We start from the raw sequence: 55,864 nt of genomic DNA, 5'->3' as shown, positions 1-55,864 counted from the left end.
CGGCGAGGCCCTCTACATCGCGCAGCTGATCGAACAGCCGGACAGCTGACCGGACGGTTCAGGCCGCCTGCGGGGCGGCCGGCTCGGCCAGTCCGAGCCGCTGGGCCAACCGCGCGGTCGGGCAGGGGCGGGCGCCGCTCTCGCCGAGCAGCGCCTGGATCCGCCGCACGCAGGAGCCGCAGTCGGTGCCGGCCTTGCAGCCCTTGGCTATCTGACGCGGGGTGGTGGCGCCCTCGTCGATCTCCTGCTTGACCCGGGCCTCGGTGACCGCATGGCACATGCACACGTACATGTACGGCCCCTTCCACGCTCGGCGTTGCTTTACTGAGCCTTACCTTACCTGGTGCTCCGGGTACGAAGAAGGCCCCTCCGCCTTCGGATCACCGAAAACGGAGGGGCCTTCGTCACACCGGCCGGGAGGCCCTACTGGCCGCGGTACATCTCGGCCACCAGGAACGCCAGGTCCAGCGACTGGCTGCGGTTGAGCCGCGGGTCGCAGGCGGTCTCGTAGCGCTGGTGCAGGTCGTCGACCAGCACCTCGTCGCCGCCGCCGACGCACTCGGTGACGTCGTCGCCGGTCAGCTCCACGTGGATGCCGCCCGGGTGGGTGCCGAGCGCGCGGTGCACCTCGAAGAAGCCCTTGACCTCGTCCAGGACGTCGTCGAACTTGCGGGTCTTGTGGCCGCTGGACGCCTCGTAGGTGTTGCCGTGCATCGGGTCGCTGATCCACACCACCTGGGCGCCGGACGCGGTGACCTTCTCCACCAGGGTGGGCAGGTGGTCGCGGATCTTGCCCGCGCCCATCCGGGTGATGAAGGTGAGCCGGCCGGGCTCGCGCTCCGGGTCCAGCCGGTCGATCAGGGTGAGCGCCTCGTCGACCGTGGTGGTCGGGCCGAGCTTCACGCCGATCGGGTTGCGGATCTTCGAGGCGAACTCGATGTGCGCGTGGTCGAGTTGACGGGTGCGCTCACCGATCCAGACCATGTGGCCGGAGACGTCGTACAGCTCGCCGGTGCGCGAGTCGGTGCGGGTCAGGGCCGTCTCGTAGTCCAGGATCAGCGCCTCGTGCGAGGAGAAGAACTCGACCGTCTTGAACTCCTCCGGGGCCACCCCGCAGGCGTTCATGAAGGCCAGCGCCTGGTCGATCTCCCGGGCCAGCTGCTCGTAGCGCTGGCCGGCCGGGGAGTTGCGCACGAAGTCCTGGTTCCAGGCGTGCACCTGGCGCAGGTCGGCGTAGCCGCCGGTGGTGAAGGCGCGCACCAGGTTCAGGGTCGAGGCGGAGGCGTTGTACATCCGCTTCAGGCGCTCCGGGTCCGGGATCCGGGACTCGGGGGTGAACTCGAAGCCGTTCACCGAGTCGCCCCGGTACACCGGCAGCGTCACGCCGTCCCGGGTCTCGGTGTTCTTCGAGCGCGGCTTGGAGTACTGGCCGGCGATCCGGCCGACCTTCACCACCGGCACGGACGCCGCGTAGGTCAGCACCGCGGCCATCTGGAGCAGGGTCTTGAGCTTGTTGCGGATGTGGTCGGCCGACACGGCGTCGAACGCCTCGGCACAGTCACCGCCCTGCAGCAGGAACGCCTCACCACGCGCGACGGCGCCGAGCCGGGCGCGCAGCTGGTCGCACTCGCCGGCGAAGACGAGCGGCGGATAGGAGGCGAGCTCCGCAAGGGTCTTGCGCAGAGCCTCTTGGTCCGGCCATTCAGGCTGCTGCGCCGCGGGCAGGGACTGCCAGGAGTGGTTAGTCACGGTCACAAGGGCAAGGCTACGGGGTCGTCCCAACAGCTCGGTGACGACGCCCGGTGGGTGAGACAGGTCGTGGACATCGCCCCGGGCGGGCCCGGGGTGGGCTATGGTCTGCTGCATGACCGCGACCTACACCTCCTCCTGGTGGTGGGCCAGCCCGTTGGGCGGCCCACGAATCGCGCGTCCCTAGAGACGAACGACGGCCGCCCTTCGGGGCGGCCGTCGGCGTCTGTGTCCAGCGTCACGACCTCCCCGAAGGCGGCACCGGCCAACTTCCGGAAGGACCCCGCAGTCGTGACCACCACCGCAGCCGACCTGCTCGCCCGGCTCACCGCGCCCGGCGCCCCCGCCTTCGCCCTGCTGCACCGCCGCACGCCCCGGCTCGCCCCCGACACCGTCGAGCTGCTGCTCGGCACCGTCTCCGAGCACGACACGCTGGCCGACCTGCCCGTCCCGCACGGCGTGCCCGCCGGCGGCCCCCGGCACGACCTGCTCGCCCTGGTCCCCTACGCCCAGCTGCGCGAACGCGGCTTCGCGGCCCGCCAGGACGGCACCCCGCTGCGCGCGCTGGCCGTCGAGGAGCAGCACGCGCTGCCGCTCGGCGAGGTGCTGGCCGCACTGCCGGACGCGCCGGTGGAGCTGCGCGGCGGCGGCTTCGACATCGACGACGACGAGTACGCGGACATCGTCCGGCGGGTGATCGAGGACGAGATCGGGCGCGGCGAGGGCGCCAACTTCGTGATCCGGCGCGACTTCCGGGCCGCGCTGGACGGCTTCGACATCGCCACCGCGCTGACCCTGTTCCGGCGGCTGCTGCAGCACGAGCGCGGCGCGTACTGGACGTTCCTGGTGCACACCGGCGACCGGGTGCTGGTCGGCGCGTCCCCCGAGGTCCACGTCCGGCAGTCCGGCGGCACCGTGGTGATGAACCCGATCTCCGGCACCTACCGCTATCCGTCCACCGGGCCGACCGCCGAGTCCCTCCTCGAATTCCTGCGCGACCCCAAGGAGTTGGAGGAGCTCACCATGGTGGTCGACGAGGAGCTGAAGATGATGTGCGCGGTCGGCGACCTCGGCGGGCAGGTGCTCGGGCCGCGCCTGAAGGAGATGTCGCACCTCGCGCACACCGAGTACGAGCTGCGCGGCCGCACCTCGCTGGACGTCCGGGAGGTGCTGCGGGAGACCATGTTCGCCGCCACCGTCACCGGCAGCCCCGTGCAGAACGCCACCCGGGTCATCGACCGGTACGAGCGCGGCGGGCGCGGCTACTACTCGGGCGCGCTGGCGCTGATCGGGCGCTCGGCCGGCGGCGGCCAGCAGCTGGACTCGCCGATCTGCATCCGGACCGCCGACATCGACCCCGCCGACGGCTCGCTGGTCGTCCGGGTCGGCGCCACCCTGGTCCGGCACTCCGACCCGTACTCGGAGGTCGCCGAGACGCACGCCAAGGCCGCCGGGGTGCTCTCCGCGATCGGCGCCCGACCGGCCCGGCCCGCGAAGGCCGCCGCCGCCCGGCCCCGGCTCGGCGAGGACCACCGGGTGCAGGCCGCGCTGGGCTCCCGCCGGGCCGGGCTCGCCCCGTTCTGGCTGCGGATGCAGCAGCCCGCCGAGCCCCGCCCCGACGCCCACGCGCTGGTGGTCGACGGCGAGGACACCTTCACCGCGATGCTCGCCCACCTGCTGCGCTCGCTCGGCCACACCGTCACCGTGCTGCGCCACGACACGCCCGGGCTGCGCGAGCGGGCCGCCGCCCACCCCGGCCCGCTGGTGCTCGGCCCCGGACCCGGCGACCCCGCCGATCCGGCCGACCCGAAGATGGCGCTGCTGCGCCCGATCGTCGCCGACGCCCTCGCCGCCGCCCGGGACGGCTCCCGCGGCGCCCCGCTGCTGGCGGTCTGCCTCAGCCACCAGCTGCTGTCCGCGCGGCTCGGCCTGCCGCTGGCCCGCAAGGCCGTGCCGTACCAGGGGGCGCAGGAGGCGATCGACCTGTTCGGCGTGCGCCGCACCGTGGGCTTCTACAACACCTTCACCGCCCGCTGCGACGACCCGGTGGCGCGGCGGCTGGCCGCCGAGGGCATCGAGGTGGCCCGCGACCCGCGCACCGGGGACGTCCACGCGCTGCGCGGGCCTGGCTTCGCGGGGCTCCAGTTCCACCCCGAGTCGGTGCTGACCAGGGAGGGCGTGGAGATCGTCGCCGAACTGCTGCGCGGCGTCCCGGCAGTGCGCCGCTGACCCGTCCGCCCCACGCGTCAACATCCCCTGAAATGCGTAGTACAGACGCCGAGTTGACTGATATTCATATCCTGCTTCGCGAGCGGGCATGGAGGGGGACATGGCACATTCAGCAGAACACGACACGGTGGAGATCGTCCTCGACGACGGCACTGTCCTGCACGCGGCCGTCCGTGCGGGCGACCGGCCGACGGCCGGGGACGCGGGGGCGGTCTCCAGGGCGGTGACGCACAGCCTGGGCGACGTCCGGCGGACGGTCCGCGCGGTGGGCCGGTGGGCCCGGGAGACCGCACGGCAGGCCGGCGACCCGGACTCCTTCGAGGTGGAGTTCGGGCTCACCCTGGGCGTGAAATCAGGCCAGTTGATCAGCGTGCTGGCGGAGGCGTCCGGCGAGGCCAGCCTGGTGGTCCGGCTCGGCTGGTCGCGCCCGGACGACAGCCCCGCCGAGTGACGGCGCACGGCGCGCCGGCCGCGGCGCTCTGGCTGGCCGGGCCGGACGGGGAGTTCCTCGGCAGCGGCTTCCACCTGGGCGCGGGCCGGGTGGTCAGCTGCGCCCACGTGGCGGCCGGGCACTCCGTGCTCACGGCCCGCCACGCGGGCGCCGCGCACCCGGCCCGGGTGGTACTGCTGGCCCCGCCCGAGCGCCCGCCCGGCGCGGCCGCCCACCCGCCGCCGGACCTGGCGGTGCTGGACGTCCCGGGCCTCGCGGGCGCACCGGCCGTCCCGGTCGCCGACCGGGACATCGCCAACGGCGCGGCCGCACTCGCGCACGGCTTCGCGGTGAACGAGGTGACCCGCGAGGTCGGCCCGGAGTCCGCCCAGCTCACCGTGGCGGGCCCCTCCGGGCTCGGCCTGCGCGTCCAACTCGGCTGGATCCCCTTCGGGTTGAGCGGCAGCATGGTGGTCGACGGCGACGGCCTGCTGGTCGGCATGGTGAAGGCCACCGCACACAGCTCCCACACCAGGGGCGGCTGGATCACCCCGCTGTCCGCACTGCTGCCGCTGCTCGGCGAGCGCCCGCCGCCCGCGCCGCCGACCCGGAGGATCACCGCCCAGGCCTGCGCCCAGCTGCTGGCCGGCGTCCCGCTGCTCCAGGACCCGCAGGCCCGCCTGATGCTGATCCAGTACGTCAACGACGAACTCGGCCCGGCGGCGGACATCAGGGTTCCCTACAGCGGGCTCGCCTTCCTGCACCTGAGCGGCGTCGCCGCCGCCTGCCTGAACCACCGCAACCCGCCCACCGCCCTGCGCGCCCTGCTGGACGGCGCGTACGCCCTGTGCGGATCGCAACAGGCGCTCGACGATCTCGCAAGACTGCTGCACATCGACCCGGAGGGGTGAGGATGGACCGCTGCACCAGGGAGACCCGGCACATGCTGCAGCGCATCCTGGCGAGCTGGCACGAACTCGCCGAGCCTCTCACCGACTTGGAACAGCACCTGGCGGAATACACCGGCTACGCCGTCCAGGTGCGCCCCAACAGCCTCGCGCGCTCCGCCCGCCGGATCGCCAAGTACCTGGCCGAGGACCACGCCCAGCCCGCCGCCGCCATCTCCCACCTGTACGACTGGCTGACCTGGAACATGGGCCACCAACTGCGCGGCGCCTGGGTGGGGTTCCTCGCCCAGGTACAGGGCGCCCCGGGGCTGCGGGCGAGCCAGCGCGCCGACCTGGTGGTGATCGCCGAGGTGCTCCAGTTCTCGACGCAGTCGCCGCAACGCCTCTCCCGCGGCGATCTCTTCGACCTGGCCGCACAGGCCCTGACCAGTGGCAGCCCGGATCGCCTGCTGCTCGAACTCGGGCACGTCGAACCCCAGTTGGCCCAGCTGGCCCGGAAGGAGGTGGAGCGCTCGCGTTCCCCCCTCTCCTACGGGCGCTCGCCCCGGCGTTGGACAGTGCTCGCGGCTGCGGTCGCGCTGCTGGCCACCGCCGGCGGGGTGACGGCGGTGCTGCTGCCGCCGGACGGGCCTCCGCCGTTGCCCGGCCGGGAGGTGACGTGGGTGCCCGAGACGGTGGACCCGGGCAGCGTGTCCTCGGCCACGGTGAACGTCCCGCCCGGGGCGACCCGTCTGGTGGCGCGCATCCAGTTGACGGACAAGCACCCCGGCCAGGGAAGCTGCCCCGAGATCGAGGTCGCCCTCTCCGCCGATGCGGGCGGAAGCACCGACTGGCAGACCCCGGACAAGCCGCTGTCCATCGCCGTCCCGCCCGGCCACACCGGGCTGCGCATCGACCTGCGGCTCAAGACCGATGGCGGCTGCGCGCAGCACATCGACACCCAGCGCGTCGACTTCGAACGATAGGAGGCTCCCGTGCACGCACCACGCCCCGTCCGCCTGGCGGCCTGCCTGCTCCTGCTGGCCGCCGCCGCGTTCGGCTGCTCCGACGACAGCAAGCCCGACCCGTTCGACAGCGACCCGATCAAGGTCGGCTTCAAGGACGGCCGCCCCGGCATGTCCGTCCTCACCGGCAAGGGCAACTACGACGGCTTCGAGCCGCACGTGGCGCAGAAGGTGATTCAGGAACTGCTGCACCGCGACTTCACCTCGCTGCCCGTCACCACGGCCAACTGGAAGGAGGCGCTCCTCGACGGCAACACCAACCACAACAAGGTCGACCTGGTGATCGCCGACATCTCCGAACGGGCCGATCTGAAGAAGGACTTCGACCTGGCCGGCCCCTACCTGCAGACCCCGCTCGGCGTCCTGCTCAAAGCCTCCGACACCCGGGAGATCAAGAAGGCGGAGGACCTCCGGCCGCTCGCCGTCTGCGCGCAGGAGAGGACCACTGCCTACGACACTCTGGTGGACAACGGCGGACGGCCCCCCGTCACCGGGACCGACCTCAACTTCTGCATGGACCGGCTCAACGACGGCAGCGCCGACGCCGTGCTCGCCGACTACGTGGTGCTCCAGGGCATCGCGATCAACTCCGGAACCGGCACCTCGCACGCGTACCGGGTGCCCCGGAACGTCCACATCGGCAGGCCCCAGTACCTGATGATGATGCTGCCCAAGGGGCACCGGAAGGCCTGCGAGCTGCTCCGCCAGGCGATCGCCGACTACCTCAAGGACACCGACTGGACCACCACTTTGAAGCAGGACCTCGGGCTGGACGACTTCACCAACGAGGAGATCCGCGACACCTTCCAGCCGATCACCACCTCGGTCGGCGACCGCTGCTCCGCCTAGCCCAGCTCCTCGTCCAGCCCCTGTTCGATCGCGTACCGCACCAGCTCGACCCGGTTGTGCAGTTGCAGCTTGCCGAGGGTGTTCTGGACGTGGTTCTGCACGGTGCGGTGCGAGAGCACCAGGCGGTCGGCGATCTGGCGGTAGGAGAGTCCCTTGGCGACCAGCCGCAGCACCTCCGTCTCCCGGGGCGTCAGTTGCGGCGCGGCGGGCCGGGCGGGGGTGCCGGGTTCGGTGGCGAGGCGGCGGAACTCGCCGAGCACCAGGCCGGCCAGGCCGGGGGTGAAGACCGGGTCGCCGAGGGCGGTGCGGCGGACCGCGTCGATCAGCTCCTCGCGGCCCGCCGACTTCACCAGGTAGCCGGTCGCCCCGGACTTCACGGCCTCCAGCACGTCGGTGTGCTCGCCGCTCGCGGACAGCACCAGCACCCGCACCGCCGGGTCGGCGGCCACCACCTGGCGGCACACCTCGACGCCGGGCAGCGCGGGCAGGTTGAGGTCCAGCACCACCACCTGCGGGGAGCTGGCCCGGGCGCGGCGCACCGCCTCCTCGCCGTCCCCGGCGGTGGCCACCACCGCGAACCCGGCCTCGGCCAGGTCCCGGGCCACCCCGTCGCGCCACATCGGGTGGTCGTCCACCACCATCACCCGCACCGGCTGATCAGTCATCGCCACCCCTCCGCGGCCACCGCAGTTCCACCTCGACGCCCTCCCCGGGCACCGAGTACAGCTCGGCGCTGCCGCCGAGGTCCAGCATCCGGCCCCGGATGGACTGCGCCACGCCGAGCCGGCCGTCGCTCCGGGCCTGCGCCAGCCGTCCGGCCGGGAACCCGGGGCCGTCGTCGCGCACCGAGACGGTGACGGCCTCCGGCTCGTCCTCCAGCAGGATCCAGGCCCGGGCGCCCTCCCCGGCGTGCACCCGGACGTTGTCCAGCGCGGCGGCGACGGCGGCGGCCAGTTCGGCGGCCACCGGCGCGGGCAGCAGCACCGGCGTGCCGGGCGCGGCGACGGTGATCCGCTCGCCGGCGTGCCGGGAGATCAGCGGACGCAGGTCCGCCTCGCCGTCGGTGACGGCCGCCGCCTGCTGCTGGCCCGTCATCAGGGCCCGCAGCGCCCGTTCCTGTTCGCCCGCCAGCCGGCCCAGTTCGGCGGCGTCGCCCTGCTGACGGTGCACCAGGGCGAGCACCTGCAGGACGCCGTCGTGGATGTCGCGGGTCAGCCGCTCGCGTTCCCGGGTGGCGGCCTCCACCTGGAGCGCCCGGGTGAGCACCGCCTCGCTGGCCCGGGCGAGTTCGATGACGTAGCCGATGGCGCAGCCGGCCACCAGCAGCAGCACGATGTTGTGCAGGTTGTCGGGGCTGATCCCGCCGTGGCCGAGGATGTTGGCGGCGCCGATCACCGCCCCGGCGAACGCGGCGGGCCGCCAGCCGCCCTTGCCCGCGAAGCCCAGCACCGTGCCGGCCGCCCAGATGGTGGGCAGCGTCGGCGCGCCGGCGTGGATCCGGGCGGGCGTGTCGATGAAACCGCTCTGCACGATGCCGAACACCGCGAACGTCAGGTCGGTGCCGAGCACCGCCCAGGTGCAGCGCTTCGGCCCGGCGAACGCCCTGGTGCTGGCCAGCGTCCACAGGGTCAGCGCGCCCAGGTAGATCCAGCCGGACACCGGGTGCAGGAACTCCCGGTAGGCGGTGAGGAACCGCAGCACCGCGTACGCCAGCGCCAGCACCCGGAAGTACCCCATGGCGCGCCACAGCGGCAGTTCCACTGACATCCCGCCGGCCACCACCGCCGCGGCCGGGCCCGGCACGGCCGCTCTGTGTTCCTCCACGCCAAGCCCCCCTGACGCTGAGGGCCGGTCAGGCCCCGGCGTCCTTCTCCTGCGCTGTGTCCTTCTCGGCCTGCTCGGCGGCCTTCTCGGCCTTCTGCTGCGCCTTGCGGTCCGCCTCGGCGGCCTTCTTCTCCTCCGCGAGCTGCCGCTTGGCGGCGGTCGCGTAGATGTCGACGTACTCCTGGCCGGACAGCCGCATGATCTCGTACATCACCTCGTCGGTGACCGAGCGCAGGATGAACCGGTCGTTCTCCATGCCCTGGTAGCGGGAGAAGTCCAGCGGGCGGCCGATCCGGATGCCGGGGCGGACGCCGAAGTTCGGGATCACCTGGCCGGGCGGCTGCACCTTCTCGGTGTCGATCATCGCGACCGGGATCACCGGCGCTCCGGTGGCCAGCGCGACGCGGGCCAGGCCGCCGACCTTGCCCCGGTACAGCTTGCCGTCGGGCGAACGGGTGCCCTCCGGGTACACGCCGAACACCTCGCCGCGCTCGATCACCGCGATGCCGCTGCGGATCGCCGCCTCGCCGGCGCCCCGGGCGCCCGAGCGGTCCACCGGCAGCTGGCCGACGCCCTTGAAGAACGCGGCGGTCAGCCGGCCCTTGATGCCGGGCGTGGTGAAGTACTCGGCCTTCGCGATGAACGTCACCCGCCGCTTGAGCAGCGCGGGCAGGAAGAACGAGTCCGAGAAGGACAGGTGGTTGCTGGCGAGGATGGCCGGGCCTTCGTCCGGAATGTTCTCCTCGCCCTCCATCCACGGCCGGAAGAAGATCCGCAGCAGCGGCGCGACGATCATCTTCATCAGTCGGTAGAACAACCGGGGCCTCCTGTTGTGCGGACCGGACGATCCTAATGCCCCGGCCCGCGCGCCCGTGCACCGGCGACCCGTCCGGGGCCGCAGCGGGCCTCTGTACGGGCCACCCTCCCCGTGGGACGATCGAGGCCACCCTCGCCCGCGCCCCCACCTCCAGGAGTCCCGCCGATGCCGCTGCTGCCGGGAGCCGAACCGTACCGCCACGACGGCGGTCCGGTCGGTGTGCTGCTCGTCCACGGTTTCACCGGTTCCCCGCAGTCCATGCGCCCGTGGGCCGAACACCTGGCCGACGCCGGACTCACCGTCAGCGTCCCGCTGCTGCCCGGCCACGGCACCCGCTGGCAGGACCTCCAGCCGACCCGCTGGGAGGACTGGTACGCCACCGCCGAGGCCGCCCTCGCCGAGCTGACCGCCCGCTGCGAGCAGGTCTTCGTCTTCGCGCTGTCGATGGGCTCCTCGCTCGCCCTCAAGCTCGCCGAGAAGCACGGCGACCGGATCTCCGGACTGGTGCTCGTCAACCCGTCGGTGCGCTCCGACAACCCCGGGACGGTGCTTCTTCCGGTCCTGCGCCACCTGCTGCCCTCGCTGCCGGGCGTCGCCGGGGACATCGCCAAGCCCGGCACGGCCGAGGTCGGCTACGACCGCGTGCCGCTGCACGCCGCCTGGTCGCTGGCCCGGCTCTGGAAGAGCGTCCAGGCGGGAATGCCCAAGGTGACCCAGCCCGTTCTGCTGTTGCACAGTCCGCAGGACCACGTGGTCTCGCCGCACAACTCGGCGCTGGTACTCGCCCGGATATCCTCGACCGATGTGACGGAGCTGCTGCTCGACCGCAGCTTCCACGTGGCCACGCTGGACCACGACGCCGGTCTGATCTTCGGGGCGAGCCTCGACTTCGTCCGGCGGCTGGCCCCGGCAGCGGCGGTCGATGCCGGGAACCACTCGGGCTGAAAGGCCGATAGTGAACGAGACCAGCAAGGCGAACGACGACGAGGACCTGCCCCGCGACGACCCGAAGGCGGCCGAGCCCGCCGAAGAAGCCGCGCCCGAGCCCGCCCCGCGGCGCCCCGCCGCCGGCAGCCAGGCCGAGCAGGACGCGATCTTCGCCGCGCTGGTCGCCCAGTTCGACGAGCCCGTGGACGCCACCGACCAGGCCTGGCCCGACGCGGAGAACGTCCGCGAGCGCCCCCGCCGGCCCAGCGCGCCCACCGGCCCCACCGGCCTCGGCGACTTCACCCCCCGCCCGGTCCCCCGCCCCGTCGAGGGCGGCCCGCGCGACTACACCGTCGCCGAGAACGAGGACGACGACCACTTCGTCCCGCCGGAGCCCCCGCCGCTGCCGCCGGCCGACACCACCGCCAAGTTCGCCTGGCTGGCCGTCCTCGGCGGCCCGGCGCTGCTCCTGTTCGACGCCGTGGTCTGGCGCGAGGTCTCCGGCTGGCCCGCCTGGGTCGGCATCATCGCCTTCCTCGGCGGCTTCGGCACGCTGGTCGCCCGCATGAAGGACCGCGACGACGACGAGCCCGAGGACCCCAACGGCGGCGCCGTCGTCTGACGCGCCGTGCCGGGGCCGACGACCGCTCGGCCCCGGCACACCGCTTACGCCGCGGGCACCCGCAGCGACGCCAGCACCGGCAGATGGTCCGTCGCCGCCCGCAGATCCTCCGCCGAGACCCCCGGCAGCGGATACGGCACCCCGCAACCCAGCACGTCGATGTCCGGCGTCACGAACACCCCGTCGATCCGCTGGTACGGCTCCGCCGGCACCGAAGTGAACGTCCCGCCCCACGGCGCCTTCGCGTGCGCGTCCACCATCTCCTCCGCGAAGCGCCGCCAACCCGGTTCCTCCGGCGGCTCGTTGAAGTCGCCCGCCACCACGCCGGGCTCCCCGGGCCGCAGTTGACGGCGCAGCAGCTCGAACTGCCGCAGCCGCTCCTCGGGTTGAAGACTCAGGTGGCAGCTCGTCACCGAGAACGGCCGCGACCCGCCGATCCGCACCAACGCACTCGCGAACCCGCGCGCGTGCAGGCCCCGCGTCTTCGGCAGCAGCACGTCCCGCAGCTCCAGCACGTCCACCCGCAGCCTGCCGAGCAGCAGCGGCCCCGCCGCGACGCGGCCGCCGCCGGCCAGGATCACCATCCCGGTCCTGTGCGCGAGCCACGCCGCGGCCTTCTCGCTCTTCCAGTACCGCGGCGACTCCTGCACGCACACCACGTCCGGATCGCACGCCCGGATCACCCGGGCCACGGCCGCCCGGTCGTCGCGCAACGACCGCACGTTGTAACTCATCACCCGCACCCGCCGCGCCCCGTCCGGCTCCACCCCGGAGGACGCCAACGCAACATCAGTGTCCGTCACCTGACCGACAGTAACAGGAGGGTGGGGAATCAGGGAGAGAAGCGAGAGGGCGCGAAAACAGGGGCACGCGGGGGTGCCTCCCGGTTCCCGCCCCTGCGCCTACACCCGCGCGAGGTCTCCCGCTCCCGCGATCCCCGCCGCCGAGCCCATCGACGCCAGGACGACGTCCGCCTTCGGTCGGGCCGGCCCGCCCGTCAGGTACTTCCCGAACGCCGCCGCCACCGGGTCGAGCAGCAGCCGGCCGGAGTCCGACACGCCGCCGCCCAGCACGAACACCGCCGGGTCGAACAGCGCGGCGAGGTCGGCCATGCCGCGGCCGAGCCAGTCGGCGAGCTCCGCGTAGCAGGCCAGGGCCAGCGGGTCGCCTTCTTCTGCGGCCTGGGTGATGTGGATGCCGCGGATGGTCTCGGCGACGCCCTCGTTGAGTTCGAGCATCCGCTTGCCGGCGATCGGGTCGGCCGCGGACTTCTCCCGCCCGTAGCGGCGCAGCGCCCGCCCGGAGCCGTACTGCTCCCAGCAGCCGTGCCCGCCGCAGCCGCAGAGCAGCCCGTCCGGGACCATGTTGAGGTGGCCGATCTCGCCGGCCACGCCGAACCGCCCGCGGTGCAGGCGGCCGTCGAGGACGATGCCGCCGCCGATGCCGGTGCCGACGGTGATCAGCACCATGTCCTCGTACGCGGCCGCGGCGCCGAACCGGAACTCGGCCCAGGCGGCGCAGTTGGCGTCGTTCTCGACCACGGTGGGCAGGCCGGTGAGTTCCTCGACGCGCTGCTTGAGGGGCTCGTTCTCCCAGGCGATGTTGGGCGCCATCAGGACGGTGGAGCGGTCCCGGCTGACGAAGCCGGGCGCGCCGACGCCGACGGCGGCGACGTCGGGGTACTGCTCCTTCAACTCCCGCACGCCCTGGGCGATCGCGTCGACCGCCCACTGGGGGTCGGCCGGGGTGGGCACCCTGGTCCTGGCCAGAATCTCGCCGGACTCGTCGACCACGCCTGCTGCGATCTTGGTACCGCCGACGTCCACGCCGATGGTCAGAGCCATGTGTCCCTCAGCTATTCACTCGTTCCCGCTCAGGCGGAACGGTACCGGCTGAGGGGTGCCCACGTACACAGTTCGGCCTACATTATCCGAAGGCAGTTCACGACGAACTCGGCGCTCTGCCTTCAGAAGTCATACCGACTGTCCCGTTCGGTGATGGCTTGAAATCACAATGTGACGCTGGCGAACCACCGGCTTCACTACTTGTCGGAGGCCTCTTCGGCCCCGTCCAGGTCCACCCGCTCGGTCTCGGCGTGTTGGGGCGCCGACCAGCGCTTCTCGTGCCCGGCCACGACGGCCCGGTACGCGGCCAGCAACTCGCCGCCGGCGGCGGCCAGGTGGCCGTACACCTCGGGGTTGGACTCGCGCAGCCGGTCGCCGATCTCCAGCGCCTTGCCGCCGAGCGCGGTCGCAAACTTCCGCACCTCTTCCACCAGCGGCGCGAACTCGCCTGTCCCGCCCGGCTGTTCCGTACTCATCAGCTGCTCCCGTCAGTCGGATTCCGCTACCCGCGCGGCCACAGCGCCGGATCGGGGGTGAACCGCACCGACAGCGTCCCGTCGACCAGGCCGGCCCCGCTGACCGTGCAACGGCGCAGCGCGGACGGGAGTGCCACGACTCGTCGGTAGTTTCCGGTGCCGAGGACCAATTCGTCGCCGCGGCGCAGCAGTTCGAGGTCCTGGCGGTCGGCGCCGGGCAGCGGCAGGTGCCAGATCAGCAGGTTCTCGGCGGCCAGCCGGTCCTCGGTCCAGGGCTCGGCGGGCGCGGGGATCGGGGGTGCGCCGGCCGGGTAGAGCTCCTCGGCCAGCGCCTGCAGCGAGTCGGGCTGCCGCACGGTCAGCAGCGGGACGTCCAACTGCTCGGCGATCTCCGCGAGTTGCGCGTGCTGCCGGGCGGCGGTGCGGGCCAGCCACGGGTCCGGGGAGTCGGCGGCGCCGGCGGGGTGCGCGCCGTGCGCGACCACCGCGTCCAGCGGCAGGCCGTGCAGGGCCAGGCCGGCCCGGATCCGGGCGAGGGCGCGGGGAGCGGGTCGGGCGGCGTCCAGCACCAGGCGGACGGTGGTGCCGGGCGCGGTGATCGCGGCGGCAGCCTCGGCGAGCGCGCCGGACGCGGCGGCCCGGGCCTCGAACAGCTTGTCGGTGGGCATCGGGACGCCCGCCAGTCCGGCCAGCAGCGGGCGCAGCGCGCGGGCGGCCTGGCGCTGTTCGGGCAGCAGCCGGGCCAGGTAGCGCTCCAGCTGGGCGGGGAGCGCGAGGGTGGCGATCAGCTCGGCGGGCGGCGGGGCGGCGACCACCAGCACCTCGGCCCGGGCCCGGGGCAGGGCGCGCAGCAGGGCGAGGGCGCGGGTGCCGGGCAGCGGGGCGAGTTCGTCGGGGTCCAGCGGCTGGGCGCCTATCAGGTCCAGCGCGGGGGCGAGGCGGTCGCGGTAGCCGTCCAGGGCGGCCCGGAACGCGGCCTGCTCGTCGAGCCGGACGGCGGCCAGGCACGGTTCCAGTTCGACGGCCTCGGGGCCGAGCCGGACGCCGAGCAGGTCGTCGACGGCCCGGTGCGGGTCGTCGGCTGCCAGCAGCAGGGTCTCGCTGCCCTGCCGGGCGTGGTGCAGGGCGGTGGCGGCGGCGATCCTGGCGGACTCGGGGCCGCTGATCAGTACGGTGCGGGTGGCCACGGGCCCGGTCAGCCCTCGACGCGCTTCTTCAGGCCGGCCAGTGCCCGGTCGATGATGACCTTCTCGGCCTTGCGCTTGATCATGCCCAGCATCGGGATCTTGACGTCCACGGCCAGCTGGTAGGTGACCTCGGTGCGGCCCTGGCCCGCCGGGGCGAGCCGGTAGGAGCCGTCCAGGGAACGCAGCATCTGGCTCTTGACGAGCGTCCAGGCGACCTCGCGGTCGCCGTCCCAGGTGTAGGCGAGCACGTGCTCGTCGCGGATCGCGCCGGCGTCCAGCAGCAGCCGCACCTCGGCGGCGCGGCCGTCCGGCCCGGTCTGCAGGACCTCGATCTCCTTCAGCTCGTCGGTCCACTCCGGGTAGGCGGCGAAGTCGGCGATCACCGCCATGACCTCGGCCGGGGTGGCGTCGATGACAATGCTCGACCTGGTGTGCTCCGCCATTGCGGCCTCCGCGATCTCCCTGTGCTGCTGTGCGCCCAGCAGAGGCTATCGCGGGCGGGACCGCGTCCTTTCCGCCGAGGCACCTTACCGGCGGGTCACGTCGGGACTGTCGTAGGGTTCGCATCGGTCCATCCCACGTCCGACCTGCGATGTGACGATCGGAACACCGAGGCCGACCCCTCTGGTCGAACTCACCTACCCAGCAGTAACGTCCAGTCGTCCCGCAGCGTCGCGTACGAGGAGCAGTCTTGCTCGAGGAGTTCAGCCTTCCGGCCCGCTACCAGGTACCGAGCGACGGCAACCTCGCCGACCTGGTCCACCAGAACGCGGAGCGGCACCCGGGCGTCGCTGTGCTCAGCCGCAAGGCTGACGGGCGGTGGCAGGACCTGACCGCCGTCCAGTTCCTCGCCGAGGTGCACGCCGTCGCCAAGGGCCTGATCGCCTCGGGCGTCGGCCCGGGCGACCGGGTCGCCGTGATGTCCCGCACCCGCTACGAGTGGACGCTGCTCGACTTCGCGATCTGGACCGCCGGCGCGATCACCGTCCCCGTCTACGAGACCTCCTCCGCCGAGCAGGTCCAGTGGATCCTCGGCGACTCCGGCGCGCTCGTCGTCGTCACCGAGACCGACCAGCACGCCGCCGTCGTCGCCGAGGTCCGCGAGGCGCTGCCCGCGCTCCGGCACACCTGGCAGATCGAACGCGACGGCATCGCCGCCCTGGTCCGCGCCGGCCAGGACGTCGGCGACGAGGTGATCGCCGAGCGCCGCGTCCTCGCGAACGCCGACTCGATCGCCACCATCGTCTACACCTCCGGCACCACCGGCCGCCCCAAGGGCTGTCAGCTCACCCACGGCAACTTCCTCGCCGAACTGGGCAACGTCACCCGCCGGATGCCCGAGCTGTTCGTCACCGGCGAATCCTCGGTCCTGCTCTTCCTGCCGCTGGCCCACGTGCTCGGCCGGATCGCCGAGATCGCCGCCGCCATCGCCCCGGTCAAGCTCGGCCACGTCTCCGACATCCGCAACGTCACCGAGGAACTCGGCTCCTTCCAGCCGACCCTGATCCTCGGCGTCCCGCGCGTCTTCGAGAAGGTCTACAACACCGCCCGCGCCAAGGCCCAGGCCGACGGCAAGGGCAAGATCTTCGACCGCGCCGCCGAGACCGCCATCGCCTACAGCCGCGCCCTGGACGCCGGCGGCCCCTCGCTGCTGCTCCGCGTCAAGCACGCGATCTTCGACAAGCTGGTCTACGTCAAGCTCCGCAACGCCCTCGGCGGCCGCTGCAAGACCGCCATCTCCGGCGGCGCCCCGCTCGGCGAACGGCTCGGCCACTTCTACCGCGGCATCGGCTTCTCCGTCCTGGAGGGCTACGGCCTCACCGAGTCCTGCGCGGCCACCACCTTCAACCCCAACGACAAGGCCAAGATCGGCACCGTCGGCCAGCCGCTGCCCGGCTCCGCGATCCGCATCGCCGAGGACGGCGAGGTCCTGCTCAAGGGCCCGCAGATCTTCACCGGCTACTGGAACAACCCCACCGCCACCGCCGACGCCCTCCAGGACGGCTGGTTCGCCACCGGCGACCTCGGCACCCTCGACGACGACGGCTACCTGACCATCACCGGCCGCAAGAAGGAGATCATCGTCACCGCCGGCGGCAAGAACGTCGCCCCCGCCGTGATCGAGGACCGCATCCGCGCCCACGCGATCATCGGCGAGGTCATGGTCGTCGGCGACCGCAAGCCCTTCATCGCCTGCCTGGTCACCGTCGACGACGAGTTCTTCCCCCGCTGGAAGGCCCTCAACAACAAGCCCGCCGACGCGACCGTCGCCGACCTCCGCGAGGACCCCGACCTCCTCGCCGCCATCCAGGCCGCCGTCGACGACGGCAACCAGGCCGTCTCCCACGCCGAGGCCGTCAAGAAGTTCCGCCTCCTCACCACCACCTTCACCGAGGCCAGCGGCCACCTCACCCCGTCCCTCAAGCTCAAGCGCAACGTCGTCCTCAAGGACTTCGCCGCCGAGATCGAGGGCCTCTACACGAAGTAGGACGGGCGCGAAACCAGGGAGCGCACCACCAGGGGCGCGGGGAACTGCGCGAAGCGGAAGGCACCCAACCGCAAGATCGCGACGCAGGACAATGACCTGCACGTGATCGCGACCTCACGGACGTGGTTGGCGCTTGTCGCGCAGTTCTCCCCCAGCCCTAGCGGGCCGGGAGGTGCCCCCACGCGCCCCTGGTGGTGCGCTCCCTGGTTTCGCACCCCCTCCTGTCACCGAACCTCAAGCAGCCCCGTCAGCCGGTCCGCCAGCATGTCCCACCGCCAGGCGTCGTGCACCCACTTGCGCCCGGCCTCCCCCATCTCCCGCCGCAGCTCCGCGTCGCCGAGCAGTCGCACCAGCCGCTCCGCCAGGACCGTCTCGCCGCCCTTCCCCGGCACCACGAACCCCGTCTCCCCCTCGCGGACCGCGTCCGGCGCCCCGCCGGAGTCCCCCGCGACCACCGGCAGCCCCGTCGCCGAGGCCTCCAGATAGACGATCCCCAGCCCCTCGACGTCCAGCCCGCCCCGCCGGGTCCGGCACGGCATCGCGAAGACGTCGCCCGCCCCGTAGTGCGCGGGCAGCTCCTCCCACGGCACCGCCCCCGTGAAGACCACCGACCGCCGCACCCCCACCGAGTCCACGAGCTTCTCCAGCTCGCCCCGGTAGGGCCCGCCGCCGACGATCAGCAGCACCGCGTCGGGCTGTGCGGCCAGCACCCGCGGGAAGGCCCGGATCAGGGTGTCCTGCCCCTTGCGCGGCACCAGCCGCGACACGCACACCACCACCGGCCGCTCCGTCAGCCCCAGCCGCGCCCGCACCGCGTCCCCGCCGGAATCCGGCCGGAAGGTCGACTCGTCGACTCCCGGCGGCAGTTGGACCATCCGCGAAGCGACCCGCGGTCCGACCGCCCGGGCGATCCGCGACCGGGTGTACTCGCCCAGGTACGTCAGGACGTCGGTGCTGCCCCCGATCCGCCGCAACAGCTGCGCGGAGACCGGCAGTTGGGCCCACGCCGCCTCGTGCCCGTGGGTCATGCCGAGCAGCCTCTCGGCGCCGGCCCGGCGCAGCGTGGGGGCCATCAGCCCGAGCGGCGCGGCGGCCCCGAACCAGACGGAGGTGCACTTCTCGGCGCGCAGGATCTCCGCCGCCCGCCGGGTGACCCGGGTGGTCGGCAGCATCATCCGCGTCCGGTCGCGGATCACCGGGAACGGCTGCGCGGCGTCGAACTCGGCAACTTCGCGTCCGTCCCGCCAGGTGGAGGCGTACACCACGATCGACCCGGCGGGTTGACGGACGGCCATGTTGTGGACGAACGCCTGGATGCCGCCCGGCCTGGGCGGAAAGTCGTTGGTGACGATGAGGGTTCTGTTCATGTGCCGCGGCTCGCTCGGTCAGGGGGTGCTCGGAGTACCCGTGAGTGGTCCGTACGATAGGTCACCGTGCCCGTCCGCCGGGAACGCGGCCCGCACCGTCACGACGGCGGGACACGGCGGGACCGCCGCAGGCCCGGAAGGTTCGGACACGGTTCGGAGAAGTGAGAGGACACCGCCGCAACCGATGCGGTGTGCTGGTGGTCCTTAACCGGTGCCCCCCGGCGTGCCCGCCCGGCGCCGGTGCGCACGCGACGACCCGAAGGAGCGTAGTGGAGTCAGCCCAGGCCGAACGGCCCGGAAGTTCGGAGCCCCCGGCGCTGCCTGCCTCGCCCGGCTCCGTCCCGCCCGGCCCCGCCCCGAGCCGCCGCCCGCTGTGGGTGCTGACGGCCGGCTGGGTGGTCTCCCGGACGCTGCTGGTCCTGGTGGTCTCGGGGGTGCTGCGGATCGCCAACACGGACGTGACGGCAGACGTCTCGGTGATCTACCACAGCTGGTACGAGGTGCTGCGCACCGGCACCTTCCCGCTGGACGACGTGACCTGGCAGTACCCGCCGGGCGCCGCGCTGGTGATCCTGCTGCCGGGTCTGCTGCCGTGGTCGTACCTGGTGTCGTTCTTCGTGATCTGCGTCGCGGTGGACGCGGCGGCGATGGCGCTGCTGATGCGGGCCGGCATCCGCCGGGGCCGCAGCTACCTGGGTGCCTGGTACTGGCTGGTGGGCGTTCCGCTGCTCGGACCGACGGTGTACTGCCGGTACGACATCATCGTGACGGCGCTGGCGGTGGCGGGCCTGCTGGTGGTGCTGCGCCGCCCGGCGCTGGGCGGTGTGCTGCTGGGCCTGGGCGGCCTGTTGAAGATCTGGCCGCTGCTCGCGCTGTTCGGCACGCCGCGCGGCCGGCGCACCCGCCGCTCGTGGACCTGGGCGGCGACGTTCGCGGGGGCGCTGGGCTTCCTGCTGACGGCCGGCATGAACGGCGCGTTCGAGTTCCTGAAGTTCCAGTCGGAGCGGGGCATCGAGATCGAGTCGCTGGGCGCGCTGCCGCTGCACTTCGCGAAGCTGGCGGGGTCCTGGCACGGCACGGTGACGATGAACTACGGCTCGGTGGAGTTCCTCGGCCCGTGGGTGCCGGTGATCTCCAAGGTGATGGTGGGCATGACGGTGGCCGGCTTCGGCTGGCTGCTGATCTGGCGCCTGCGGGCGGCCCGTTGGACCTCGGCGACCACGTTCGACGCGGCGCTGTGCGCGCTGCTGGTGTTCACGGCGACCAGCCGGGTGATCAGCCCGCAGTACATGGTCTGGGTGGTCGGCCTGGCGGCGGTGTGCCTGACGGTGCGCGGGACGAGCCAGCGCCCGGTGGCGCTGCTGGTGCTGGTGGCCACGGTGCTGACCACGCTGGAGTTCCCGGTGATGTTCGGGCTGGTGAACCGCAGCGAGCTGCCCGGCGTGCTGGTGCTGACGGCCCGCAACCTGGTGCTGCTGGCGGCCACCGTGCTGTCGGCGTACCGGCTGTGGCGCTCCACCCGGCGGCGCGAGGCGCTGACCACGGTGGTGCTGCCGGCCGGGCAGTCGGCCCCGCCGTACCCGGTGCGCCCGGGCATCGCCTACGAGCAGGACCTGCTGGACGACCTCACCCCGGCCGACCGCTCCTGAACGGTCCCGCGACGGCCCTGCAAGTTTCTGAAAGTGCTTGCAGGGCCGGGCTTTTCGCTGCCACCATCGCCGGATGATCGACTACGACATCCTGATCGTCGGCGGCGTCGGCGTGGACACCATCGTCCGGGTGGACCGCCTGGAGATCCCGTCCGGCCGCGACTCGGCGCACGTCCCCCCGGTCCTCGACTACCCGGCGCACACCGGCAACGGCGTCGCCCTCGCCTGCCACGCGCTGGGCCTGCGCACCAAGCTCGCCGACTTCCTCGGCGAGGACCCGCAGGGCGCCCTGGTGCTGGCCGAATACGCCCGCCGCGGCCTGGACTTCAGCCACCTGCCGGCCCCCAACGGCACCCCGCGCAGCGTCAACCTGGTGGACGCGGACGGCCTGCGGTTCTCGTTCTACGACGGCCGCCACCCGGCGGACGCCCGGCTGCCGCGCGCGTTCTGGCTGCCGCTGCTGGAGCGCGCCAAGCACGTCCACCTGTCGATCACCGGCGTCAACCGGGAGATGTACCCGGACGTCGAACGGCTGGGCCGCTCCAGCTCCACCGACCTGCACGCCTGGGACGGCGAGAACGAGCACCACCGGTTCTACGCGCTCCGCTCCGACGTGGTGTTCCTGTCGGCGGCCGGCCTCGGCAACCGCCCGGAGGCGGTGATGCGGTCGGTCCTGGAGCACGGCCGGGCCGAACTGGTGGTGGCCACGGCGGGCGCGCACGGCGCGTTCCTGCTCACCCGCGACGACGCGGCGCCCCGGCACTTCCCGGCGGTCGACCCGGGCGCGCCGATCGTGGACAGCAACGGCGCGGGCGACGCGTTCGTCTCCGGCTTCCTGCACGGCCGGCTGGCGGGCCGCCCGGTCGAGGAGTGCATGCGCACGGGCGCGGCGGCCGGCGCGTTCGCCTGCACCACGGCGGGCACCCACACCGCGTTCCTGGACGCGGCGGGCCTGGAGCGGGCGCTGGCCGGCTGACCGCTCACTCCCGCAGGCCGGCCACCTCGCCCTGCCAGTGTTTGGTGAACTCGGCGACGCCCAGGCCGAGTTCGGCCCGGAAGGCGCGCTCCAGGCCGCCGGTGCCGTACTGCCCGACCGTCCGGTAGAGCGCCACCAGCCGCTGCGGCCCGTACCGGCGGGCGATCAGGTCGCAGGCCAGCCAGGACTGCTCGTAGGCCTGGGCGATGCCGGCCGACCCGGCGGCGAAGGCCTCGTCGGCGGGCAGCCCGTCGGGCATCCGCCCGGCCCGGACGTCCCTGGCCAGTTCGGGGGCGATCTGCCGGGTGGTGCGCCCGGTGCCCTGGTAGCCGGTGTAGTCGGCGACGCCCTCCGACAGCCACAGCGGGGTGCACGACTTGGTGTCGGCCCGGGTGGCGACGTGGGTGGCCTCGTGGGTCACCACCACCCGCCGGCCCAGGTCGCTGAGCTGCCGGTACGCCTCGGGGTTGACCACGATCCGGTCGGCGGGGGTGTGCGTCGGCGCGCCGCCGACCGCCAGGGTGACGGCCGCTATGCCCTGGTAGGCGTCCGCGGAGACGTCCATCCGGCGGGCGAACTGCTGGACGGTGAGCGGCAGTTCGAGCAGCAGCGGGCCGGGCCGCCAGGTGCCCCAGACGGATTCGACGGTGGGCACGGCACGGTCGGCGAGCGCGGCCAGGTCGGCCAGCTCGGTGTCCTCGCCGAGGCCCAGCACCACGCTGTGCTGCCCGTTCGCGGTCCGGACGGCGCCCAGGTCCCAGGGCGCGACCGCGCCGGTCGGCGTCTCCCGCAGCACCCGCCAGCCGGCCGGCTCCCGCTGCAGCTCGATCTGCCGCTCCAGCAGCGCCGGGTAGTCGTCCACCCCGGCGATCCGGTAGCCGAGTTCGGCGCCGACGGTCAACCGGTCGGCCCCGGGCGCGGGTTCGGAGAACGCGGTCAGCCGCAGCGTGTACTCGGTGAAGCGGATCGCGGCGGTGCGCGCGATCAGGTCCCGGTCGGCCTCCTCGGCACCCGCCGCCGTCGGCAGCCCGGCGAGGTCGCGCCGCAGGATCGCGGCCGCCCGTCGCGCCAGCACCTGCGCGACAACGTCCCGGGCCCCGGACGGCGCGCCCGGCCCGAGCGGGGCGGCGGCCGGCGCGGCGGGCCCGGCCGGCCGCGCCCGGGGCAGCGACAGCTGGGTGGCGCACCCGGCGGCGACCAGCAGCGCGGCCCGCCGGGACAGCGACGCCCCGGCCGGCCGCGGAGCTCGGGGCGGCAGGTCGGTGACCAGGGGCTCGTGCTGGTTCAGACCCGCACCACCGAGTTGACCGGCATCGCGCTGACACTCTCGTAGCGGACCCGGGCGCCCGGATGGGGGGCGTGCACGACGACGCCGCCGCCGGCGTACATGCCGACGTGGTGCCTGTCCTTGAAGAAGATCACCAGGTCTCCGGGCCGGGCTTCGGCGAGGCTCACCCGCCGGCCGGCCGTGGCCTGCCCCTGCGAGGTCCGCGGCAGGGTCACTCCGGCCTGCCGCCACGCCCAGTACATCAGACCGGAGCAGTCGAACGAGCCCGGCCCGGAGGATCCGTACACGTACGGGGAGCCGATCTTCGAGACGGCGGCGTTCAGCGCGGCGGCGGCGCGCTCGGAGGCGGGCGGCTGGTCGCCGAGGTCGAACCGGTCGCGGCCGCGGGTGACGCGGTCCTGGGCGTCCCGGGCGTCGTCGTCGGCGAGCCGGGCCCGCTCGGCGGCGCTGAGGCCGCCGAGCAGCCGCTGCGCCGCGGCGAGCCGGCTGCGCACCTCGTCCTTGGCGGCGGCCAGCCGCTCCCGGGCCGCTTCGAGCTCGGCGAGCTTGGCGGTGGTCTCCTGGCGGCGCTGGTCCAGCCGGCGCTGCCGTTCGTTCAGCTCGCGCAGCACGTCGTTCTGCCGCGCGGTGGCCTGGCCGAGGGCGCGGGCCCCGGCCAGGTAGGACGCCGGGTCGTGGTCGAGCATCAGCCGGACGGTCGGATCGACGCCCTGCGCGCGGTACTGGGCGGCCACCACCGCGCCGAGGTCGGCGCGCAGCCGGTTGAGGTCGTCCTGCCCGGCGGCGACCTGCCCCTGCAGCGTGCCGGCCTCGCGCTGCAGCCGGCGCTGCTGCTCCTGCGCGGCGTTGTACTTCTCGGACGCCTGCTCGGCCTCCTCGTACAGCTGGTCGACCTGCGCCTTGACGTCGCCGCGGTCGGGCGGATCGGTCGGCGCGGCGCCGGCCGGCGCGACACCCAGGTGGAGCACCCCGGTCGCGGCGGCGGTGAGCGCCAGAACCCGGGCGAGGCGCTGGACACCGGGCAGTGGGGGGCGACGGTGCACGGACACGTGCGACGACTCCGTTCCTGCGGCCGGCCTCCGCCGCCGCCCGCCGGTCGGGCGGCCGTCCGCACGGGGGGCCGGGGCAGAGGTTAGCGAGTCCGATCGATCCAGTCCAAACCCCGACAAGCTCGAATATTCGACCGCGAATCGGACACTCGAACGACCGCGGCCCGGCACCCCCGTGCGGGGTGCCGGGCCGGAGCGGCCGGAGGGGGCCGTCAGACGCGGACGATCTTGACGATCGGCATCACGGTGGCGGACTCGTAGCGGACCTGCGTACCGGTGCGCGGTGCGTGCACGATCTGCCCGTTGCCGACGTACATGCCGACGTGGTGCATGTCGCCGTAGTAGATGACCAGGTCGCCGGGCCGGGCGTTGGCGATGTTGGTGCCGATGTTGGTGCCGGCGCCCGCCTGGGCCTGCGAGGTGCGCGGGATCGACACGCCGGCCTGCGCGTAGGCCCACTGCATCAGGCCGGAGCAGTCGAAGGTGCTCGGGCCGGCCGCGCCGTAGGAGTACCAGCTGCCCAGCTTCGACAGCGCGGCGTTCAGCGCGGCGCCCGCGTAGCCGGCCGGCGCCGGGGCGCTGAGGTCGGTGCGGACGGTGTCGCGGGAGGCCCGCTCGGCCTGGCTGCGCGAGGCGTCGGCGGCCTTGGCCTCGGCCGCGTTCAGCTCGTCGCGCTCCTTCTGGGTGAGCGTGTTGAGCAGCTCCTGCGCCTTGGCCAGCTTGGCCTTGACGTCTTCCTTGTCGGCCTGCAGGGCCTTGGTGGTGGTGTCCAGCTCGGCGAGCTTCTGCTCGGCCTCCTTGCGCTGGCCGTCCAGCTTGGCCTGCTCGGCCTTGAAGTTCTTGAGCAGGTCCGACTGGTTGGAGCCGACCGCGTTGAGCGCGCCCGCCTGCCCGAGGAAGTCGTCCGGGTTGCTGGACAGCATCAGCTGCATGGTCTGCGGGATGCCGCCGTTGCGGTACTGCTCGGCGGCGATGTTCGCCAGACTCTCCTGGACGGTGGTCACCTGGTCCTGCTGCCGGGCCAGCTGGTCCTGGAGCTGGGTGACCTGCTTCTGCAGGTCCCGCTGCTTCTCCACGGAGGCGTTGTACGCCTCGATCTTCACCTCGGCCTGCTCGTTGAGCTGGTCGACCTGCTGCTTGACCTGGTCCTTGCTGGGCGCCGGGTCGGCGTGCGCGCCGCTCTGGGCGGACAGCGCCACGGCGGTGGCGGCAGCGGCGGTGAGAATCGAGACCCGGGCGCGGCTCGCGGGCTTGGGACGGCGATGGGACGCCACGAAGGCGGACTCCTTCTTCCTCACACCGCCTACCGGGTGAGCTGACGGGTTCGGGCCGGAAGAGATGCCCTACAGCGCCTCACCGCCCGCTGTCGCGGCCGACCCGGCGCCGATTCACCCCGGGGGAACGTGGTTCCCCGGCTCCGTTCGACAGCAGCCCCGGCTGGGGCATCCCCGTCGGCGGATCGCCTTCTGACGACCCGCCCGCTGCGTCACGGACTCGGCGGCGACCTCCGCCGTCGCCCCCCTTGGGCGATCGACTCTGCGGCGGTCGAACCAAGACCCTAGTAACCGATCCGTGATCCGTTCAAATCCTTGTCGGAAAAAAATCTGAATCTGAGTCAATTTCGATTGTGAAACTGACCGAACGTAAGGGTTTCGTTGCGCAGTGCGTAGCATTTCCCGCCGCACGCCGGAGAAACACCACGCCCGGACGTGTTCGAGATCACAGCGCGATCTCGACGCGTCCGGGCGTGTCACAGCACGTCAATTGCGGCCCTCTGGGGGCATATGTCCGATTCTTCGGGCCGTCAGACCCGGCGGATGGTCGAGATCGGCATCGCGTCCACCGGCATGGTCTTCACCACGTCGCCGGTGTGCGGCGCGTGCACCACCATGCCGTTGCCGATGTACATGCCGACGTGGTGCCGGTCGCCGTAGTAGACCACCAGGTCACCGGGCTGGGCGTTGTGCCAGTCGGTGCCCACGTTGGTGCCGTAGCTGCCCTGCGCCTGCGAGGTGCGCGGCAGCGAGACGCCGGCCTGCGCGTACGCCCACACCATCAGACCGGAGCAGTCGAAGCTGCTCGGGCCGGTGGCGCCCCACACGTACGGCGCGCCGCGCTTGCCCAGCGCCTTCGACACCGCGACGCCGGCGTAGCCGCCCGCCTGCGGCAGGTTGCTCAGGTCGACCCGGTCGGCGCCGCGCGAAGCGGTGCCGCCGCCCTGCGTGATCGAGAGGCGGTCGGCGGCGGAGAGCGTGTTGAGCAGGGTCTGCGCCTCCTCCAGCTTGCTCTTGACGTCGTTCTTGGCGTTGTTGAGCGTCTGGGTCTGGCTGTCCAGCTCGGCCAGGACGTCCGCCGCCTCCTGCTTCTGCTGGTCCAGCCGGCGCTGCTGGTCCTGCAGCGACTTCAGGGTGTCCGCCTGGGTGCTGGCGGCCTGGTCGAAGGAGGACGCCTGGGCCAGGTACTTGTCCGGGTCGGCGGAGAGCATCAGCTTCATCGACGGGTCGATGCCGCCCTGCCGGTACTGGTCGCCGGCCACCGCCGCCAGCCCGGAGGCCAGCTCGGTCAGCTGCTCCTGGCCGCGCGCGACCTGGTCCTGCAGCTGGTCGGCCTGCTTGCGCAGCTGGTCGGCCTTCTCCTTGGCGCCGTTGTACTTCTCGGCCGCCTGCTCCTGCTCGTCGAGCAGCTTGTCGACCTGCGCCTTGACCTCGTCCTTGTTGGGCTTGGCCGGTGCGGCGTGCGCACTCACCTGGGCCGACAGGGCGACCGCGGTCGCGGCGGCAGCGGTGAGCACGGTCACCCGGGCGCGACTCGGCTGCTTGGGACGGCGGTGGGAGGCCAAGGCGGTGCTCCTTCTTCCTGCTGGACTCACCCAATCGGGCGATCATCCGGAATATAGGTTTGACGCCAGACCCTAGTGAAGTCCCTGCCCCCGCGTCCACTCCCGAGGGGCTCCCGGTTCCCCTTCCCCGCCCCTCTTCACCACACCGACACACTCCGGACGCCCCACGGCCGCTGACCGGGCGTCAGCCGGCTCAGCTGCGCGACAGCCGGTTCAGCAGCAGCACCGAGGCCACCGGGCGGGCGCCGGCCTTGCGCACCCCGTCCGCGACCTCCTTGTCCGCGGAGACCACCACCACCGGCCGGCCCTGCGGCTCGGCCCGCACCAGGCGGCGGATCAGCTCGTCGGCGGTCTCCCCGGTCCGGCTGAACCGGACCCGCACCCCGCGCGGCGGGGCCATGATCACCGGCACGTCCAGGTCCTGGCCGTCGAACACGCAGGTCACCTCGGCCTGGGTCCGCTGGGCCAGCATCGCCAACCCGCCCAGCAGCCTCAACCGCTGCTGCTCCAGCGGCAGTTGCGGGTACCCGGTCTTGGTCACGTTGTAGCCGTCCACCACCAGGTGGACCTGCGGGATGGCCAGCAGCTGGTCCAGCAGCGCCGGGTCGTCCTCGGCCAGTCCGCGCCGGGCCACGGCGTGCGGCGAGGCCGAACCGGGCTCGACGGCCTCCACCAGGTCGGCGGGGCGCAGCGCCGTCACCGGCAGCGCCAGTTCCCGCTGCAGGCCCTGGGCGGACTGCAGCACGGTGTCCAGCAGCAGCCGCAGCCGCATGTCCTCGACGCTGCGGCCCTCGCGGGCGGTGCGCCGACCGGTCTCCACGGCGGTCTCCAGCTCGGCGATCCGGTGCCGCAGCCGGCGGGCCTCGATCTCGGCGGCGCCGCGTTCGGCCGCGGCGGCGGCCCGGGCGGCCTCCAGCTCGGCGGCCAGCCGGCGGCTCTCGGCCTGCGCCCGGCGGGTGTCGGCCTCCAGCGAGCGGACCTTCTTGCGCAGCGAGTCGGCCTCCCGGCGCACCCCTTCGGACTCGGCGCGGTGGCGGTCCAGTTCGGCGCGGGCGGCGGAGCGGGTCTCGGCCAGCTCCGCCTGGAGCTTCTCGGCGAGCCGGGCGGCCTCGGCGGCGGCGCCCTCGGCGTCCACCCGCTCGGCCTGCTCGCCGGCCTCCTCGACCAGTCGCCCCCAGCCGGCCGGGCGCACCAGGTACGCGGCGGCGGCCACGTCCATCGGGTCGGCGGCGGCCGGCACGGTGCCCGCTTCCAGGGCGCGCACCAGGTCGGGCTGGCCGAGCCGGAGCCGCTCGGCTATCCGCACCCGGAACGCCGGGTCGGACTCCAGCGCGGCGGCCAGCGCGGTGGCCGCGTACTTGGCCCGCCGGGCGGGGGTGAACTTGGCGTACGGGCGCAGCGCGGCGGGCAGCTCGCCGGCCGGGATGCCGCCGAGCGCGTCGGAGGCGATGCCGACCACTCGCCGGCGCACGCCCTCGGGCAGCGCCCGGGCGGCCGTGTCGCCGTTGCCGTCCTCGCCGCCGGGAGCGGGCTCCGGGGTCTGCTGGACCGGAGCGGGCGCGGTCCCGTCCGTGCCCGCGGGCGCGTTCGCTGCCTCCGCCACTGTTCTCGGCTCCGATCCTGGTCCGGGCGGGCCCCGGCGGGTGCCGGGGGCGTTGGTGTCCGCCGCTGCTTGCAATTGTCCCGTCTACCGTGCCGCACCGACAGCACCCCGCCGACGAGTCCGCCCCGCGCCCCGGTCCGGGGCGCGGACGGGGACGCGGGGCGGTGGAAGTGCGTCAGCCCTGCGCGGGGCCGCCCTCCGCGGGCTCCTCGGCGCCCGGGCGGGCCACCAGCTCGACCTGGTCGACGGCGTTGCACCAGCGGCAGCGCACCGACTCGATGGTCTCGGCGAGCACCTGGGTCTCCTCGACCTTGGAGTCGCCGGCCAGGTCGAAGTGCAGGAAGTCGATCACCCGGGAGGACCGGGTGACGTCGAAGCGGGTGAGGTTGCCGCACAGGGTGCAGCGCCAGCGGGTCTCGGCGGTCGGCGCGGCGATGGTCATCAGTGGTCCCTCTCGGCTGGTCCCGGTTTCCGGGCCTCCAGCCTATTGCCTGGACGGTGACGCCCGGGTCACCGGTCCAGTGCCCGGACGCTCACCCGTCCGGAGCAGCGCCCGGTGTCGCGGGTGCGCCCCCGAGGAATGCTGACCGGCATGGTGCTTTCCGCCCCCGCCCGGGCCGGTTCGCCGGCGGCCGCGCGGACCGCCCGCACCCCGGTCGTCAGCTACCTGCTGATCGCGCTGTCCGCGCTGGTCCTGCTGGTCGGCCCGGCCGGCCTGAACCCGGGGTACGGCAGCGGCGCCGCCCGGGCCTGCGCCGAGCAGCGCTACGAGCACCGCTGGGGCGCCGTCCCCGCCGAGCTGCTGAGCGGCCGCCCGCTGACGGCCGACCGGCTGGCCTCGCCGACGCCCGGCTGCACGCTCCCGCCGACGCCCTCCAAGATCCCCGAACTCTCCGTCCTCACTTCGCTGTTCGTCCACGCGGGCTGGCTGCACCTGGTCGGCAACCTGCTGTTCCTGTTCGTCTTCGGCCCGGCCGTGGAGAGCCGGCTGGGCCGGATCCGCTTCCTGATCGGCTACCTGGCGATCGGCTACCTGGCCACCTACGGCTACGCGGTGGCCGAGGCGCACAGCGCGGACGGGACGCGCGCCCTGGTCGGCGCGTCCGGCGCGATCGCCGGGGTGCTGGGCGGGTACCTGCGGCTGTGGCCGCGGGCCCGGGTGACGGTGCTGGTGCCGGTGCTGCTGTTCCTGCCGCTGCGGTTCCCGGCCTGGCTGGTGCTCGGCCTGTGGTTCGCGCTCCAGTGGTGGTCCGTCAGTTCGGGCGGCGGCGGGGTGGCCTACCTGGTGCACGTGATCGGCTTCGTGACCGGCTGGCTGTTCGCCTGGGCCGCCCGTCCGGCGGGCGATACCCTGAGCGCACCTTCTCGAACAGGAGTTGCTCAGTGATCACCGCGATCGTCCTCATCAACACCAGCGTCGACCGGATCCCCGAGATCGCCGAGGCGATCGCGGCCATCGAGGGCGTCAGCGAGGTCTACTCCGTGACCGGCACCTACGACCTGGTCGCGATGGTGCGGGTGCGGGGGCACGAGGAGCTGGCCGACGTGATCCCCGGCCGCCTCAACAAGGTCCCGGGCGTCTCCAACACCGAGACCCACATCGCCTTCCGCACCTACTCGCAGCACGACCTGGAGGCCGCGTTCTCGCTCGGCCTGGACGGCTGACTCAGCGCTGCCGAGTGTCGGCGACGCAGCGCCCGCCCTCGTTGCGGTAGCTCCACCGCGCGCCGTCGGTGACGAGGTCCCGCACGGCCCCCAGGAACCGGTCCAGGTGCTCGACGGGGGTGCCGGCGCCGAAGCTGACCCGGATCGCGTTCAGGCTCCGCTCCCCCGGCAGCGAGGGCTCGGGCGCGCCGCACTGGCTCGGCGCGGCGTCCTCGCCGCCGAGCAGGGTCCGCACCAGCGGGTGCGCGCAGAACAGCCCGTCCCGGACGCCGATGCCGTACTCGGCGGACAGCGCGGCCGAGAAGTGCGAGCTGTTCCAGCCGCGCACCACGAACGACACCACGCCGACCCGCTCGGAGTCCTCGCCGAACAGGCTCAGCACCCGCACCTCGGGGATCGCCGCCAGCCCCTCCGTCAGCTTCGCCACCAGCGCCCGTTCCCGGGCCTCCAGCGCGTCGAAGCCCGCCTCGGTGAGCGCCCGGCAGGCCGAGGCGATGGCGTAGGCGCCGATCACGTTCGGCGAACCGGCCTCGTGCCGGGCCGGGCCGGTGTGCCACTCCACCGCCACCGAGCCGTCCAGCTCCCGGGCCACCGTCCGGCTCGCCCCGCCGCCGGCCAGGTACGGCTCCGCCGCGTCCAGCCAGTCCGCCCGGCCCGCCAGCACGCCCGCCCCGAACGGCGCGTACAGCTTGTGGCCGGAGAACGCGATCCAGTCGACGTCCAACTCCCGCACCGACACCCGGTGGTGGGGCGCCAGCTGGGCCGCGTCCAGCACCACCCGCGCGCCGTACCGGTGGGCGACCGCGGTCAGCTCGCGGACCGGCCACAGCTCGCCGGTGACGTTCGACGCCCCGGTCACGCAGAGCAGCTTCGGCCCCTCGGCCGCCGCCAGCAGCGCCTCCTCCAGCGCGGCCACCGCCTCGCCGTGCGAACGCGGCGCGCGCAGGTAGCGGACCGTCAGGCCGTCGCGGCGCCAGGGCAGCAGCGAGGCGTGGTGCTCGGTCTCGAACGCGAACACCTCGGTCCCGGCCGGCACCGCCCCCGCCAGCAGGTTCAGCGAGTCGGTGGTCGCCCGGGTGAACACCACCTGGTCGCCGTCCCGCAGGTCCAGGAACTCCGCGACGGTCCGCCGGCTCTGCTCGAACAGGTCGGTCGACAGCTGCGACAGGTACCCGGCGCCCCGGTGCACCGACCCGTAGTACGGCGCGTACGCCGCGACGTCCTCCCACACCCGGGCCAGCGCCGGCGCACTCGCCGCGTAGTCCAGCGCCGCGTAGCCGACCTTCTCCCCCGACGCCAGCGGAACCTCGACGTCCTGGCCCAGCACGGCCAGCGGCGCACAGATCTCGGCGGTCACAGACATGGATGCACTCCTCCACAGGGTAAGGACCCCGGGTGCATCGACCGGAAGTCCGCGCTTGCCGCGCGGACGGATCGCCACGCAGCCCGGTCCTCACCCAGGGCACCCCGCCACGGACGGAGGGTTGCCGGACAGCAAGCTGGGGCTTGTCGCTGCCACTCATGACCTGCGAAGCACCTTACACGAGCCTGGAGTTGACTCAAGTCCCGGCCACATGCTGAAACACTCCCGCCATCCGCGCCCGCTCCCCGCGAACGGCGACGGTCCGCCCGGCGGGGTCAACTCCCTTCGCCGGACGGACCGTTGGAGCTCACTGCGTGGCGTCGGCCCAGCGCTTCAGCAGCTCCCCGGCCGCCCCCGAGTCGATCGCCGCCGCCGTCCGCACCATCGCCGCGCCCAGCTGCTCGCCCAGGGGCGCGTCCGTCAGCTCCAGCGCCACCAGCGCGGCCGCGCTGTTGAGCAGCACCGCGTCCCGCACCGGCCCGCGCTCCCCGTTCAGCACCCGCCGCGCGACGGCCGCGTTGAACTCCGCGTCGGCGCCCCGCAGCGCCTCGATCCCGACCAGCTCGATCCCGACGTCCCGCGGGTCGAACCGGGTCTCCGTCACCTTGCCGTCGCGGATCACCCAGACGTGCGACGTGGTGGTGATCGTCAGCTCGTCGAGCCCGTCGTCACCCCGGAACACCAGTCCCTGTCCGCCGCGCCGCGCCAGCACCCCGGCGATCAGAGCGGCGAGCCGGGTGTCGAAGCAGCCGACCGCGTGGGCGCCGACCCGGGCCGGGTTGGTGAGCGGGCCGAGGATGTTGAAGACCGTGGGGACGGCGAGCTCGGCACGGGCCTGCGCGGTGTGCCGCATCGAGGGGTGGAACTTGGCGGCGAAGCAGAAGGTCAGCCCGACCTCCTCGGCCACCGCCGCGACCCGCCGGGCGTCCAGGTCCAGGTTGATGCCGAGCCGCCCGAGCACGTCCGAGGAGCCGGACGCCGAGGAGGAGGCGCGGTTGCCGTGCTTGACCACCTTCGCGCCGGCCGCCGCGGCGGCGACCGCCGACATGGTGGAGATGTTGACGGTCTTGGCCCGGTCGCCGCCGGTGCCGACGATGTCCACGGCCGGGCCGGGGATGTCCAGCGGCACCGCGTGCGCGTACATCGCCTCGACCAGGCCGGCGATCTCCTCGACCGTCTCGCCCTTGCCGCGCAGCGCGATCAGGAAGCCGGCCACCTGCACGGGGCTGGCCTCGCCGCTCATGATGCGGTCCATCGCCCAGGCGGTGTCGGCCTGGGCAAGGTCCTCCCCGCGCAGCAGCGCCATCAGGAGGTCGGGCCAGGTGCGGACCACCTGCGCGGGGTCGCTACCGCCGTTCGCAGAGTGCACGTTCACCATGGCCGTCTCCAGCTCTCTTCTTGTCGCAGAGGAATCGGAGTCAGCCTATCGAGCGAGCGGGGACGGCCGCCCTGGGTTGCCGTCCCCTTCTCTCCCCTTGAGACAGCGCCCCGGGACGGCGGCCCGGCCGGGAACGGCTCAGCGCGCGGCCGGCGCCCGCCGGGCCACCCGGGCCCGCAGCAGGGTGCTCGCGGCGTCGGCGAGCGCGACCGGGTCGACGGGGTGCGAGATCGCCGCGTCGGCCCGGCTCCAGGCGGCCAGCCAGGAGTCCTGCGGGCGGCCGATCAGCACCAGCACCGGCGGGCAGCCGTAGATCTCGTCCTTGAGCTGCCTGGTCAGCCCGAGCCCGCCGGCCGGCACCGCCTCGCCGTCCAGCACGCACAGGTCGACGCCGCCCTTCTCCAGCGCGCGGAGCACCGCGGGGGCGGTGGCGCACTCCAGATACTCCAGCGCGGGAAGGTCCCCGGCGGGGCGGCGGCCGAGGGCGAGGGTCACCTGCTCACGGGTGTTGCGGTCGTCGCTGTAGACGAGAACGGTGAGCGTCTCGTCGGATTGCTGCGCCATGTCCCCTGCTTCCTGGTGCTCGTCCTCTTATATGTGTCCGCTGCGTCCACGGTGTCCGCCCCGGGCCGCGATCGCGCGCGGCCCCCGACCGAACGGCCCAGTGTGACCCGGACCACGTCCTGGGACGGATGCTACTCCGGCGGGCCCGTCCTGGAGAGACCCCGACCCGATCTCGCTCAAGCCGCCGCGCCACGAGCTCACCCCGGCGGCCCAGTTCCCTCACCCGGTCCGAACAACCGTCAGAAAACGGACGGGCCGCGAGGCGGGCATACCTCACGCACCGGACACTCCGAGGGAGACCCCCCGGCGTGAAGACGGAATAAGGGACCGACATAATGTCCGTCGTGGCGACAGCAACAGCAACAGAAACCGGACACGCGCACGGAGCGGTCAACAGGCCGAACCTGGTCAGCGTGGGAACCATTGTCTGGCTGAGCTCGGAGCTGATGTTCTTCGCGGCCCTGTTCGCGATGTACTTCACCCTCCGCTCGGTCAAGGGCGCCGAGTTCTGGCACGAGAAGGCCCATGCCCTCAACGTGCCCTTCTCCTCGGTCAACACCACGATCCTGGTGCTCTCCTCACTCACCTGCCAGCTCGGCGTGTTCGCCGCCGAGCGCGGTGACGTGAAGAAGCTGCGCTCCTGGTTCGTGATCACCTTCGTGATGGGCGCCATCTTCATCGGCGGCCAGATCTTCGAGTACACCGAGCTGGTCAAGAAGGACGGCCTGTCGCTGTCCTCCGACCCGTACGGCACGGTGTTCTACCTGACCACCGGCTTCCACGGACTCCACGTGACGGGTGGTCTGATCGCCTTCCTGCTGGTCCTCGGCCGGACCTACGCGGCGCGGCGCTTCACTCACGAGCAGGCCACTGCGGCGATCGTGGTGTCGTACTACTGGCACTTCGTCGACGTTGTGTGGATCGGCCTGTTCGCGACCATCTACCTGATCAAGTAACAGCCGCCCCGCCCCTGACCCGGCGTCGTCACGACGCATGGGAGTCGGGGGCAGGCTGCTGCCGACCAGATCCTGACACCGGGGTTATTCCGTGAAAAAGCTCTCCGCACGACGGCGCCACCCACTGGCGGCGGTCGTCGTTCTACTTCTCGCCCTGGCGGCCACCGGGGGGCTGTACGCCGCTTTCGCGCCCGCCGAGAAGGCGCAGGCCGACAGCTCCTCGCAGTCGCTCGCCATCGACGAGGGCAAGAAGCTCTTCGCCGTCGGCTGCTCCTCCTGCCACGGCCTGAACGGCCAGGGCACTTCTGACGGTCCGTCGCTGGTCGGCGTCGGCTCCGCCGCTGTCGACTTCCAGGTCGCCACCGGCCGCATGCCGGCCCAGCAGCCGGGCGCGCAGGTCCCGCGCAAGAAGACCGTCTACAACCAGTCCGAGATCGACCAGCTGGCCGCCTACGTGGCCTCGCTCGGCCCCGGCCCGGTCACTCCGACCACGGAGCAGTACCAGCCGTCCGAGGACAAGGTCACCAACGCCGAGCAGGTCGCCAAGGGTGGCGAGCTGTTCCGCACCAACTGCGCCCAGTGCCACAACTTCGCCGGCAAGGGCGGCGCGCTGACCAACGGCAAGTTCGCCCCGTCCCTGGAGGGCGTGGACTCCAAGCACATCTACGAGGCCATGCAGACCGGCCCGCAGAACATGCCGTCGTTCCCCGACACCACCATGCCGGAGGAGCAGAAGCGCGAGATCATCGCGTACGTCCAGAACACCAACGAAGCGCCGAACCCCGGTGGTCTCGCCCTGGGCAGCCTCGGCCCGTTCACCGAGGGTCTGTTCAGCTGGATCTTCGGTCTCGGCGCGCTGATCGCGATCGCGATCTGGGTCGCCGCCCACACCACCAAGGCCAAGAAGTCATGAGCCACGACATGTCAGAGAACCTGCCGGAGGCCCACGACGCCTCCCACGGCGCTGAGGTCGTCACCCACGACGACCCGTTCGCCGACCCGGGCCTGCCGGCCCACGAACCGCGTCGGACCGACATCGACGAGCGGGCCGCCAAGCGGGCCGAGCGCCAGGTGTCGCTGATGTTCGTGGTGTCGATGCTGGCGACCGTCGGCTTCATCGCGTCCTACGCCGCGATCGACGCCGACAAGCTGGTCTACATCTTCCCGCTGGGCCACGTCAGCGCCCTCAACTTCGCCCTGGGCATGACCCTCGGCGTGGCGCTGTTCTGCATCGGCGCGGGCGCGGTCCACTGGGCCCGCACCCTGATGTCGGACCACGAGCTGCCGGCCGAGCGTCACCCGATCGAGGCCTCGGACGAGGTCCGCAACGACGTCATCGAGCAGTTCAAGACCGGTGCCGCGGAGTCCGGCTTCGGCCGTCGCAAGATGATCCGCAACACCCTGATCGGTTCGATGGCCCTGGTGCCGCTGTCCGGCGTCGTGCTGCTGCGCGACCTCGGCCCGATGCCCCAGGACAAGCTCATGCACACCGGCTGGGGCGAGGCCAAGCCCTCCGAGCCGATCCGCCTGGTCAACATGAACACCGACCAGCCGATGAAGCCCGAGGACATCATTCAGGGCTCGCTGACCTTCGCCAAGCCGCACGGCCTGGAGGAGGACGACCACGACTTCCAGCAGCAGATCGCCAAGGACGCCCTGATGCTCATCCGGATCGCTCCGGAGGACATCAAGGACGCCAAGTCCCGTGACAAGGGCTTCGAGGGCATCCTCGCCTACTCGAAGATCTGCACCCACGTCGGCTGCCCGATCTCGCTGTACGAGCAGCAGACCCACCACGCGCTCTGCCCCTGCCACCAGTCGACCTTCGACCTGGCGGACGGCGCTCGCGTCATCTTCGGCCCGGCGGGCCACCCGCTGCCCCAGCTGAAGATCACCACCGATGAGCAGGGCTTCCTGGTCGCCACCGGCGACTTCGACGAGCCCGTCGGCCCGAGTTACTGGGAGCGCAAGCGATGAGCACCGCGAGCGGCACCACCGGCGGTGCCTCCAAGCCGGCCAGCACGCGCGCCAAGCCCGCCAACAAGGCCGAGGCAGCTGCGGACTGGGTCGACGGCCGGCTGGGGATCTACTCCCTGGCCAAGGCCAACCTGCGCAAGATCTTCCCGGACCACTGGTCCTTCATGCTCGGTGAGATCTGCCTCTACAGCTTCATCATCATCATCCTCACGGGTGTCTACCTGACGATGTTCTTCAAGCCGAGCATGGCGGAGACCGTTTACCACGGTTCCTACCTGCCGCTGAACGGCATCCGGATGTCGGAGGCGTACGCCTCCACCGTGAACATCAGCTTCGAGATCCGCGGCGGTCTGCTGATCCGCCAGATCCACCACTGGGCCGCCCTGGTCTTCGTGGCGGCGATGTTCGTGCACATGATGCGCGTCTTCTTCACCGGCGCCTTCCGCAAGCCGCGCGAGATCAACTGGCTGTTCGGCTTCCTGCTGCTGTGCCTGGGCTTCTTCGACGGTTTCTTCGGCTACTCGCTGCCGGACGACCTGCTGTCGGGTACCGGTATCCGCTTCATGGAGGGCGCGATCCTGGCGGTGCCGATCGTCGGCACCTACATCCAGATGTTCCTGTTCGGCGGCGAGTTCCCCGGCACGGACATCATCCCGCGCTTCTTCACCATCCACGTGCTGCTCATCCCGGGCATCATGCTGGGCCTGCTGGTCGCGCACCTGATCCTGGTCTTCTACCACAAGCACACCCAGTGGGCGGGCCCGGGCAAGACCGAGAAGAACGTCGTCGGCATGCCGCTGATGCCGGTCTACATGGCCAAGGCCGGTGGCTTCTTCTTCCTGGTGTTCGGCATCATCGCGGCGATGTCCGCGATCGCCACCATCAACCCGGTGTGGGCGTACGGCCCGTACCGTCCGGACCAGGTGTCCACCGACGCCCAGCCCGACTGGTACATGGGCTTCGCCGAAGGCCTGATCCGCTTCATGCCGGGCTGGGAGATCTCCGTCTGGGGCGGCCACACCCTGAACCTGGGCGTGTTCATCCCGCTGATGCTCTTCCCGCTGGTCCTGGTCGCGATCGCGGTCTACCCGTTCATCGAGTCCTGGGTCACCGGCGACAAGCGCGAGCACCACATCCTGGACCGCCCGCGCAACGCCCCGGTCCGCACCGCGCTCGGCGCGGCCTGGATCTCGCTGTACCTGGTCCTGCTGGCCGGCGGTGGCAACGACCTGTTCGCCACTCACCTGCACATGTCGATCAACACGATCACCTACATGGTCCGGGTCGGCTTCTTCGTGGTGCCGGTCATCACCTTCTTCGTCGCCAAGCGCTGGTGCCTCGGCCTGCAGCGCCGCGACAAGGACAAGGTGCTGCACGGCCGCGAGTCGGGCATCATCAAGCGCCTGCCGCACGGTGAGTTCGTCGAGGTCCACACGCCGCTGTCGCCGCAGGACCTGCACACCCTCACCGCCCACGAGCAGCCCCAGCCGCTGGAGCTGCCCGCGGAGACCGACGAGAACGGTGTGGCCCGCAAGGCCGGCGTGGTCGCCAAGACCCGTACGAAGCTCTCCGAGGGCTTCTACGGCGAGGGCAACCAGATCGCCAAGCCCACCTCCGAGGAGTACCTGGAGATCACCAGCGGCCACGGCCACCACTGATCCCTAGCTGTCACGCCACGTCAGAACCCCCATCGGCTCCGGCCGGTGGGGGTTCTGGCATATTTCTCCGGCACCGGCCCGACGCCCTGTTATGTTGGCCGGGTGCACGTGGCGATCGACCCCCAGTCCTCCACGCCGCCCTACGAGCAGGTGCGCTCGCAGATCGCGGCCCAGGCCCGTACGGGTGAACTCCCGATCGGCCTGAAGCTCCCCACCGTCCGCGCGCTGGCCGAGCAGCTCGGCCTGGCCGCCAACACGGTGGCCCGCGCCTACCGCGAGCTGGAGGCGGACGGCGTGGTCGAGACCCGCGGCCGGGCCGGCACCACCATCGCCCCCACGGGGGACACCTCGCACCGCCTGGCGGCCGACGCCGCCGCCGAGTACGCCGCCCGCACCGCCCGCCTCGGCCTCGGCCGGGACGAAGCGCTGGCGGCCGTCCTGGCCGCCCTGGACGCCGTCCACCGCTGACGCGCGCAAGGGTCCGCCCGGCAGTCGGCCTGCCGGGCGGACCTCGCGGCTGCGACGGGCGCCTACCGCTGCGCGGCGAACGGGTTCGGGGTCGGGTTCACCGCACTCTCCGGCGCCGCCGTGCTCACCGGCTTGCCGAGGGCGCTGTGCTTGACGTACTCGTCCCAGTCGATGTTCCAGTCGCCGAAGCCGTTGCCGAACGGCTCCATGTCGTGGCCCAGGCTGTTGACCACCTGCACCAGGTCACCGACCCGGGTGTTGTCGAAGAACCACTTCGCGTTCTCGGTGCTCATGCCGGTGCAGCCGTGGCTGACGTTCTGCCGGCCCTGCGCCCAGGTCGACCAGGGCGCCGCGTGGACGTACTCGCCGCTCCAGGTGACCCGGGTCGCCCACTTCACGTCCAGGTCGTAGGACTCGCTGCTGCCGTCGGGTATGCCGATGGTCTCGCCGCTCATCCGAACGGATGATTCCTGGCCGAGCACCACCTTGACGCCGTTGCGGGTGTCGAAGCCGGGCTTGCCGGTGGTGACCGGGATGGTCCTGACCACCTCGCCGTTGCGCTTGTACGTCAGCTCGTCGCTGCTGGCGTCGATCACCGCCTCGACCCGGTCGCCGGTCCGCAGCGCCAGGCTCTTCTCCTCGCCGCCGTACACGCCGTCGGCGACCCGGATGCCGGGCAGGTCGTAGTCGAGCCGGACGGTGGCGTTGGCCGGCCAGTACTCCTGCGGGCGGAAGTGCAGGTTCTGGTCGTCCACCCAGTACCAGGCGCCGGTCACGGCGGGCTGCGAGGTGACCGTCAGGCCGCGTTCGATCTGCTGCCGGGCCGCCGGGTCGGTGACCTTCTCGGACAGCTTCACGGTGAGCGGCTGGCCGACGCCGTAGACGCCGCTGCCGGAGCTGTCCGGGCCGAGTTCGGCGCTGATCACGTGCTGCGCGGGGGCCGTGGTGAAGCTGGAGTCGGCCTCGCCGTGCCCGCCCCGGCCGTCCTCGGCGGTCACCTTGACGGTGTATCCGGCGCCGGCCCGGAGCGGGTCGGTGGTCTGCCAGTGCTGCTGGTCGGCGGCCAGCTGCCCGGCGACGGGCTTTCCGTCCGGACCGGTGACGGTGACCTCGCCGAGCTTGGCGGTGCCGTCCGCGGTCACGCTGAACGCCTTCGCCGGGTCGGCCTTCTCCCCGGCGGCCGACGTGTGGATCAGCGGCGCCACGTCGATCTGGTGGGACGAGTCCTTCGAACCACCGGTGGAACAGGCCGCGGCCGGTGTGATCACCAGCAGGGCGGCGAGCGTGGTCCGGGTACTGACTATCCGAGAGCCCTTCAACGGAACCTCCCAGGTTGGAACCTGCCTCGAAGCGTAGGAAGGCGTCACCCCGGTGGCACTCCGGGTAACCCGGGAGGGGGAATCCGCGGGAACGACGAGGGCCGGGCACCCCCCGAAGGGAGTACCCGGCCCGCCGTACGGCTTGCGAATCCGGAACCTTACTGGTTCTGGTTCTCGCCGCGGTAGAACTCGAAGACCCAGCCGTAGAGACCGATCAGCAGGACCGGAACCGACCAGAACAGCAGCCACCAGCCGAAGATGACGCCCAGGAAGGCCAGCGCGCCACCGACCGCCAGGGACAGCGGCTGCCAGCTGTGCGGGGCGAAGAAGCCCAGCTCGCCGGCGTCGTCCGAGACCTCGGCCTCGGGGTTGTCACCCGCGCCGGTGTCCACCCGCTTGGCGGTGAACGCCAGGTAGAAACCGATGAACGCGCACAGGCCGAAGGCCAGGAACAGCGCGGTCGTGCCGGCGGCCTCCAGGCCGTGGTCCGACTTCGTGGTCCACACCAGGTACGTGATGGCGATGGCCAGCGTGAAGACGGCCAGACCCGCGAAGATCTTTCCCTGTTCCTTCATCGGGCGTCGCCCTCCTTGCCCTTGCCCAGGGAGGGGCGGTCGTACTGCGCGGGAGTGACACCCTCGAAGTGCTTCGCCGTCTCACCGTGGTTCTCGAGGTAGTCCAGCGCGGCGATCTCCGGGTGGTGCAGGTCGAACGCCGGGGATTCCGAGCGGACACGCGGCAGCGTGGTGAAGTTGTGCCGCGGCGGCGGGCAGGAGGTCGCCCACTCCAGCGAACGGCCGTAGCCCCACGGGTCGTCAACGGTGATCTTCTCGCCGTACTTGGCGGTCTTCCACACGTTGTAGAGGAACGGCAGCATCGACAGGCCCAGCAGGAACGAGCCGATGGTCGAGACCGTGTTCAGCGCGGTGAAGCCGTCACCGGCCAGGTAGTCGGCGTAGCGGCGGGGCATGCCCTCCGCGCCGAGCCAGTGCTGGACCAGGAACGTGGTGTGGAAGCCGAAGAACAGCGTCCAGAAGGTGATCTTGCCGAGGCGCTCGTCCAGCATCTTGCCGGTCATCTTCGGCCACCAGAAGTGGAAGCCGGCGAACATCGCGAAGACGACGGTGCCGAAGACCACGTAGTGGAAGTGCGCGACGACGAAGTACGAGTCCGAGACGTGGAAGTCGATCGGCGGGGAGGCGAGCAGCACACCCGTCAGACCGCCGAACAGGAAGGTGACCAGGAAGCCGATCGTCCAGAGCATCGGGGTCTCGAAGCTCAGCGAGCCCTTCCACATGGTGCCGACCCAGTTGAAGAACTTCACACCGGTCGGGACCGCGATCAGGAAGGTCATGAACGAGAAGAACGGCAGCAGTACCTGTCCGGTCACGTACATGTGGTGCGCCCACACCGTCACCGAGAGGCCGGCGATGGCGATGGTCGCGGCGATCAGGCCGGAGTAGCCGAACATCGGCTTGCGGCTGAAGACCGGGATGATCTCGGAGATGATGCCGAAGAACGGCAGCGCGATGATGTAGACCTCGGGGTGACCGAAGAACCAGAACAGGTGCTGCCACAGCATGGCGCCACCGTTGGTCGGGTCGAAGACGTGCGCCCCGAACTTGCGGTCCGCCTCCAGGGCGAACAGCGCGGCGGCCAGCACCGGGAAGGCCAGCAGGATCAGCACGGCGGTCAGCAGGGTGTTCCAGACGAAGATCGACATCCGGAACATCGTCATGCCGGGGGCGCGCATGCAGATGATGGTGGTGATGAAGTTGACCGCACCGAGGATGGTGCCGAAGCCGGAGAAGGCCAGGCCCATGATCCACATGTCGGCGCCGATGCCCGGCGAGCGGACCGCGTCCGACAGCGGCGAGTAGGCGAACCAGCCGAAGTCGGCGGCGCCCTGCGGGGTCAGGAAGCCCGCCACCGCGATGATCGAGCCGAACAGGTACAGCCAGTAGGCGAACATGTTCAGACGCGGGAACGCGACGTCGGGGGCGCCGATCTGGAGCGGCATGATCCAGTTGGCGAAGCCCGAGAACAGCGGGGTGGCGAACATCAGCAGCATGATCGTGCCATGCATGGTGAACGCCTGGTTGAACTGCTCGTTCGACAGGATCTGAGTACCCGGCCGGGCGAGCTCGGCGCGCATGACCAGGGCGAGCACGCCACCGATCAGGAAGAACGCGAACGAGGTCGCCAGGTAGAGGGTGCCGATCGTCTTGTGGTCAGTGGTGGTGAGCCACTTGATGATCGCGTTGCCCGGCTTGCGCACGCGCGGGGTCCCGGAGGTGACGGCCCCGGTTGCCCCAGCGGCCGCGGCGGGCTCGTTGAGGATGGTCACTTCTCTTCACTACTTCCCGTGGGGAGGATGCCTGCGGGAACCGCGCCGGCCTGGCCCTTGTCGCGGAGTCCCTTCAGGTGCGCCTCGTACTCGTCGTGCGAGACGACCTTCACGTTGAAGAGCATCCGCGAGTGGTCGACGCCGCAGAGCTCGGCGCACTTGCCGCGGAAAGTGCCGTACGCGGTCGGGGTCACCTCGAACTCGTTGACCACGCCGGGCACGACGTCCATCTTCATCATGAAGTTGACGGGCCAGAAGTCGTGGATGACGTCGTTCGAGGTCAGCCGGAACTTCACCGACTCGTTGATCGGCAGGTAGAGGGTCGGAGCCTCCTTGGTGCTGCCGACCTCGTACGCCGCCGTGGTGCTCGACGGGTCGGGGATTTCGCTGTTCTCGTAGTTGAACGCCCAACTCCACTGGAAGCCCACCACGTTGATCGTGTGCTGGGGCTTTTCGGAGACCTTCGTCAGGGTGGCCTCGTCGCGCGCGACGAAGTAGAACAGCACCGAGACGATGACGAGGGGGACCGCGGTGTACAGCGCCTCGATGGGCACGTTGTACCGGGTCTGAGCGGGGATCTCCACCTTGGTGCGGCTGCGCCGGTGGAAGATCACGCTCCAGAGGATCAGACCCCACATCAATGCACCAACAACCAGAGCCGCGATCCACGAGCCCTGCCACATGTGAAGGACCAGCGGGCCTTCCTTGGTGACGGGACTGGGGAGGCCAAGCCTGGGCAGGTCGTTGGCCGAGCAGCCGGTGGCGGTCGCGATGACGAGGCCCAGTGCCAGCGCCTGAGGCAGCTTCCGCCGCATCGTGCGCCGCGGCGAGCGGTCGGAGCCGTTGGGACTCACGTAGCGCCTTCCCGAAGTCTCGCCCGCGAACGCACCGCCGTCGGGAGTCCGTTGTCTGGTCTCCCCGGCGGTCCGGCCACGGGCACGGTTTGAATGCTTATGCGGGCCAAACGCTACTCCATCCTTATGCGGCGCTCACGGGCAGCCCCCGCTAACGCGCCGCCCGGCTACCCGATCAGCCCCCGAGGGGTGAAGCACCCCGGAAGGACGGACGGAGTCGCAGGTCATGGCGGAGTTCCGAGCCTCCCACGACCGAACGGGCGACCGCACTACGACACGCGGGTGACGGGCCGTCGGCTCCCCCCGGGGCCGGGAGGAATCCCCCCGTAAGGGGCGTCGTCTACGGTGGCCCCGTGCCCTACTTCGACGCCGCCTCCACCGCCCCGCCGCACCCCGTCGCCCGGCAGGCGCTGCTCGCCGCCCTCGACGAGGGCTGGGCCGACCCCGCCCGGCTGCACCGCTCCGGCCGGCAGGCCCGGATGCTGCTCGACGCCGCCCGGGAGACCGTCGCCGAGGTGCTCGGCGCCCGCGCCGACGAGATCGCCTTCACCGCATCCGGCACCCAGGCCGTCCAGTTGGGCGTCCTCGGCGCGCTGCGCGGCAACCGCCGACGCGGCGCCCACCTGCTGCACTCCGCGGTCGAGCACTCCGCCGTCCTGCACACCGCCGAGCGCTGGGAGGCCGACGGGGGCGCCGCCACCGCCGTCCCGGTCGACCGTCACGGCCGGGTGGACGCCGAGCAGTTCGCCGCCGCCGTGCGCCCGGACACCGCGCTGGCCGTCCTGCAGTCCGCCAACCACGAGGTCGGCACCCTGCAGCCGGTCGCCGAGACCGCCGCGCTGATCGGCGACGTCCCGCTGCTGGTGGACGCCGCGCAGAGCGCCGGGCGGCTGCCGGTGCCCGGCGGCTGGTCGGTGCTGACGGCCAGCGCGCACAAGTGGGGCGGGCCGGCCGGCGTCGGCGTGCTGGCGGTGCGCAAGGGCGTACGGTACGTCTCGCCGCTGCCCGCCGACGACCGCGAGAAGGGCCGGGTGCCCGGTTACGTCAACGTCCCGGCGATCGTGGCCGCCGCGGCCTCGCTGCGCGCCGTCCGGGCCGAGGCCGAGGCGGAGAACGCCCGGCTGCACGCGCTGGTCGAACTGATCCGGCATCGCGTCCCGCAGCTGGTCCCCGAGGTCGAGGTGGTCGGCCACCCGGAGCTCCGCCTCCCCCACCTGGTCACCTTCTCCTGCCTGTACGTGGACGGCGAGGTGCTGCTCGGCGAGCTCGACCGGGCCGGCTTCGCGGTCAACTCGGGCTCCTCCTGCACCTCCAGCACGCTGACGCCGAGCCACGTGCTGGCCGCGATGGGCGTGCTCACCGAGGGCAACGTGCGGGTCTCGCTCCCCCGCGGCGCCGAGGCCGCCGATGTGGAGCGCTTCCTCGACGTCCTGCCCCGGGTCGTCGCGGAGATCCGCGCGCCCCTCGGCCTCGACCTCCCCGCGCCCGGCACCGGCGCCGACGCGCTGGTGCTCGACACCCTCGGCAAGCGCTGCCCGCTGCCGATCATCGAGCTCGCCCGGCGCATCCCGGAGGTCGCCCCCGGCGGCCGCGTCGCCGTCCTGTCCGACGACGAGGCGGCCCGCCACGACATCCCCGCCTGGTGCGAGATGTGCGGTCACACCTACGCGGGCGAGGCGCCGGCCGCGGACTACGGAGCCGACCGCGGCACGGCGTACCTGGTGATCAGGGCGGAGGGCTGACTAGCGGAGCTTGGTGCGCAGCTCGGCCGCCGCGTCCGCGCCGTAGGCCTGCTCGAAGCGGTCCAGGAAGTGGCCGCTGCGCAGCTCGTACTCCTGGGTGCCGACGGTCTCGATGACCAGGGTGGCGAGCATGCAGCCGATCTGGGCGGCGCGCTCCAGGCCGAGGTTCCAGGACAGGCCCGCCAGGAAGCCGGCGCGGAAGCCGTCGCCGACGCCGGTGGGGTCGGCCTTGCGCTCCTCGGCGGGGCAGCCGACCACGATGTCGGGCTCGCCCTGGCGCTGGATGCGGACGCCCTTGGCGCCGAGAGTGGTGACCCGGGTGCCGACGCGGCCGAGGATCTCGTCCGCGGACCAGCCGGTCTTGGACTCGATGAGGGCGGCCTCGTACTCGTTGGTGAAGAGGTAGGCCGCGCCGTCGACGATCTGGCGGATGTCGTCGCCCTCCAGGCGGGCGAGCTGCTGGGAGGGGTCGGCGGCGAAGGCGTAGCCGCGGGTGCGGCACTCCTCGGTGTGGCGGACCATCGCGGCCGGGTCGTCCGCGCCGATCAGGACCAGGTCGAGGCCGCCGACGCGGTCGGCGATCGGCTTCAGCTCGATGTTGCGGGCCTCGGCCATCGCGCCGGTGTAGAAGGACGCGATCTGGTTGTGGTCCTCGTCGGTGGTGCACATGAACCGGGCGGTGTGCCGGGTCTCGGAGATGTGCACCGAGTCGGTGTCGACGCCGTGCCGGTCGAGCCAGCTGCGGTACTCGGTGAAGTCCGCGCCGGCCGCGCCGACCAGGATCGGGTTCAGGCCGAGGACGCCCATGCCGAAGGCGATGTTCGGCGCGACGCCGCCGCGGCGGATGTCCAGGGTGTCGACCAGGAACGACAGCGACACCGTGTGCAGCTGCTCGGGGACCAGCTGGTCCGCGAAGCGTCCGGGGAAGGTCGTCAGGTGGTCGGTGGCGATCGAGCCGGCGACGGCGATGCGCACTGGGTTCTCCTCGGGCGGCCCGGCGTTGGCCGGAGCGGGGACATCAACCCACCTAAGGTACCCGCCCGATCCGGTACTACCGGTGGGTAGGTCTGTCGCCCGGGCCCGGACCGGCCTAGGGTCGCGAGTACGGGGGCCGGACGCGGCCCCCGTCCAGTCCGCGGCAGCGTGGCCGCGGCGCGGCGATCGGAGCTGGTACCGCATGGTGATCGAGCACTCTCCCCGCCTGCTGTCGGTCGGTCCGTTCGACGCCGACGCGGAGTCGCTGGCCGATCTGCTGGACTCCTCCCGCCGGCTGGGCCGGTTCTGGCCGGCCGCCGGGCCGGGGCCCGAACGGTCGGCGCCGGCGGCGCTGGGCGTGCGGGTGCCGGTGGAGGCGCGTCGGGTGGTGGCGGGGATGCCGGAGTTCGGCGAGTAGCGGAACCGGTTTCCTCCCGAGCACGTCACATCCGCGCGGTGCCGCTCCCGTGGTGCCGCGCGACCCCCGGGAGGAACGCAGATCATGGACGACAGGACCGCAGCCGTCTCCGCCAAGCCCTCGTCCGCTCGCCGGACCGTCCTGGCGCTCGCCGCCGCGTCCTTGGCCGCCGGGCTGCTGACCGCGTGCGGCAGTTCGGGCGGCACGACGCCGACCGCGACCGGTGCGTCCGCCAGCGGCGTCGCGACGCCCGGCCCGGGAACCGCGGCCCCCGGCTCGCCGTCCGTGCCGCCGCCGGCCGACGCGCAGCCGTCGCCCTCGCCCTCGTCCTCGTCGGGGGGCGGGCAGCCGAGCAACCCGGGGATAGCCGTCGGCGAGCACCCGCCGACGGCGGTGAAGATCCCCGTGACGGGATACCGGCAGGACAGCCCCACCCAGTTGACGGTGTTCTACACCGCCGGGGTGTGCGACAAGTACGGGGTGCGGCTGGAGGAGGACGCGCCGCCCACCGTGAAGCTGCGGATCGTGGTCACCAGGACCGCCGAGCCCGGCCAGGCCTGTCCGCAGGTGATGAAGCCGCAGGAGGCGACGGTGACGCTGCCGAAGCCGATGAACGGCGGCGGCGTGGTCGACACCGCGACCGGCGACCAGGTGCCGCCGCAGTCCGGCGGGGTGGGAGTCGGCGGCCCGCGCTGACCCGGAAAGCCCCGAGGGCGGCCCCCCGTGCCGGGGAGCCGCCCTCTTCGTTCGCGCTGCTGAGAAGACTTAGCTGAACGAGTCGCCGCAGGCGCAGGAGCCGGTGGCGTTCGGGTTGTCGATGGTGAAGCCCTGCTTCTCGATGGTGTCGACGAAGTCGACGGTGGCGCCGCCCAGGTACGGGGCGCTCATCCGGTCGGTGACGACCTTGACACCGTTGAAGTCCTTGACGACGTCGCCGTCCAGCGAACGCTCGTCGAAGAACAGCTGGTAGCGCAGGCCCGAGCAGCCGCCGGGCTGCACGGCGACGCGCAGCGACAGGTCCTCGCGGCCCTCCTGCTCCAGCAGGCTCTTGACCTTGGCCGCGGCGGCATCGGTGAGGAGGATGCCACTCTCGACGGTGGTCTCGTCCTGGACGGTCATGCTTACTCCCGGTCTGTGACGACTGTGATCCGCCAGTGCCAACCAGCGGCCCCCCGGATTCATTTCCGGGAGGTGGTGCGTTCGGGGGACTTTTTTCGTCGCCCACTCCCCCACGCACCCCATGCTCGCACACCGGCGGCGGCCGGTCACCGACCACTTGGGCAAACCGCTACCGCCCGCGCGGTGGGCACAGCAGGATGTGACGGTGATCATTCGTCAGCTGAGAGACACCGCGGAGGACGCCGAGGCGGTGAACCGGGTCTCCCGGGCGGCGTTCCGGGCGCTGGACGGACGGCCGCCGGACGACGGGCCGGCGTCGGAGCCGGAGGACGAGCGGGCCCGGATCCGCCGGCTCGCGCGGTCGCGGCACCTGGCGGTGACGGACCCGCAGGGGTGCTGGATCGCCGAGCAGGACGGCGAGCCGGTGGGGGCGGCGCTGTCGCTGCGCCGGGAGGGCGTGTGGGTGCTGGCGCTGTTCGTGGTGCTGCCGTCCGCGCAGGGGCAGGGGGTGGGCCGACTGCTGCTGGAGCGGGCCGCCGCGTACGGGCGGGGCTGTCTGCGCGGGATGCTGTGCGCCTCGCCGTCGCCCGCGGCGGCGCGCCGCTACCGGGCGGCGGGGTTCACGCTGCACCCGGCGATGCGGCTGACCGGGCGGGTGGACCGGGAGCGGCTGCTGGACCCGGGGGACATCCCGGTGCACGCGGGCAACGCCTCGCACCTGCACGTGCTGGACTCGGTGGACCGGCGGCTGCGCGGCGCGGCGCACGGCCCGGACCACGCCTTCATGCTGGCGCACTTCGACGAGCTCTTGATCGCGGACACCCTGGCCGGCACCGGCTACTGCTACCGGGACGGCGGGACCGTCCAGCTGGTGGCCGCCACCTCGAAGCGGATCGCCACCCGGCTGCTGCGGGAGGCGCTGGCCCGCGTTCCGGCGGGCGTGGACGCGGAGGTGTCCTTCCTGACGGCGGAGCAGGAGTGGGCGGTGGACGTGGGCCTGGAGCTGGGCCTGTCGCTGTCCACCCGGGGCTACCTGGCGGTGCGCGGGATGCGCCCGCCGGCCCCGTACGTGCCGAACGGCGGCTTCCTGTAGCCGCCGTCCGTCCGCGCCGGGCCCGTCACCGCATGGTGTCGAGGATCTCCTGGACCATCTCCATGGTGGTGCCGGGGTGCAGGAAGGCGAACCGGGCGACGGTCTCGCCGTCCCAGCCGGTCGGGGTGACGAAGCCGACCTGGTCGGCGAGCAGCTGCCGGGACCAGCGGTAGTAGTCGTCGTGGGTCCAGCCGGTGCGGCGGAAGCAGACGGCGGACAGCTGCGGGTCGTGGAGCAGTTCGAGGTGCTCGGTGTCGCGGATCAGCTGCGCGGTGTCCCTGGCCAGGCGCAGGCCGGTCTCGATGGCGTCGGTGTAGGCCTGGACGCCGTGCACGGCGAGCGAGAACCACAGCGGCAGGCCGCGGGCGCGCCGGGTGAGGTGGTAGGCGTAGTCGGTGGGGTTCCACTCGTCGCCCTCGGTGTGCAGGACGTCCAGGTAGCCGGCGTCCTGGGTGTGCACGGCGCGGGCCAGCCGCGGCTCGCGGTAGAGCAGCGCGGCGCAGTCGAACGGGGCGAACAGCCACTTGTGCGGGTCGACCACGAAGGAGTCGGCGTGCTCGATGCCGTTGTAGCGCTCGCGCACCGAGGGGGCGAACAGTCCGGCGCCGCCGTAGGCGCCGTCCACGTGGAACCACAGCTCGCGTTCGCGGGCGACCTCGGCGATGCCCGCGAGGTCGTCGATGATGCCCTCGTTGGTGGTGCCGGCGGTGCCGACCACGGCGATCACGGTCTCGGGGTGCGGGTCGGCGGCGAGGGCGGCGCGCAGGGCGGCGCCGGTGAGGCGGCGGTCGACGGCGGGGACGGGGAAGGCCTCGACGCCGATGATGTTGAAGGTGTTCTTGACCGAGGAGTGCACCTGGTCGGCGACGGCGATCCGCAGCCGGGCCTCCGGGCCGACGCCGAGCCGGCGGCGGGCGGTGTCGCGGGCGACCACCAGGGCGGAGAGGTTGCCGGCCGAGCCGCCGGAGACGAAGACGCCGCCGGCGCCGGCGGGCAGTCCGGCCCGGTCGGCTATCAGCCGCAGCACCTGGTTCTCGGCGGCGATCGCGCCGGCCGCCTCCAGCCAGGAGATGCCCTGCAGGGAGGCGCAGGAGACCACCATGTCGAACAGCAGCGCGGCCTTGGTGGGGGCGCACGGGATGAAGGACAGGTAGCGCGGGCTGTCGGCGGAGATGACGGCGCGGGACAGCTCGTGGTCGTAGAGCTTGAGCACGTCGGCGGCGTCGTTGCCGTGCTCGTTCAGCAGCCCGGCGAGCACCTCGCGCAGGTGGGCGCCGTCGCCGGGGTGGTCGAGCGGGACGGGGTCGTACTGGAGCCGTTCGCGCATGTAGTCGAAGACCAGCTCGACCAGTTCGTCGTCCGGCTTGTGCATGCGGTCGGGCGCTGCGTACACGGGTGGTCCTCTTCGCTGCTGCGGTGCGTGGGGTCATGATCAGCGTAGGCAGCGGTGCGGCGCGGGCGCGCGTCGGAACGGGGCTGGTGGGGGCCGGTTTCGTGCGTGTTCGGGGGGTGCGGCGCAGCTTTCCTGCGTCAGATCAGCTGGGAGAGCACCACGGAGGAGCGGCTGCGCTGGACGCCGGGCTCCTTGCGGATGCGTTCGATGACGGCTTCCAGGTGGCGGGTGTCGGCGGCCCGCAGGTGGACCAGGGCGTCGGGGTCGCCGGTGACCGTCCAGGCGGCGGCGACCTCGGGGAACTGGCGCAGCGAGGCGAGTAGTTCCTCGGGCGAGGTGCGGGGGCGGCAGTAGACCTCGACGAACGCCTCGGTGCCCCAGCCGAGCAGGGCGGGGTCGAGCACCACCGTGAAGCCGCGGACCACGCCGCGCGCCCGCAGCCGGTCGATGCGGCGGCGGACGGCGGTGGCGGACAGGTTGGTGAGCAGGCCGATCTCGGCGTAGGAGGCGCGGCCGTCGCGGCTGAGCTGGTCGAGCAGCAGGCGGTCGGTGTCGTCGAGCGCCGCCTGGCCGAGGTCGGGCGGCCGGTGGGTGCTCATGGCGGGGCTCCACGGGTGGTGCGGGTGAGGGTGTGGCGAGCCGGGGCTTCGCGGGGCCCATTCTGACGGACGTCGGACGTCCGTTCAGTCCACCAGCAGGACGATCTTGCCCCGGGTGCGCCCTTCGGCGTTGAGGGCCTGGGCGGAGGCGGCCTGGCCGAGCGGGAAGGTGGAGGCGACCGGGACGGTGAGCAGGCCGTCGTCGGCGAGCCGGGCGACGGCGGCGAGGTCCTCGGGGTCGGGGCGGGTCCAGATGTAGTGGCCGCCGAGCGCGATGACCCGGTAGTCGACGGCGGAGGCGATTCGGGCGGGGTTCTTGAGCAACGCGGTGGAGAGGTCGAGGGCGTCGCCGCCGACCAGGTCGAGCACGGCGTCCACCCCGTCCGGGGCGAGCGCCCGCACCCGCTCCGCCAGGCCCTGGCCGTACTCGACGGGCTCCGCGCCGAGCCCGCGCAGGAAGGTGTGGTTGTGCGTCCCGGCGGTGCCGATGACCCGGGCGCCGAGCGCGCCGGCGACCTGGACGGCGATCGAGCCGACGCCGCCGGCCGCGGCGTGGATCAGCACGCTCTCGCCGCGGCGCAGGCGCAGCGCGTGCACCAGGGCCTGCCGGGCGGTGAGCCCGGCGGTGGGCAGGCCGCCGGCCTGGGCCCAGTCGAGGGCGGCGGGTTTGCGGGCCAGGGTGCGGACGGGGGCGGAGACGAGTTCGGCGTAGGTGCCGTAGCCGAGGACGTCCTTGCGGACGTAGCCGATCACCTCGTCGCCGGCCCGGAACTCGGTGACGGCGCCGCCGACGGCCTGCACCACGCCGGCCAGGTCGAAGCCCATGATCATCGGGAAGTGCGCGTCGAGGATGCCGTCGAGGTGCCCTTCGCGGATCTTCCAGTCGACGGGGTTGACGCCGACCGCACGGGTGCGGACCAGAACGGTGTCGGGGCCGACCTTGGGGTCCGGGAGTTCGGTGTACTCGACCACGTCGGGGCCGCCGTAGCGGTGGATCGCGATTGCCTTCATGCCCTCCAGCCAACCGGGGGCACGGCGGGTTCTCGCGCCGGAAGCATCCATCCCGGTGAGCGGTTCTCTTGACGTCCCCCGGGCCCCGAAGGACCTGGATTCCTGTCGCGGTCGACCGACCGCGACAGCGGGGTTCCTGCTTCTCGGCGCGGCGCCGGTACGGACACCGGTCCTACCCTCGCTCCACAGGCGTTCTGCCTGTCCGCCCGTCCGACGGCCAGGATGTTGCGCGCGGCGTTCACGTCCCGGTCGTGGACGGCCCCGCACGCGCCACAGGTCCACCGGCGGACCTCCAGCGGCTTGGGCCCGTCCTTGACACCACAGGCCGAACAGACCTGCGAGGTCGGTTCGAAGCGTCCGATGCGAGCGAAGTGACGGCCGTGCTTGGCAGCCTTGTACTCCAGCATCGCGACGAACCGCGACCACCCGGCGTCGTGCACCGACGTGGCCAGCCACCCTCGTCCGAGAGCGGACACCGCCAGGTCCTCCACGTACACCGCTTGGCTGTCGCGGATGATCCTCGTGGATTCCTGGTGGTGCCAGTCCCTGCGGCGGTCGGCGACCTTCGCGTGCTGACGCGCCACCCTCCTACGGGCCTTCGCCCGGTTCTTCGACGTCTCTTCGCATCGCCCGAGTTCCTTCTGAAGACGCTTGAGCTTCTTCTCCGCACGACGCAGGAACCGCGGCGAATCGAGCTTGCGGCCGTCCGAAAGCACGGCGAAGTGGGTCAGCCCGAGATCGATGCCGACTTCGACGCCGGTCTCGGGCAGGATCTCCGGCAGGGCTTCGACGACGAACGACGCCCAGTACCGGTCGGCGGCGTCCTTGGTGACGGTGACACTGGTCGGCGGCGCCGGAAGCCTCCGGGACCAGCGGACTTCCAGATCCCCGATCTTTGCCACGTACAACCGTCCGGATTCGCGCAGCCGGAAGCCGTTGGCGGTGAGCCGAATGCTCTGCCGACCGTCCCGCTTGGACTTGAACCGCGGCGGCTCGACCTTCGGCCCCTTGCGCTCTCCGGCGGCGGAGGAGAAGAAGTTGCGGAAGGCGGTGTGCAGATCACGCAGCGACTGCACCAGTACCACCGACGACACCTCGCTCAGCCATGCCCGCTCCGGAGAACGCTTCGCCATGGTGATGACCCGCTTCTGCAGGTCCGTGTCCCCGATGTGGGGCAGCCCCGCCGCGCGGGCCTCCTGCCGGGCCCGCAAGCCGTCGTTGAACACCACGCGTGCGCACCCGAACGCGCGCGCCAGCGCCACCCGCTGGCCTGGGGTCGGATACACCCGGAAGTTGTACCGGAGTTGCACGCTCGCACCTTATGGCGGACGGCCGGCGGAGGCCCACCTCGATCACGTGCCGGGCGCGTCTGTGGTAGTGCACCGATCCTCGGACCGACGGTTGGTTCATGTGTTGAAGAGGCCCTGATCACATCGACAGGACGTCCATCGTCAGGCTGACGACAACCGGTTATCATAGATAGCGTCAGATAGACGAGAAGGCTGGTCGGGAACGATCCGGCCGCATCAGGAGGGCAGCCGCCCGTGACCACCACCACCGAGACGTACGGCGTCGACCCCACTCCCTCGCCGCTCGCCCTGCTGCTGCTCGGCCGGGAGGCCGACCCGAACAGCGAGCGCGGCGTGGAGTGCCCCGGCGATCTGCCCCCCGCCTCCGACCCGGACCTGGTGGCGCGTGCCCGCGCCGCCAAGGAGAAGCTCGGCGACCGGGTCTTCATCCTGGGTCACCACTACCAGCGCGACGAGGTCATCGAGTTCGCCGACGTCACCGGCGACTCCTTCAAGCTGGCCCGGGACGCCGCGGCCCGCCCGGAGGCCGAGTACATCGTCTTCTGCGGCGTGCACTTCATGGCCGAGTCCGCCGACATCCTCACCTCCGAGCGCCAGCAGGTCGTCCTGCCGGACCTCGCCGCGGGCTGCTCGATGGCCGACATGGCCACCGCCGAGCAGGTCGCCGAGTGCTGGGACGTGCTCACCGACGCCGGGATCGCCGACGTCACCGTGCCGGTCTCGTACATGAACTCCTCCGCCGACATCAAGGCCTTCACCGGCAAGCACGGCGGCACCATCTGCACCTCCTCCAACGCCAAGCGCGCGCTGGAGTGGGCCTTCGAGCAGGGGCAGAAGGTGCTGTTCCTGCCGGACCAGCACCTGGGCCGCAACACCGCCGTGCTGGAGATGGGCTTCTCGCTGGAGGACTGCGTCCTCTACAACCCGCACAAGCCCAACGGCGGCCTGACCGCCGAGCAGCTGCGGGACGCGAAGATGATCCTGTGGCGCGGCCACTGCTCGGTGCACGGCCGGTTCAGCCTGGACTCGGTCAACGAGGTGCGCGAGCGGATCCCCGGCGTCAACGTCCTGGTGCACCCGGAGTGCCGGCACGAGGTGGTCACCGCCGCCGACCAGGTGGGCTCGACCGAGTACATCATCAAGGCGCTGGACGCCGCCGAGCCCGGCTCCAAGTGGGCCATCGGCACCGAGCTGAACCTGGTCCGCCGCCTGGCCAAGGCGCACCCGGACAAGGAGGTCGTCTTCCTCGACCGCACCGTGTGCTTCTGCTCCACCATGAACCGGATCGACCTGCCGCACCTGGTGTGGGCGCTGGAGTCGCTCGCCGAGGGCCGGGTCCCGAACGTGATCACGGTGGACGCCGAGACCGAGAAGTACGCCAAGGCCGCGCTGGACCGCATGCTGGCCCTGCCGTAACGATTCTTCGGCCACCACGCGAGAGGGCGGGCACTCCCCCGGGGGAGTGCCCGCCCTCTCGTCACGAACGGCGCCCGAACTACTCCGGGAGGCCGGGGATCAGACCGTCGCCCTCGTCCCGCAGCAGCTCGCGGACCTGCTCCAGGGACGCCTCGGCGTCCGGCAGGATCAGGTCCGACGGCTCCAGCGACTCCGGCGGAAGCGGCGTGCCGACCTCCCGGACGGCCGCCAGCAGGCTGCCGAGCGCGGCCTTGAAGCCCGCCTCGTCACCCGCCTCGACGGCCTGGAGCAGATCGTCGTCCAGCTGGTTCAGCCGGTTCAGGTCGCCTTCCGCGACCTCGAACTGCCCCTCACCCAAGACCCGCATGATCATGCTGGTACGTCTCCCCTGCTCGCGGGACTACTTCTGGTAGTTGATGGTGGGCGGCGGGGTGTCGTTCTTCCCCTGCTCGATCGCCTGCGGCTGGGAGGCCGGGGTACCGCCGGTCAGCTCGGCCTTCATCCGGGCCAGCTCCAGCTCGACGTCGCTGCCGCCGGCCACCCGCTCCAGCTCGGCCTCGATGTCGTCCTTGCGGCCCAGGCCGCTGGCGTCGTCGAGCGCGCCGGAGGCCAGCAGCTCGTCGATCGCGCCCGCGCGGGCCTGCATCTGCGCGGTCTTGTCCTCGGCCCGCTGGATCGCCAGGCCCACGTCGCCCATCTCCTCCGAGATGCCGGAGAAGGACTCGGCGATCCGGGTCTGCGCCTGGGCGGCGGTGTAGGTGGCCTTGATGGTCTCCTTCTTGGTGCGGAAGGCGTCCACCTTGGCCTGGAGGCGCTGGGAGGCGAGGGTGAGCTTCTCCTCCTCGGCCTGCAGGGCCTGGTACTGCGTCTCCAGGTCGGTGATCTGGGACTGCAGGTTGGCCTTGCGGCTGAGCGCCTCGCGCGCCAGGTCCTCACGGCCGAGGGACAGCGCCTTGCGGCCCTGGTCCTCGTACTTGGCGGACTGCTGCTGCAGCTGCGTCAGCTGGAGCTCCAGGCGCTTGCGGGAGGTGGCCACGTCGGCGACGCCCCTGCGCACCTTCTGCAGCAGTTCCAGCTGCTTCTGGTAGGAGTAGTCGAGCGTTTCGCGCGGGTCCTCCGCCCGGTCCAAGGCCTTGTTCGCCTTGGAGCGGAAGATCAGCCCCATACGCTTCATGATTCCGTCGCTCATGGGCCTCGATAGCCCCCTTCTTCGGGCCTGGGTTTGCGTCTCGTGACAGGTCGAGTGTATGCGCGACGGGCTCCCCGGCGCAGTCCACCAGCCAGCAACAATGCTGCTACAGCGGGCGGCCGTTCGGCATCGTCCTCACGATCGATATCGCTTCGGTTCCGGGCCCCGGGCGGAAAGCGGCCGGTCAACCCGTACGCTGGGAGTGTGTTTCGACGCCGCTCTGATGACTCCGCCGCCTCCTCCGCCGTCACGCTGACGAAGGAGGACGAGCGCGCGCCCCGCGACCCCCAGGCCCCCAAGGGCCGGCCCACGCCCAAGCGCAGTGAGGCCGAGGCCCACCGGAAGACCCGGGTCTCCGTCCCCAAGGACCGCAAGGAGGCCGCCCGCCAGGCCCGCGAGCGGATGCGCGCCGAGCGCGAGAAGCAGCGCAGCGCGCTGCTGTCGGGCGACGAGGCCGCCCTCCCGGCCCGCGACAAGGGCCCGGTGAAGCGCTACGTCCGCGACTTCATCGACTCCCGCTGGGCCGCGGCCGAGTTCTTCCTGCCGTACGCCGTCGTGGTGCTGGTGCTCTCCATCACGAAGATCAACACCCTGCAGCTGCTCTCCACGCTGCTGTTCATGATCTTCTTCGTGGTGGTCATCCTGGACTTCGTCCGGATCGGCTTCGCGCTGCGCAAGGGCCTCGCCGAGCGCTTCCCGAACGGGGACACCCGCGGCGCCGTGATGTACGGCGTGATGCGCACCCTGCAGATGCGCCGCCTGCGGCTGCCCAAGCCGATGGTCAAGCGGGGCGAGCGGCCCTGACCGCGGAAGCCGTTCCGCCGTACTGGGCCCCGCCCGCGCAGCAGCCGGTCGGGGCCTTCGGCGCGCCGGGCATCCCCGCCCAGTACGGCGCGCCGCGCGGCCGGCACGGGCGACTGCCGGC

At 72.2% G+C, this 55,864-nt stretch carries 56 protein-coding genes and 2 riboswitches (1 of these 58 cut by a window edge); of the genes, 24 read left to right on the top strand and 32 right to left on the bottom strand.

The genetic code is table 11. The annotated features are described in order from the left end of the window. Positions 1-49 carry the 3' portion of a bacterioferritin gene (gene bfr, locus ACWEMJ_RS13575; RefSeq protein ID WP_452137180.1) on the top strand. It extends 431 nt beyond the left edge of the window, so the window shows 49 of its 480 coding nt (coding positions 432-480); the start codon falls outside the window, past its left edge; it ends in the stop codon at positions 47-49. A 9-nt stretch (positions 50-58) separates the two neighbouring features. Here bfr and ACWEMJ_RS13570 read toward each other — a convergent pair whose 3' ends face one another. Both ACWEMJ_RS13570 and ACWEMJ_RS13565 read right to left on the bottom strand, forming a co-directional pair. Beyond that, positions 59-292 carry a (2Fe-2S)-binding protein gene (locus tag ACWEMJ_RS13570; RefSeq protein WP_452137179.1) on the bottom strand — a complete coding sequence of 78 codons (234 nt, stop codon included), beginning with the start codon at positions 290-292 and terminating at the stop codon, positions 59-61. 131 nt (positions 293-423) lie between these two features. Continuing rightward, positions 424-1,755 carry a class II 3-deoxy-7-phosphoheptulonate synthase gene (locus tag ACWEMJ_RS13565; protein ID WP_452137178.1) on the bottom strand — a complete coding sequence of 444 codons (1,332 nt, stop codon included), beginning with the start codon at positions 1,753-1,755 and terminating at the stop codon, positions 424-426. A 285-nt stretch (positions 1,756-2,040) separates the two neighbouring features. On the opposite strand from ACWEMJ_RS13565, the gene ACWEMJ_RS13560 reads away from it, so the two are divergent. From ACWEMJ_RS13560 to ACWEMJ_RS13540, 5 genes are all read left to right on the top strand, one after another. Continuing rightward, positions 2,041-3,978, top strand: a complete 1,938-nt coding sequence (locus ACWEMJ_RS13560) for an anthranilate synthase family protein (RefSeq protein WP_452137177.1) — start codon at positions 2,041-2,043, stop codon at positions 3,976-3,978. 100 nt (positions 3,979-4,078) lie between these two features. Then, positions 4,079-4,429: a CU044_2847 family protein gene (locus ACWEMJ_RS13555; protein ID WP_452137176.1), complete on the top strand. Its 351-nt coding sequence runs from the start codon at positions 4,079-4,081 to the stop codon at positions 4,427-4,429. Continuing rightward, on the top strand, positions 4,426-5,319 hold the full coding sequence (locus tag ACWEMJ_RS13550; protein WP_452137175.1) for an effector-associated domain 2-containing protein: 894 nt from the start codon (positions 4,426-4,428) through the stop codon (positions 5,317-5,319). Before ACWEMJ_RS13555 ends, ACWEMJ_RS13550 begins: the two co-directional genes overlap by 4 nt. 32 nt (positions 5,320-5,351) lie before the next feature. Beyond that, positions 5,352-6,281 carry a hypothetical protein gene (locus tag ACWEMJ_RS13545; RefSeq protein WP_452137174.1) on the top strand — a complete coding sequence of 310 codons (930 nt, stop codon included), beginning with the start codon at positions 5,352-5,354 and terminating at the stop codon, positions 6,279-6,281. Between the two features lie 9 nt (positions 6,282-6,290). Further along, positions 6,291-7,169, top strand: a complete 879-nt coding sequence (locus tag ACWEMJ_RS13540) for a substrate-binding periplasmic protein (RefSeq protein ID WP_452137173.1) — start codon at positions 6,291-6,293, stop codon at positions 7,167-7,169. On the opposite strand, the gene ACWEMJ_RS13535 is transcribed toward ACWEMJ_RS13540, so the two are convergent. From ACWEMJ_RS13535 to ACWEMJ_RS13525, 3 genes are all read right to left on the bottom strand, one after another. Then, on the bottom strand, positions 7,166-7,834 hold the full coding sequence (locus ACWEMJ_RS13535) for a response regulator (protein WP_452137172.1): 669 nt from the start codon (positions 7,832-7,834) through the stop codon (positions 7,166-7,168). The two genes, ACWEMJ_RS13540 and ACWEMJ_RS13535, sit on opposite strands and share 4 nt — an antisense overlap. Continuing rightward, entirely contained in the window at positions 7,827-8,936 is a 1,110-nt protein-coding gene (gene macS, locus ACWEMJ_RS13530; RefSeq protein ID WP_452137203.1) for a MacS family sensor histidine kinase, read from the bottom strand. Before macS ends, ACWEMJ_RS13535 begins: the two co-directional genes overlap by 8 nt. Before the next feature lie 85 nt (positions 8,937-9,021). Then, positions 9,022-9,795, bottom strand: coding sequence for a 1-acyl-sn-glycerol-3-phosphate acyltransferase (locus tag ACWEMJ_RS13525; RefSeq protein WP_452137202.1), 774 nt, complete (start codon positions 9,793-9,795; stop codon positions 9,022-9,024). Positions 9,796-9,975: 180 nt separating this feature from the next. On the opposite strand from ACWEMJ_RS13525, the gene ACWEMJ_RS13520 reads away from it, so the two are divergent. Both ACWEMJ_RS13520 and ACWEMJ_RS13515 read left to right on the top strand, forming a co-directional pair. Next, on the top strand, positions 9,976-10,755 hold the full coding sequence (locus ACWEMJ_RS13520) for an alpha/beta hydrolase (RefSeq protein ID WP_452137171.1): 780 nt from the start codon (positions 9,976-9,978) through the stop codon (positions 10,753-10,755). A 10-nt stretch (positions 10,756-10,765) separates the two neighbouring features. Further along, positions 10,766-11,359, top strand: a complete 594-nt coding sequence (locus ACWEMJ_RS13515) for a hypothetical protein (RefSeq protein WP_452137170.1) — start codon at positions 10,766-10,768, stop codon at positions 11,357-11,359. 44 nt (positions 11,360-11,403) lie between these two features. Here ACWEMJ_RS13515 and ACWEMJ_RS13510 read toward each other — a convergent pair whose 3' ends face one another. The 5 genes from ACWEMJ_RS13510 to ACWEMJ_RS13490 all read right to left on the bottom strand — a co-directional run bounded on the left by ACWEMJ_RS13510 (position 11,404) and on the right by ACWEMJ_RS13490 (position 15,309). Next, positions 11,404-12,162 (bottom strand): endonuclease/exonuclease/phosphatase family protein, encoded by a 759-nt coding sequence (locus tag ACWEMJ_RS13510; protein WP_452137169.1) that lies wholly within the window; start codon positions 12,160-12,162, stop codon positions 11,404-11,406. A gap of 99 nt (positions 12,163-12,261) precedes the next feature. Then, complete coding sequence (locus ACWEMJ_RS13505; RefSeq protein WP_452137168.1) at positions 12,262-13,203, bottom strand: ROK family glucokinase; 942 nt, start codon at positions 13,201-13,203, stop codon at positions 12,262-12,264. A gap of 197 nt (positions 13,204-13,400) precedes the next feature. Beyond that, a complete protein-coding gene (locus tag ACWEMJ_RS13500; RefSeq protein WP_452137167.1) occupies positions 13,401-13,679 on the bottom strand; it encodes a DUF5304 family protein in 279 nt (92 codons plus the stop codon). A 26-nt stretch (positions 13,680-13,705) separates the two neighbouring features. Beyond that, positions 13,706-14,866, bottom strand: a complete 1,161-nt coding sequence (locus ACWEMJ_RS13495) for an ArsA family ATPase (RefSeq protein ID WP_452137166.1) — start codon at positions 14,864-14,866, stop codon at positions 13,706-13,708. Between the two features lie 8 nt (positions 14,867-14,874). Continuing rightward, complete coding sequence (locus ACWEMJ_RS13490; protein ID WP_452137165.1) at positions 14,875-15,309, bottom strand: SRPBCC family protein; 435 nt, start codon at positions 15,307-15,309, stop codon at positions 14,875-14,877. A 248-nt stretch (positions 15,310-15,557) separates the two neighbouring features. On the opposite strand from ACWEMJ_RS13490, the gene ACWEMJ_RS13485 reads away from it, so the two are divergent. Next, the gene (locus ACWEMJ_RS13485) at positions 15,558-17,354 is read left to right on the top strand and encodes an AMP-dependent synthetase/ligase (RefSeq protein ID WP_452137164.1); all 1,797 of its coding nucleotides are present in this window, start codon (positions 15,558-15,560) and stop codon (positions 17,352-17,354) included. Between the two features lie 224 nt (positions 17,355-17,578). Here ACWEMJ_RS13485 and ACWEMJ_RS13480 read toward each other — a convergent pair whose 3' ends face one another. Further along, entirely contained in the window at positions 17,579-18,721 is a 1,143-nt protein-coding gene (locus tag ACWEMJ_RS13480) for a glycosyltransferase family 4 protein (RefSeq protein ID WP_452137163.1), read from the bottom strand. A gap of 269 nt (positions 18,722-18,990) precedes the next feature. Here ACWEMJ_RS13480 and ACWEMJ_RS13475 point away from each other — a divergent pair, with 269 nt between their 5' ends. After that, entirely contained in the window at positions 18,991-20,370 is a 1,380-nt protein-coding gene (locus ACWEMJ_RS13475) for a glycosyltransferase 87 family protein (protein ID WP_452137162.1), read from the top strand. Between the two features lie 73 nt (positions 20,371-20,443). Then, positions 20,444-21,346 (top strand): carbohydrate kinase family protein, encoded by a 903-nt coding sequence (locus tag ACWEMJ_RS13470; RefSeq protein ID WP_452137161.1) that lies wholly within the window; start codon positions 20,444-20,446, stop codon positions 21,344-21,346. Between the two features lie 4 nt (positions 21,347-21,350). Here ACWEMJ_RS13470 and ACWEMJ_RS13465 read toward each other — a convergent pair whose 3' ends face one another. The 6 genes from ACWEMJ_RS13465 to ACWEMJ_RS13440 all read right to left on the bottom strand — a co-directional run bounded on the left by ACWEMJ_RS13465 (position 21,351) and on the right by ACWEMJ_RS13440 (position 28,567). Next, positions 21,351-22,421: a hypothetical protein gene (locus ACWEMJ_RS13465; RefSeq protein ID WP_452137160.1), complete on the bottom strand. Its 1,071-nt coding sequence runs from the start codon at positions 22,419-22,421 to the stop codon at positions 21,351-21,353. A gap of 209 nt (positions 22,422-22,630) precedes the next feature. After that, positions 22,631-23,683, bottom strand: a complete 1,053-nt coding sequence (locus tag ACWEMJ_RS13460; RefSeq protein WP_452137159.1) for an NlpC/P60 family protein — start codon at positions 23,681-23,683, stop codon at positions 22,631-22,633. A gap of 212 nt (positions 23,684-23,895) precedes the next feature. Further along, entirely contained in the window at positions 23,896-24,957 is a 1,062-nt protein-coding gene (locus ACWEMJ_RS13455) for an NlpC/P60 family protein (protein WP_452137158.1), read from the bottom strand. 10 nt (positions 24,958-24,967) lie between these two features. Beyond that, positions 24,968-25,132, bottom strand: a riboswitch (cyclic di-AMP (ydaO/yuaA leader). Between the two features lie 355 nt (positions 25,133-25,487). Continuing rightward, positions 25,488-26,522, bottom strand: coding sequence for an NlpC/P60 family protein (locus ACWEMJ_RS13450; protein ID WP_452137157.1), 1,035 nt, complete (start codon positions 26,520-26,522; stop codon positions 25,488-25,490). Between the two features lie 193 nt (positions 26,523-26,715). Next, the gene (locus ACWEMJ_RS13445) at positions 26,716-28,125 is read right to left on the bottom strand and encodes an NYN domain-containing protein (protein WP_452137156.1); all 1,410 of its coding nucleotides are present in this window, start codon (positions 28,123-28,125) and stop codon (positions 26,716-26,718) included. 175 nt (positions 28,126-28,300) lie between these two features. Then, positions 28,301-28,567: a hypothetical protein gene (locus tag ACWEMJ_RS13440; protein WP_452137155.1), complete on the bottom strand. Its 267-nt coding sequence runs from the start codon at positions 28,565-28,567 to the stop codon at positions 28,301-28,303. Between the two features lie 150 nt (positions 28,568-28,717). On the opposite strand from ACWEMJ_RS13440, the gene ACWEMJ_RS13435 reads away from it, so the two are divergent. Both ACWEMJ_RS13435 and ACWEMJ_RS13430 read left to right on the top strand, forming a co-directional pair. Continuing rightward, positions 28,718-29,512, top strand: coding sequence for a rhomboid family intramembrane serine protease (locus ACWEMJ_RS13435; protein ID WP_452137154.1), 795 nt, complete (start codon positions 28,718-28,720; stop codon positions 29,510-29,512). After that, complete coding sequence (locus tag ACWEMJ_RS13430) at positions 29,509-29,790, top strand: Lrp/AsnC ligand binding domain-containing protein (protein ID WP_452137153.1); 282 nt, start codon at positions 29,509-29,511, stop codon at positions 29,788-29,790. Before ACWEMJ_RS13435 ends, ACWEMJ_RS13430 begins: the two co-directional genes overlap by 4 nt. 1 nt (position 29,791) lies before the next feature. Here ACWEMJ_RS13430 and ACWEMJ_RS13425 read toward each other — a convergent pair whose 3' ends face one another. The 3 genes from ACWEMJ_RS13425 to ACWEMJ_RS13415 all read right to left on the bottom strand — a co-directional run bounded on the left by ACWEMJ_RS13425 (position 29,792) and on the right by ACWEMJ_RS13415 (position 33,095). Beyond that, the gene (locus ACWEMJ_RS13425) at positions 29,792-31,153 is read right to left on the bottom strand and encodes an aminotransferase class V-fold PLP-dependent enzyme (protein ID WP_452137152.1); all 1,362 of its coding nucleotides are present in this window, start codon (positions 31,151-31,153) and stop codon (positions 29,792-29,794) included. Positions 31,154-31,199: 46 nt separating this feature from the next. After that, a riboswitch (SAM riboswitch) is annotated at positions 31,200-31,317 on the bottom strand. 143 nt (positions 31,318-31,460) lie between these two features. Further along, positions 31,461-32,531 (bottom strand): anthranilate phosphoribosyltransferase, encoded by a 1,071-nt coding sequence (trpD, locus tag ACWEMJ_RS13420; protein ID WP_452137151.1) that lies wholly within the window; start codon positions 32,529-32,531, stop codon positions 31,461-31,463. A 138-nt stretch (positions 32,532-32,669) separates the two neighbouring features. After that, on the bottom strand, positions 32,670-33,095 hold the full coding sequence (locus tag ACWEMJ_RS13415) for a hypothetical protein (protein ID WP_452137150.1): 426 nt from the start codon (positions 33,093-33,095) through the stop codon (positions 32,670-32,672). 335 nt (positions 33,096-33,430) lie between these two features. On the opposite strand from ACWEMJ_RS13415, the gene ctaE reads away from it, so the two are divergent. The 5 genes from ctaE (at position 33,431) to ACWEMJ_RS13390 (ending at position 38,154) form a co-directional block, all read left to right on the top strand. Further along, a complete protein-coding gene (gene ctaE / locus ACWEMJ_RS13410) occupies positions 33,431-34,051 on the top strand; it encodes an aa3-type cytochrome oxidase subunit III (RefSeq protein ID WP_452137149.1) in 621 nt (206 codons plus the stop codon). Positions 34,052-34,142: 91 nt separating this feature from the next. Continuing rightward, on the top strand, positions 34,143-34,964 hold the full coding sequence (qcrC, locus tag ACWEMJ_RS13405) for a cytochrome bc1 complex diheme cytochrome c subunit (RefSeq protein WP_452137148.1): 822 nt from the start codon (positions 34,143-34,145) through the stop codon (positions 34,962-34,964). 8 nt (positions 34,965-34,972) lie between these two features. Beyond that, a complete protein-coding gene (gene qcrA / locus ACWEMJ_RS13400; protein ID WP_452137147.1) occupies positions 34,973-36,028 on the top strand; it encodes a cytochrome bc1 complex Rieske iron-sulfur subunit in 1,056 nt (351 codons plus the stop codon). Continuing rightward, on the top strand, positions 36,025-37,686 hold the full coding sequence (gene qcrB / locus ACWEMJ_RS13395) for a cytochrome bc1 complex cytochrome b subunit (RefSeq protein WP_452137146.1): 1,662 nt from the start codon (positions 36,025-36,027) through the stop codon (positions 37,684-37,686). Before qcrA ends, qcrB begins: the two co-directional genes overlap by 4 nt. A 102-nt stretch (positions 37,687-37,788) precedes the next feature. Continuing rightward, a complete protein-coding gene (locus tag ACWEMJ_RS13390; protein WP_452137145.1) occupies positions 37,789-38,154 on the top strand; it encodes a GntR family transcriptional regulator in 366 nt (121 codons plus the stop codon). Positions 38,155-38,216: 62 nt separating this feature from the next. On the opposite strand, the gene ACWEMJ_RS13385 is transcribed toward ACWEMJ_RS13390, so the two are convergent. From ACWEMJ_RS13385 to ctaC, 4 genes are all read right to left on the bottom strand, one after another. Beyond that, positions 38,217-39,473, bottom strand: a complete 1,257-nt coding sequence (locus tag ACWEMJ_RS13385; RefSeq protein WP_452137144.1) for an Ig-like domain-containing protein — start codon at positions 39,471-39,473, stop codon at positions 38,217-38,219. 158 nt (positions 39,474-39,631) lie between these two features. Beyond that, entirely contained in the window at positions 39,632-40,048 is a 417-nt protein-coding gene (locus ACWEMJ_RS13380; RefSeq protein ID WP_452137143.1) for a cytochrome c oxidase subunit 4, read from the bottom strand. Next, entirely contained in the window at positions 40,045-41,820 is a 1,776-nt protein-coding gene (gene ctaD / locus ACWEMJ_RS13375; RefSeq protein ID WP_452137142.1) for an aa3-type cytochrome oxidase subunit I, read from the bottom strand. The genes ACWEMJ_RS13380 and ctaD overlap by 4 nt, the downstream gene beginning before the upstream one ends. Beyond that, entirely contained in the window at positions 41,817-42,674 is an 858-nt protein-coding gene (gene ctaC / locus ACWEMJ_RS13370; protein WP_084223437.1) for an aa3-type cytochrome oxidase subunit II, read from the bottom strand. The genes ctaD and ctaC overlap by 4 nt, the downstream gene beginning before the upstream one ends. 353 nt (positions 42,675-43,027) lie before the next feature. On the opposite strand from ctaC, the gene ACWEMJ_RS13365 reads away from it, so the two are divergent. After that, positions 43,028-44,416, top strand: a complete 1,389-nt coding sequence (locus tag ACWEMJ_RS13365; protein ID WP_452137141.1) for an aminotransferase class V-fold PLP-dependent enzyme — start codon at positions 43,028-43,030, stop codon at positions 44,414-44,416. On the opposite strand, the gene ACWEMJ_RS13360 is transcribed toward ACWEMJ_RS13365, so the two are convergent. After that, a complete protein-coding gene (locus tag ACWEMJ_RS13360) occupies positions 44,417-45,391 on the bottom strand; it encodes a carbohydrate kinase family protein (protein WP_452137140.1) in 975 nt (324 codons plus the stop codon). A 202-nt stretch (positions 45,392-45,593) separates the two neighbouring features. Between ACWEMJ_RS13360 and ACWEMJ_RS13355 the strand changes: the two genes are divergently transcribed. Then, complete coding sequence (locus tag ACWEMJ_RS13355) at positions 45,594-45,809, top strand: hypothetical protein (RefSeq protein WP_452137139.1); 216 nt, start codon at positions 45,594-45,596, stop codon at positions 45,807-45,809. A gap of 84 nt (positions 45,810-45,893) precedes the next feature. After that, positions 45,894-46,505 (top strand): hypothetical protein, encoded by a 612-nt coding sequence (locus tag ACWEMJ_RS13350; protein WP_452137138.1) that lies wholly within the window; start codon positions 45,894-45,896, stop codon positions 46,503-46,505. Between the two features lie 69 nt (positions 46,506-46,574). Here ACWEMJ_RS13350 and erpA read toward each other — a convergent pair whose 3' ends face one another. Then, positions 46,575-46,928 carry an iron-sulfur cluster insertion protein ErpA gene (gene erpA, locus ACWEMJ_RS13345; protein ID WP_380481143.1) on the bottom strand — a complete coding sequence of 118 codons (354 nt, stop codon included), beginning with the start codon at positions 46,926-46,928 and terminating at the stop codon, positions 46,575-46,577. Positions 46,929-47,133: 205 nt separating this feature from the next. Between erpA and ACWEMJ_RS13340 the strand changes: the two genes are divergently transcribed. Next, positions 47,134-48,021 (top strand): GNAT family N-acetyltransferase, encoded by an 888-nt coding sequence (locus ACWEMJ_RS13340; protein ID WP_452137137.1) that lies wholly within the window; start codon positions 47,134-47,136, stop codon positions 48,019-48,021. 25 nt (positions 48,022-48,046) lie between these two features. Here the strand turns inward: ACWEMJ_RS13340 and ACWEMJ_RS13335 are convergent, their stop codons facing one another. The 4 genes from ACWEMJ_RS13335 to ACWEMJ_RS13320 all read right to left on the bottom strand — a co-directional run bounded on the left by ACWEMJ_RS13335 (position 48,047) and on the right by ACWEMJ_RS13320 (position 52,334). Continuing rightward, positions 48,047-49,414, bottom strand: coding sequence for a pyridoxal phosphate-dependent decarboxylase family protein (locus ACWEMJ_RS13335; RefSeq protein ID WP_452137136.1), 1,368 nt, complete (start codon positions 49,412-49,414; stop codon positions 48,047-48,049). A gap of 137 nt (positions 49,415-49,551) precedes the next feature. Continuing rightward, complete coding sequence (locus ACWEMJ_RS13330; RefSeq protein WP_452137135.1) at positions 49,552-50,013, bottom strand: Lrp/AsnC family transcriptional regulator; 462 nt, start codon at positions 50,011-50,013, stop codon at positions 49,552-49,554. An 84-nt stretch (positions 50,014-50,097) separates the two neighbouring features. Further along, the gene (locus ACWEMJ_RS13325) at positions 50,098-51,024 is read right to left on the bottom strand and encodes an NADP-dependent oxidoreductase (RefSeq protein ID WP_452137134.1); all 927 of its coding nucleotides are present in this window, start codon (positions 51,022-51,024) and stop codon (positions 50,098-50,100) included. After that, on the bottom strand, positions 51,021-52,334 hold the full coding sequence (locus tag ACWEMJ_RS13320; RefSeq protein WP_452137133.1) for an RNA-guided endonuclease InsQ/TnpB family protein: 1,314 nt from the start codon (positions 52,332-52,334) through the stop codon (positions 51,021-51,023). Before ACWEMJ_RS13320 ends, ACWEMJ_RS13325 begins: the two co-directional genes overlap by 4 nt. A gap of 234 nt (positions 52,335-52,568) precedes the next feature. On the opposite strand from ACWEMJ_RS13320, the gene nadA reads away from it, so the two are divergent. After that, positions 52,569-53,750 (top strand): quinolinate synthase NadA, encoded by a 1,182-nt coding sequence (nadA, locus tag ACWEMJ_RS13315; protein ID WP_452137132.1) that lies wholly within the window; start codon positions 52,569-52,571, stop codon positions 53,748-53,750. 79 nt (positions 53,751-53,829) lie between these two features. Here the strand turns inward: nadA and pspAA are convergent, their stop codons facing one another. Continuing rightward, positions 53,830-54,123, bottom strand: a complete 294-nt coding sequence (gene pspAA, locus ACWEMJ_RS13310; RefSeq protein ID WP_452137131.1) for a PspA-associated protein PspAA — start codon at positions 54,121-54,123, stop codon at positions 53,830-53,832. Between the two features lie 27 nt (positions 54,124-54,150). Continuing rightward, positions 54,151-54,939 carry a PspA/IM30 family protein gene (locus tag ACWEMJ_RS13305; RefSeq protein WP_452137130.1) on the bottom strand — a complete coding sequence of 263 codons (789 nt, stop codon included), beginning with the start codon at positions 54,937-54,939 and terminating at the stop codon, positions 54,151-54,153. A gap of 204 nt (positions 54,940-55,143) precedes the next feature. Here ACWEMJ_RS13305 and ACWEMJ_RS13300 point away from each other — a divergent pair, with 204 nt between their 5' ends. Beyond that, positions 55,144-55,743, top strand: a complete 600-nt coding sequence (locus ACWEMJ_RS13300; RefSeq protein WP_452137129.1) for a DUF3043 domain-containing protein — start codon at positions 55,144-55,146, stop codon at positions 55,741-55,743. Positions 55,744-55,864 lie beyond the last annotated feature (121 nt).

The organism is Kitasatospora sp. NPDC004531 (genome assembly GCF_053602195.1).
This window is presented reverse-complemented; position numbering and strand designations above follow the sequence as displayed.

Coding starts and splice junctions, on each gene's coding strand:
- ACWEMJ_RS13570 (WP_452137179.1), bottom strand. CDS start 292: ATGTACGTGTGCATGTGCCATGCGGTCACCGAGGCCCGGGTCAAGCAG.
- ACWEMJ_RS13555 (WP_452137176.1), top strand. CDS start 4,079: ATGGCACATTCAGCAGAACACGACACGGTGGAGATCGTCCTCGACGAC.
- ACWEMJ_RS13545 (WP_452137174.1), top strand. CDS start 5,352: ATGCTGCAGCGCATCCTGGCGAGCTGGCACGAACTCGCCGAGCCTCTC.
- ACWEMJ_RS13535 (WP_452137172.1), bottom strand. CDS start 7,834: ATGACTGATCAGCCGGTGCGGGTGATGGTGGTGGACGACCACCCGATG.
- macS (WP_452137203.1), bottom strand. CDS start 8,936: ATGTCAGTGGAACTGCCGCTGTGGCGCGCCATGGGGTACTTCCGGGTG.
- ACWEMJ_RS13525 (WP_452137202.1), bottom strand. CDS start 9,795: ATGAAGATGATCGTCGCGCCGCTGCTGCGGATCTTCTTCCGGCCGTGG.
- ACWEMJ_RS13520 (WP_452137171.1), top strand. CDS start 9,976: ATGCCGCTGCTGCCGGGAGCCGAACCGTACCGCCACGACGGCGGTCCG.
- ACWEMJ_RS13505 (WP_452137168.1), bottom strand. CDS start 13,203: ATGGCTCTGACCATCGGCGTGGACGTCGGCGGTACCAAGATCGCAGCA.
- ACWEMJ_RS13500 (WP_452137167.1), bottom strand. CDS start 13,679: ATGAGTACGGAACAGCCGGGCGGGACAGGCGAGTTCGCGCCGCTGGTG.
- ACWEMJ_RS13490 (WP_452137165.1), bottom strand. CDS start 15,309: ATGGCGGAGCACACCAGGTCGAGCATTGTCATCGACGCCACCCCGGCC.
- ACWEMJ_RS13480 (WP_452137163.1), bottom strand. CDS start 18,721: ATGAACAGAACCCTCATCGTCACCAACGACTTTCCGCCCAGGCCGGGC.
- ACWEMJ_RS13470 (WP_452137161.1), top strand. CDS start 20,444: ATGATCGACTACGACATCCTGATCGTCGGCGGCGTCGGCGTGGACACC.
- ACWEMJ_RS13440 (WP_452137155.1), bottom strand. CDS start 28,567: ATGACCATCGCCGCGCCGACCGCCGAGACCCGCTGGCGCTGCACCCTG.
- ACWEMJ_RS13435 (WP_452137154.1), top strand. CDS start 28,718: ATGGTGCTTTCCGCCCCCGCCCGGGCCGGTTCGCCGGCGGCCGCGCGG.
- ACWEMJ_RS13425 (WP_452137152.1), bottom strand. CDS start 31,153: ATGTCTGTGACCGCCGAGATCTGTGCGCCGCTGGCCGTGCTGGGCCAG.
- trpD (WP_452137151.1), bottom strand. CDS start 32,531: ATGGTGAACGTGCACTCTGCGAACGGCGGTAGCGACCCCGCGCAGGTG.
- ACWEMJ_RS13415 (WP_452137150.1), bottom strand. CDS start 33,095: ATGGCGCAGCAATCCGACGAGACGCTCACCGTTCTCGTCTACAGCGAC.
- ctaE (WP_452137149.1), top strand. CDS start 33,431: ATGTCCGTCGTGGCGACAGCAACAGCAACAGAAACCGGACACGCGCAC.
- qcrA (WP_452137147.1), top strand. CDS start 34,973: ATGTCAGAGAACCTGCCGGAGGCCCACGACGCCTCCCACGGCGCTGAG.
- qcrB (WP_452137146.1), top strand. CDS start 36,025: ATGAGCACCGCGAGCGGCACCACCGGCGGTGCCTCCAAGCCGGCCAGC.
- ACWEMJ_RS13380 (WP_452137143.1), bottom strand. CDS start 40,048: ATGAAGGAACAGGGAAAGATCTTCGCGGGTCTGGCCGTCTTCACGCTG.
- ACWEMJ_RS13355 (WP_452137139.1), top strand. CDS start 45,594: ATGGTGATCGAGCACTCTCCCCGCCTGCTGTCGGTCGGTCCGTTCGAC.
- ACWEMJ_RS13350 (WP_452137138.1), top strand. CDS start 45,894: ATGGACGACAGGACCGCAGCCGTCTCCGCCAAGCCCTCGTCCGCTCGC.
- erpA (WP_380481143.1), bottom strand. CDS start 46,928: ATGACCGTCCAGGACGAGACCACCGTCGAGAGTGGCATCCTCCTCACC.
- ACWEMJ_RS13330 (WP_452137135.1), bottom strand. CDS start 50,013: ATGAGCACCCACCGGCCGCCCGACCTCGGCCAGGCGGCGCTCGACGAC.
- ACWEMJ_RS13325 (WP_452137134.1), bottom strand. CDS start 51,024: ATGAAGGCAATCGCGATCCACCGCTACGGCGGCCCCGACGTGGTCGAG.
- pspAA (WP_452137131.1), bottom strand. CDS start 54,123: ATGATCATGCGGGTCTTGGGTGAGGGGCAGTTCGAGGTCGCGGAAGGC.
- ACWEMJ_RS13305 (WP_452137130.1), bottom strand. CDS start 54,939: ATGAGCGACGGAATCATGAAGCGTATGGGGCTGATCTTCCGCTCCAAG.